The organism is Streptomyces sp. NPDC043812 (genome assembly GCF_056436245.1).
On record NZ_JBWKCY010000025.1, the window covers coordinates 57,672 to 115,342 of the forward strand.

The following is a 57,671-nucleotide window of genomic DNA, read 5'->3' on the forward strand; positions in this document are numbered from 1 at the left end:
AGGGCGAGCGGGGCGCCCTCCTCGTCGTACTCGGCGGTGATCGTGCGTCCGTCGCGGTCGGCGATCTCGGCGAGCGGCGCGGAGCCGTTGTCTCCCGGCTCGGCGCCGGGCGGGGCGAGAAAGTGCCGGACGATGCCCGTGTGCGGGTCGGTGAGCGTGTAACTGCCGTCGGTGTGCCGCTCCAGCGGCCAGCGCGGCCCCGCCTCGGGAAGCACCGGCGTGCCGGGGGCGGGGTGCGGATACGGGACGAGCAGGTTGTCCTCACCGTGGAAGACGACACCGATCGGGTCGACGGTCAGTCGCTGGTCGATCGTCGATGACCAGCTCTCGCCGAACCAGCGCCCCGCCCGGTACGAGGACTCGAAGTCCCTGCGGAACAGCAGCGGCAGGCTGCCCGGCAGCAGCACGTCCTCCTGCGGCAGGAACATGCGGCCGGTCGCGAAGTCGACGGGCTCACGGCCGCACAGCTTGCCGTCGGGCCTGCGGACGGTCTCCCTGAGGTCGTCGGCGCGGCGCGCCTTGGCGGCGTCCGCGAGCTCGTCCGTGAGCTTCACGCCCTTCACGGCGGCTCCGGCGCCACCCGTCGCGGCGGTGAGGATCGCGTCCGGCACAAGCGTGCCGAGCCCTTCCGCCGGGTCCTTCATGAAGTTGTCCAGCATCTGCTTGCCGGTGCCCCAGGGGTCGTTGGCGACCTGGACGAGTCCGGCGACGGTGCCGTTGAGATTGGTGACGTACTCGGCCGGGTGCGTGATGTTGTACGGGTCCAGCGGGTTGATGCCCCGGACGAAGTTCACGATGCCCGCGGTGCCCTTGACCGCGCCCATGGTGAAGTGGGTCTTCATCAGTTCGAGCTCGTCGAGCCCGTCCTTCAGCTGTTCGCCGTAGGAGGGCTTGGGCGGGGCGGCGTCCCGGGCCTTCTGCACGGCTTTGCGCGCGGTCTCGGCGGCGGAGTTCCGCTGCTTGCGCGCCTCGGCGAGGGTGTCCTGCGCCTCCTTCATCTTCGCCTTGCCGGGGTCGGAGAACTCGCCCGGCTTCGCCGGCAGTGTGGCGGGGTCACGCTTGTCGGCGGGCGTCCCGTTGTACTTGTCGACGGCGCTGTTGTAGTCGTCGACCTTCGTCTTGTGGGCGTCCAGGGCGTCCGCCGAGGCCTTCGTGCCTTCCTTCCATTTGTCGATCGCGAGCTGCGCCTGGCCCTGCGCCCAGGTCACCGTGTCCGCGAACGACTCCAGCGCCTTCGCCGCGCCCTCGAACGCGTCCGCGCCCTTGTACCACTTGGGCGGCTCCAGTTTCACCGTCCTGCGGAACGCGTCCGCCGCCTGACCCTGGAGGGCGTCCGAGTCGAGCCCTTCGAGACCGAGCCCGACGTCGTTGAACGAATCCGTGAAGTCACGCAGGTGGGACGCGGTGGAGCGCAGCTTGCTCGACGAGCCGTAGATGAGCTTGGTCTTGTCCTCGGTCTGGCCGAGGTCCATCTCGTCGACCTCGGCACCCATCCGGTTCGCCAGTGAACGCGACTGCTCGCGCACCCAGTCCGCACCAGACTCCCAGCCGACGTCCTCGAGCCGGTCCGCCGTCCAGTCGCCGACGTCCTCGACCCGGTTGCCGGCCCACTCGACGCCGTCCTCGACCGCGTCCTCGACGACATCCGGCGTAATGTCACTGACGAAATCCCCGATGCCCATACGTCAGTTCCCCCCGGTCTCGTTCTGCTGCTGTTGCTGCGCACGCTCCTCGGGCGACGGCCCGAAGGTGTCGTCGACGGCCCTGTCGAACTGTTCCTGGTCGATGCCGAGGAGGTCGTTGAGCATCCGCGACCGCTCGCCGCCCTGCCCCTCGGTAAGAACCGCGCGCCCGGTGTCCTTCCAGGTCTGGGCCATCTCGTCACCGGCGCGGTCCCACGACTCGGCGCTCCAGTCCGGGTTCAGCGCGTCCGGTGTGAACACGTCGCCCCAGTCCTGCTTGGCGATGTCCTCCTCGGAGGCGTACGGGCTGCCGCCGGCAATCGAGTTGACGCCGAACTTCAGCGAGCTCTGGACGTACTGGTCCTCCTCCCACAGCACTCCCGCGGACAGGCCGAGCTTCGCCGCGATGGTGTTGGCGTCCTGGACCAGCGCCCGCACGCCCCACTCCCACCGCTCGCAGAAGTCCTCGAAGTCCACGGACAGGCCGTGGTGCCCGGCTTCCATGCCGGTCATCGCCAGTTCGGAGAAACCCTTGCCGAGCACCGCCCCGGTGCTCGTACCGATCTCCTTCAGCTCACCGACCGCGTTGCGTATGCCCTGGGTGAGCCGCTGGACGGTGTAATAGTCGACACCGAGATCCTTCGCCCCGTCGCCCATCAGGCGGCACCCCCTGCGGTCTTGCCGGTCCCGTGGGTCGCGTCGGTCCCCCCGGCGAGCTTGTCCGGCGTGTCGACGGCGGCTTCGTCCGGGACGATGCCCATGGCGGGCGGGAAGAGCATGGCCCCATCGGGGTCCGCGACGTCGACGGCGATGCCCGCGGGCTCGCCCATGGCCGGAATGATCTCGTCGAGCAGCCGGGCGCCGAGCAGTTCGGCGAACTCCCAGGGCCGCGCGCTGTCCTGGGCGCTCCCGGACTCCCGCGCCCGCGATTGCGCGAAGCGGGCGAGGGCCTCCTCGCCGGTGAACGCGAACACCCAGCGCACACCGCCGAAATGCCCCGTCCACAGCCCACCCCGGTCCAGCGGTACGAGCATCCGGGCCCGCCTCAGCTCCCCGAGGAGCGCCCGCGGATCGCCCGTCCCGGCCCGCCGCTCGGCGATCCGCTCGGCGATCGCAGTCCCCTCACCCACCTCATTGCCTCCCCCGGCATCGACGACAACGCGCTTTCCCAGGAAACCACGTCCCACCCACATCCGACGGTTCCCGGCCAGGGGAGGGGATACGCGGGAAGCATCTTCGGCACACCAGCAGCGAAGCGGCCTCAAGTATCCCGACGACATCCATGCGCCGATTGTGGATCAGCAGCACGACACCCCCTTGACGGCCGCAATCGCTAGGGTCGGCTCATGACCGCACTGCCCGACTGGTTGCGCCCGCCCCGCGCGGAAGGCTGGTTCGCGGAGGACCTGGACCGCCTCCCCGAGGCACCAGGCCACACCGAACTGATCGACGGAGCACTCGTCTTCAAGATGTCCCCGCAGCGGTCGTGGGACGGCCGACTCGTCACTGGTCTCACGGTGGCACTCATGGCTCAGGCCCCGATGGCATTGAAGTCGAGCGGGAGATGACCATCCGCCTCGACGCCCGCAAGCGCCCGGAGCCAGACCTGCTTCTGACCACCGCCCCGTACGACGCAGACCGCACATGGTTCGCCCCGGAGGACGTCCAGCTCGTCATCGAGGTCGTCTCCCCCGAGTCCGCCCACCGCGACCGGACGGTGAAGCTGCGCAAGTACGCCGAGGCGGGAATCCCGCACTACTGGTGCATCGAGGACGAGGGCACCGTCCCCGCCGTGCACGTCTACGAGCTCGACGAGCCGACCGGCTCGTACGCGCCGGCAGGGATCTTCCGTCATGCGCTCCAACAGTCCCTGCTGTTCGAGATCAGCCTCGATCTCGACAAGCTGGCGCCGGGCCGGTCGGGCTGACAGCGCGATTCCGAATCAGCACGGGAACGCGGAAGGGGTCGGACTCGCCAGAGCCCGACCCCTTCCGACCGCACGTTTGACGAATCAATCAACGTACGGCAAGTGCATGACTACACGTTGAAACGGAATCCGTAACGCAGAGCTCCCACCTGCGGAAACGTGGGTTTGGCGGGGGTCATCCCAGCGCGATCCCAGCACGGGCGTTCCATCCCGGCACCATGGGCAGCTCGGATGCCCGACCGACCTTCCTCAATCCGTCCATCCCCCTCGCCCCACCGGCTCGTCAGTGCCTGTGTATTAACTCCTCCCCACGCTGCCCTGTCGTGGACTACCGTTGCCATGCACCGCGTGCCCTCCCCGGAGGGTGTACGCGACGTGACCCGGGGAGTACGCAATGCCCTTCGGTTCGGTGATGCAGCTCCATGGTGCGCTCCCGGCGGGAGCCATCCGGCGCCGTCACCGATCAAACCGAAGGGGACGCATTCCTGTGGTTGCCATCGAGTACATGCCCAAGCGCCGCACCTGGGTCCGTGATGTCCTGGTTGGCATCGCGGCGAGCCTCGGCTCGAACCTGACGTGGGCTCTGGCGCAGGTCGTGGTGCACCGCCTCGGCTGAGCCGGGCGGTGGGCGGGCCTCCAGGGGCCCGCCCTCCTTCATTTGCGGCCGGGTAATCTGCAGAACGTCATTGCGGCCCGACGGGCTTCCGCTCCGCTTCGGCGAAGTCACGAAGGACATGCCCCCACCCGCACGAGTCATCTCGTGCCTGGGGACCCTTCGTGCTCTTGCAACTGTCCGCAGCCGAGCTCGGCCGACTCATCGCGGCCCGAGCCGGATCTGCGCACCTTCCGCTCACCGAGCAACTGATTCACGAGCATTCCCGGCTCAAGGGAGGAGCGGCCGGCCAGGGAGACATCGCTTCCTGGAACAACAGCGTCCCCGTAGTGGTCAAGGCCCTGCTGGACTGCGGCCTCGACGAAGTCGAGGCGGTCTGACGCTCCTCGACGAGCAGTACGTCGCGGTCGACCGGATCACCCGGCACCTGGAGAAGACCTCCCACTTCACCGGCTTCGACGTCGGGTTGTTCTACGACGCCGAATCCGCCCACGACCCAGCTCCCGACCCTGGCGTCAAGCGTGTCTACATCCTGCGAGGCGGCCCTGGCAGCGGTAAGAGCGCAGTAGCCCTCGAGTTGCAGCGTGCCCTCGGGCTCAAGGGCCGCGAAGCCGTGCTGGCAAGCGGCTCTCACGCCTACACGGAGACTCTGCGCGAGATCATGCTCAGCACGGCCCGCCGAGGGCAGACAGCGGACAAGCGCCGCGCAGCCAACAGGCTGTACCGCTATTTCAACAGCTTCAGCGAGAGCACACCGGACAGCATCGACGTCCTCATCTGCGACGAGGCGCACCGCATGCGACGCAGCTCGACATACCGTTGGATGCCGAAGAATCTGCGAGACGACGACCGGCCGCAGGCAACCGAGGTGATAAGAGCCGCGAAAGTGCCGATCTTCCTGCTCGACGATCACCAGTCGATCCGCCCGGACGAGGTGGGCACTGCCACGTATCTCAAAGAGCTCGCCGAGGACATGGGCTGCGATGTCGAAGTGACCGATCTGGAGGGCACGTTCCGAGCGGGCGGCAGCAAGCGGTACCAGCGCTGGGTCCAACAACTGCTGGGCCTTGACGCCTCCGATCCGGTGGCCTGGCGACCGGACGGGAGGATGACGCTGACGGTCGCCGACTCCCCCAGGCAGATGGAGCGGTTCATCCAGGAGCGCCATTTGGAAGGGGCTACGGCCCGTATTACCGCGGGCTTCTGCTGGCAGTGGAGCAACCCGGACGGAGAACAGCTTGTCGACGACGTACACATCGGGGACTGGCGTCGGCCTTGGAACGTGAAGCCGGAGCACAGCGTCCCGAACGCACCACGGTCGGACCTGTGGTCGACCGATCGCCGTGGTGTCGACCAGATCGGCTGCGTCTATACAGCACAGACCTTCGAGTACGACTGGAACGGCGTCATCATCGGACCCGATCTGCTCTTCCGCGAGGGGAAGTTCAAGGTGGACCGGAGTGCTTCATGCGATCCCGCCTTCCGGAGTCCAATCGACGACGCGATCGTCACCCGGTGCGTCCTCAACGCCTACCACGTGCTCCTCACCCGCGGCGTGGTCGGCACCGTGGTCTACGCGGTCGACCCGGCGACCCACAACGAACTGCGCCGGCTCATCACCGGCGCCATCGGCATGCAGCACTACGACGGCGCCCAGCCGAAGCTCACCGCTGAAGGATCACAGCTGCCACCTGCCTACCGCAGACGGCACAGGTAACCTTGATCCCGACGTAGCTGCGGCCCGCCGGGCTTCCGCTCCGCCCTGGCGGAGTCACGAAGGACATGCCCCCACCCGCACGAGATTCTTCGTGCTGCCTGGGGGCATGTCTTGCTGTTCCGCGACTCTGCCGCAGCGGTCGCCGCCGAGTGCCACTCCGGTGCCCTGTTCTTCCGCTTGACGGAGCAGTTCGTGCACGTGCACGGCCACAAGCCCGGTCCATCCGAAGTCCGCTCGTGGGAGCGGAGCATCCCCGTGCTCGCGAGCGCGCTCAACGATGCCGGTCTCGGGCAGGTGGAGGTGCTCCTGGAGTACGGACTGCCGCTGAACAGCAAGCGGGCCGATGTCGTGCTGGCCGGTGTGCACCCCAAGACCGGGCTGCCGTCTTACGTCATCGTGGAGCTGAAGCAGTGGAGCAGCGCGGAGCCGGACGACGACGATCCGTCGCTGTGCCGCATCGACTCATACGCTCGGGCGGTACTGAATCCAGTCGACCAGGTACGCGGCTACTGCGAGTACCTCGTCTCCTTCAACGGAGCCCTGGCCAAGCACCCGGAACGCGTCAACGGCGCCGCATACCTGCACAACGCCACCGAGTTTGGCGTCGGCGGGCTTTTCGAGGCGGAGCAAGACCAGTACGGCCAGCTCTTCATCGGTGCGCGACGCAGCGAGTTCATCGCCTATCTGCGTGCGAAGCTGATGCCGGAGTCAGGTGCTTCGGCCGCGGACGAGCTCGTCAACGGGAAGATCGGGCCATCCAAGCAACTCATGGCGGTAGCTGCCCAAGAGGTCCGTGAACGCGAGCAGTTCGTCCTGCTGGACGAACAGCAGATCGCGTACCGCACTGTCCTGAAGGCCGTCCGCCGCGCCAAGCATTCCGACCACAAGGAGGTCGTGATCGTCACCGGTGGGCCCGGCACCGGCAAGAGCGTCATCGCCTTGTCGCTCCTCGGTGAGCTGTACCGGCAGGGCACCACCGCGCTGCACGCGACGGGCTCCAACTCGTTCACGACGACCATGAGGAAGGTTGCTGGGGCCCGGAAGCGTGAGGTGCAGGACCTCTTCAAATACTTCAACAGCTTCATGACCGCCGAGCGCAACAGCCTCGATGTCCTGATCTGCGACGAGGCCCATCGCATCCGGGAGACATCGGCCAACCGCTACACACCGGCGTCGAACCGCACCGGCAAAACCCAGATCGAGGAACTTATCGACGCGGCACGCGTCCCGGTCTTCCTGCTCGACGAGCATCAGGTCGTTCGGCCCGGCGAAATGGGCACGGTCGCGGAGATCAAGGCAGCCGCCGCGAAGAAGGGGCTCCAATGTCGGGTGGTGCCGCTGGACAGCCAGTTCCGGTGCGGTGGCAGCGACGCATATCTGCGCTGGGTGGTACGGCTGTTGGGCCTTGAGCCAGGCGGCCCGGTGGAATGGGAGCCCGACGACAAGATGCACCTCACGGTCGCAGACAGCCCTCAGGAGTTGGAGGCGTTCCTCGACAACCGCCGCTCGCAGGGGTACAGCGCGCGCATGTCCGCAGGCTACTGCTGGAAGTGGACGAAGAAGGTGCCACCCGGGCAGGCACTGCCCGCGGACGTCGTCATCGGGGAGTGGGAACGGCCCTGGAACGTCTTCGGTGATCGGTCCGTCGGGGGCGCGCCTCCGGCCGCGCTGTGGGCAACCGATCCGGCCGGTTTCGGGCAAGTGGGCTGCGTGTACACCGCGCAGGGCTTCGAGTACGACTGGAGTGGCGTCATCATAGGTCCCGACCTGGTGTGGCGCGGCGACCGCTGGGTCACCGATCGTTCAGCGTCCAAGGATCCGGTCTTCAAGAAGTCCACCCCGGACGCCGATGTGGACCGGCTGATCCGCAACACGTACAAGGTGCTGCTGACGCGGGGAATGATCGGCACGGTGGTGTACTCAACCGATGCCGAGACACGCGAAAAGCTGCGGGAGCTGACCGGCGCGACCGCTAGCCTCGCTGCCGTGTGATCCACTAACCCTCGTCTGGCACGGAACGCCGAGCCCCTCGGCGGCAGGCCCAAGGGTGGCGCAACTCTCTCCCACCACCCCGCACGAGACTGGCAATGCAAAACGGACGCCCTGCGTTCAGTAGTGATAGCGAGCCGCGAGGATCACGATCTCCTTGTCCGTGACCAGGTACACAAGGCGATGCTCATCGTCGATCCGTCTCGACCACGCCCCGGGCAAGTGGTACTTCAACGGCTCGGGCTTGCCGATCCCCGTGAAGGGGTCACGCTTGACGTCCTCGATGAGCTTGTTGATCCGAGCGAGCATCTTGCGGTCGTTCTTGAGCCAGGACGTGTAGTCCTCCCAGCCCTGATCCTCGAAGACAAGCCTCACGCGTCACCCGCTGCAGGATCCGCCACATCTGGATCGATCAGCTCGCGCTCCGACACGTTGACGTTGCTCAGGGCATTCTCGTACGCCTTGAGCAGTCGCCGTGCGTTCACAGGCGAGCGCAGTAGGTACGAGCCCTCGCGCAGCGCCGCGTAGTCCTCGGCCGAGACAAGCACGGCGTTGCCATGCTTGGAGACGATCTCGATGGCCTCGTGGTCGTCGTTGACCTTCTTGATCAGCGGAAAGAGAGCCTTGCGGGCTTCGCTCGCAGTTATCGACATAAGCTGACTCCCTACATCAAGTGGTACCGGATAACGTACCACTCACGGCCGCCTCAAGCAGAGCCAATTAGGTGACGGACCACCAGAAAACCCAGCACCATCCCAGCACGGGAAACAGCAAGGGGCCGGCACCCGGAGGAGCCGACCCCACTTGACCTGCATGTTTGCCAGGTCGCCAACGTGGTGTTATTTCATCCGCTCACACGTTGAAGCGGAACTCCACCACGTCCCCGTCCTGCATCACGTACTCCTTGCCCTCCATGCGCGCCTTGCCCTTCGCGCGGGCCTCCGCCACCGAGCCCGTCTCCACCAGGTCCGCGAAGGAGATGACCTCCGCCTTGATGAAGCCCTTCTGGAAGTCGGTGTGGATCACGCCGGCCGCCTCGGGGGCCGTCGCGCCCTTCTTGATCGTCCAGGCGCGGGACTCCTTCGGGCCCGCCGTCAGGTACGTCTGCAGGCCCAGGGTGTTGAAGCCCACGCGCGCCAGCGTCGCCAGGCCCGGCTCCTCCGCGCCGACCGACTGGAGGAGCTCCATGGCGTCCTCCTCGTCGAGCTCGGCGAGGTCCTGCTCCAGCTTGGCGTTCAGGAAGATCGCCTCGGCCGGGGCGACCAGGGCGCGCTGCTCGTCCTTGAAGGTGTCGTCGGTCAGCTCGTCCTCGTCGACGTTGAAGACGTAGAGGAACGGCTTCGTCGTCAGCAGGTGCAGGTCGTGCAGGAGCTCAGCCTTCTCCGAGCCCTGGAGGATGCCCTGCGAGAAGAGTGTGTCGCCCTTCTCCAGGATCTCCTTCGCCGCCTCGACGGCCGCCACCTTCGGCGCCACGTCCTTCTTGATGCGGGCTTCCTTGGACAGGCGCGGCAGGACCTTCTCGATCGTCTGGAGGTCCGCGAGGATCAGCTCGGTGTTGATCGTCTCGATGTCGTCCTTCGGCGAGACCTTGCCGTCGACGTGCACGACGTTCTCGTCCTTGAAGGCGCGGATGACCTGGCAGATCGCGTCGGACTCGCGGATGTTCGCCAGGAACTTGTTGCCCAGGCCCTCACCCTCGCTCGCGCCGCGCACGATGCCCGCGATGTCGACGAAGTCGACCGTCGCCGGGAGGATCCGCTGCGAGGCGAAGATCTCGGCCAGCTTGGTGAGGCGGGCGTCCGGGACGCCGACGACGCCCACGTTCGGCTCGATGGTGGCGAACGGGTAGTTGGCCGCCAGCACGTCGTTCTTGGTCAGGGCGTTGAACAGGGTCGACTTGCCGACATTCGGCAGACCGACGATTCCGATCGTGAGCGACACGTTGGCGACTTCCTGAGTGGATGGAGGGCGGGGAGTGCGGGGCGCCCGCGCCGCAGTGGGCGGGCCGATCCACCAGTTTACGGGCGGGGCGCGGCGGGCAGCGACGGCCACCTCACGGCCACCCGGGGTCGAACGGACGGCCAAGGTCAGCCAAAGGGCGTGTCTGGTACCTCCCAATCGGCCCACCGCGACCTACGTTGTCGGTGTGGAGCAGCACAGGACACGTCGCCCCCAGCCCCGGCAGCAGCCGCAGGGCTCCCTTCCCGCCCGGGGCGCCCTCGCCGACGGCACCACCGTCTACCCGGTGACTCCCCGCACCACGCGGCCGGTGGCCCCTGTGGTGCTGGCCCTGCGCAGACTGCCGAACCCCCGGCTGACCGGGCTCGGCGCCGGGCTCTTCGCCGCCGCGACGATGCTTGTGCTCGGCAGCCTGGACTGGCTGCTGCTCGACGGCTCGGCGGTCGTCTACGGAACGCTGTTCCTGCCGGTCAGCGCGCTGACCGCGCTGTGGGTGCGCGAGGCGGACCTGGTGATGGCGCCGATCATCGTGCCGATCGCCTTCGCCGTCGGGATCGTTCCGATCTCGGGCGGCGACGGCGGCTTCGGCGGTCAGACGATGGCCGTGGTCACCGCTCTCGCCGTGCACGCCGGCTGGCTCTACGGCGGGACACTGATCGCCGGGCTGATCACCTGTGTGCGGAAGGTGCGGATGATGAGCCGGCGCCGGCGCCGGACCCGCGCCGGGAGCGGGGGGCCGGGCGGCCCCGCCCGCCGCGGGTGACGGACCCTCCACCGGATTCGAACGGTCACGGCGGCCACAGCGTCGCTCAGCGCTCCGCGGCCGCCATCGCGGCGCCGACGATGCCGGCGTTGTTCTGCAGCTCCGCGGGGACGATCTCGGCCCGGATGTCCTCGATCAGCGGCAGGAACTTCTCGGCCTTGCGGCTCACCCCGCCGCCGATCACGAACAGCTCGGGCGAGAACAGCATCTCGACGTGCGCCAGGTACTTCCTGACGCGGCGCGCCCAGTGCTCCCACGTCAGGTCCGCGTCCTCCTTGGCCTTGGTGGAGGCGCGCTTCTCGGCGTCGTGGCCGTGCAGTTCGAGGTGCCCGAGCTCCGTGTTGGGGACCAGCCGGCCGTCGATGAAGACCGCACTGCCGATGCCCGTGCCGAAGGTCAGCAGGATCACCGTGCCCTTGCGGCCACGGCCCGCCCCGAACCTCATCTCCGCCACGCCCGCCGCGTCCGCGTCGTTCAGGATCGTCACGGGCAGTCCGCCGAGCCGTTCGCCGAGCAGCTTCGCGGCGTCCCGGTCGATCCAGCGCTTGTCGACGTTGGCCGCGCTGCGGGTGACGCCATCGGTGACGACACCGGGAAAGGTGATGCCGACCGGTCCGCTCCAGCCGAAGTGGCCGACGACCTCGGCGACCCCGTCCGCCACCGCGTCCGGAGTCGCCGGATGTGGTGTCAGCACCTTGTGGCGCTCCTCGGCCAGGGCGCCCCGTTCCAGATCCACGGGAGCGCCCTTGATCCCGGATCCGCCGATGTCCACTCCGAAGACGTTCATGGACACAACGTTACGGTGCGGAGCTGAGGGTTACGTGGCGGACTGCTTGGCCGACAGCTGCGCTGCCTCGGAGCGCAGGTCGCGGCGCAGCTCCTTCGGCAGGGAGAACGTGATCGATTCCTCCGCCGCCTTGACGATCTCGACGTCCTCGAAGCCCCGCTGCGAAAGCCACTCCAGGACTCCCTCGACCAGGACCTCGGGGACGGAGGCGCCGGAGGTGACGCCGACGGTGGAGACGCCGTCCAGCCAGGACTCGTCGATCTCCTCGGCGAAGTCGACGAGGTGCGCGTCCCGGGCGCCGGCACCGAGGGCGACCTCGACCAGCCGGACGGAGTTCGAGGAATTCTTGGAGCCGACGACGATGACGAGGTCCGCCTCGGCGCCCATCTGCTTCACGGCGATCTGACGGTTCTGGGTGGCGTAGCAGATGTCGTCGCTCGGCGGCGAGATCAGGCCGGGGAACTTCGTCTTCAGGGCGTCGACGGTCTCCATCGTCTCGTCGACGGAGAGCGTGGTCTGGGACAGCCACACGACCTTGTCGGGGTCACGGACCTCGACGTTGGCGACGTCCTCGGGGCCGTCGACCAGCGTGATGTGGTCGGGGGCCTCTCCGGAGGTGCCGATGACCTCCTCGTGGCCCTCGTGGCCGATCAGGAGGATGTCGTAGTCCTCGTTGGCGAACCGCACGGCCTCCTTGTGCACCTTGGTGACCAGCGGGCAGGTCGCGTCGATGGTCGCGAGCTTCCGCTCGGCGGCCTCCTCGTGCACGATCGGCGCCACGCCGTGGGCGGAGAACATGACGATCGATCCCTCGGGGACCTCCGCCGTCTCGTCGACGAAGATCGCGCCCTTCTTCTCCAGCGTCTGCACGACGTACTTGTTGTGGACGATCTCGTGGCGGACGTAGATGGGCGACCCGTACTGCTCCAGGGCCTTCTCCACGGCGATCACGGCACGGTCCACGCCCGCGCAGTAGCCACGGGGAGCGGCGAGAAGGACGCGTCGGGCGGTCGGCGTAGCAGTCATGCGTCCCATCGTAAGGCCGCCCAGAACAGGCGGGTGATCACCCGGGGACAGCAGACTGAACCGTACGCGAGCGATGGAGGGACGCGATGGGGCGAGCTTCCTCGCCGGACGCCCGCCACAAGGCGGGTCATACCGAACTGCGGCGGACGCTCGGATTCCGGGATCTCGTCGTCTACGGACTGCTGTTCATCGCCCCCATGGCTCCCGTGGGCGTCTTCGGCACGCTCGACGCCAAGTCGGGCGGTGCGGTGGCCCTCGTCTACCTCGTGGCGACGGTCGCCATGGCCTTCACCGCTTCGAGCTACGCGCAGATGGTGCGGGTGGCTCCGCAGGCCGGATCGGTGTTCACGTACGCAAGCAAAGGGCTGGGCGAGGCGCCGGGGTTCATCGCCGGCTGGATGGCGATGCTCGACTATCTGCTGATCCCGGCCGTCGCGTACCTCTTCGCCGGGATCGCGATGGAGGCACTGGTCCCGGGGGTGGACCGGTGGCTGTGGACCGGCATCGCGGTCGTGGTGACGACGTTGTTGAACCTCTGGGGTGTGCGGGCGGCGGCGCGGGTCGGCTTCGCCGTGCTGGCGCTGGAGATCGTGGTGCTGCTGGTGTTCCTGGTCGCCGCGGTGGTGGTGCTCGCCAGGGACGGTGCGCAGCGCGGCCTGCTGTCGCCGCTGACCGGGGACACCGGCTTCTCGACGGCGGCGGTGCTGAGCGCGGTGTCGATCGCCGTGCTGTCGTATCTCGGCTTCGACGCGATCGCCTCGTTCGCCGAGGAGGTCACGGGCGGCTCGCGGAAGGTGGCGCGCGCGGTGCTGTTCTGCCTGGCGCTCGCGGGCACGCTGTTCGTCGCACAGACCTATCTGGTGGCGCTGCTCGAGCCGTTGTCGTCGGAGCAACTGGCCGCCGAACCGGCCCGGCAGGGCTCGGCCTTCTACGACGCGGTGGACTCCTCGGTCGGCACCTGGCTGCACGATCTGGTGGCGGCGAGCAAGGCGATCGGTGCCGCGTTCGCTGCGCTGGCGGGCCAGGCGGCGGCCGGGCGGCTGCTGTTCGCGATGGCCAGGGACCGGCGTCTGCCGCGGCTGCTGGCCCGTACCGACGCGGGCGTTCCGCGCCTTGCGCTGCTGGTGGCGGCGACGGTGACCATGGTCGCGGCGGTGTGGGCGGCGCAGCGCGACGCCGGCCTGGACCACTTGGTGTCGGTGGTGGACATCGGGGCGCTGACGGCGTTCGTCCTGCTGCACGCGAGCGTGATCGGCTGGTTCACCGTCCGGCGGATGGGGGGCACGCCGCACTGGCTGCTGCATCTCGTGGTCCCGGTGCTGGGCATCGCGGTGCTGGTCGCGGTCATCGTGGCGGCGTCGGGTGCGGCCCAGGTGGTGGGTGTGGTGTGGCTGGGGATCGGCCTGATCGTGCTGTCGGTGCAGTGGGGGCGGCGCGGGAGTCTGCCGGAGGGGCCGGACGACGGGACGGGGCACGGGGCCGGTTAGGCCGGGGCCCGCAAGCGGCCGGGGCCGTGGCGGCCGGTCCGGGTCGCGGGAGTTGTCGTACCCGGCCGTTACGCTCGCCCGTATGGCTCTCAACACGTCCGCGGAAGCCCCCCTGCCCGTCGGCGAGGTGTCCCGGCTGATCGGGGGGTGGATCGACCGGCTCGGCGCGGTCTGGGTGGAGGGGCAGATCACCCAGCTGTCGCGGCGGCCGGGCGCGGGGGTCGTCTTTCTGACCCTGCGCGACCCGTCGTACGACATCTCGGTGAGCGTCACCTGCTACCGGCAGGTTTTCGACGCCGTCGCGGACGTGGTGTCCGAGGGTGCGCGGGTGGTGGTGCTCGCCAAGCCCGAGTGGTACGCGCCGCGGGGCCAGCTGTCGTTGCGCGCGACGGAGATGAAGCCGGTGGGCATCGGCGAACTGCTCGCCAGGCTGGAGCAGTTGAAGCGGTCGCTGGGCGCGGAGGGCCTGTTCGCGCCCGACCGCAAGCGGCCTCTGCCGTTCCTGCCGCACCGGGTCGGCCTGGTGTGCGGCCGGGCGTCCGCCGCCGAGCGCGACGTCCTGGAGAACGCGCGCCGCCGCTGGCCGCACGTCCGTTTCGAGGTCCGCAACGTGGCCGTGCAGGGGGTGCACGCGGTGACCCAGGTCGTGCAGGCGGTGAAAGAGCTGGACGAGCAGCCGGACGTGGACGTGATCATCGTCGCGCGCGGCGGCGGAAGCGTGGAGGACCTGCTGCCCTTCTCCGACGAGCAGCTGGTGCGCGCGGTGGCCGCCTGCACGACGCCGGTGGTGTCCGCCATCGGGCACGAACCGGACGCACCGCTGCTGGACCTGGTGGCCGACCTGCGCGCCTCCACGCCGACGGACGCGGCGAAGAAGGTCGTCCCCGACGTGGGCGAGGAGCTGGACCGCGTCCGCCAGTTGCGAGACCGCGCGCTGCGCACCGTGCAGGGGCTGCTGGACCGCGAGGAGCGCGGTCTCGCGCACGCGCTGGCCCGCCCGTGCATGGAGCATCCGCAGCGCATGGTCGAGCAGCGCGAGGACGAGGTGGACGCGCTGCTGGCCCGGAGCCGGCGGGTGCTCGGTCATCTGCTCGACCGCGCCGATTCGGAGCTGTCCCACACACGCGCCCGGGTGGTGTCGCTGTCGCCCGCGGCCACGATGGAGCGCGGTTACGCGGTGCTCCAGCGCGCGGACGGCGCCGTGGTCCGCTCGCCGGAGGACGTGGCGGCGGGCGACGCGCTGCGGGCACGGGTGGCGCACGGGGAGTTCGCGGTGCGGGTGGAGGAGTGACGCCCGCGAGGGCGCTGCGCACCGCGCCCGGTGTCGCCTTTCACGGTTCGTCTCACATTTAGGGTGGAACGTATGGCTGCCAAGACGGAAGAGGCCGCGCTCGGTTACGAGCAGGCGCGTGACGAACTGATCGAGGTCGTGCGCAGGCTGGAGGCGGGCGGGACGACGCTCGAGGAGTCGCTGGCCCTGTGGGAGCGCGGCGAGGAGCTGGCGAAGGTCTGCCGTCATTGGCTCGAGGGCGCCCGGGCGCGCCTGGACGCGGCGCTGGCGGAGGCGGAGCCGGACGACGGCGGAGCCGCGTCGGCGTAACGACTCCGGGGGCACAAGGCTCGGGCGGGACAGCTCCGGGGGCACAGGGCTCGGGCGTAACGACTCCGGGGCGCGAGACTCGGGCGAGGCAGCTCCGGGGGCACGAGGCTGGGGCGAAACGGCAGAGCCGGGACTGTGAGTCGGGTCACGACACCCCGGCATTAGTTGAAAATTAACCTATCGGGGTCGTACGGTGAATTCGTTGGTTGACCCATTATCCGTTTCGGAAGGTACGCCCCGATGTCGCTCGTTCTTGACCCCGCTGCCCAGGACCTCCTCTTCCGCGAGGCCCGTACCGCCAACTCGTTCACCGACGAGCCGGTGACCGACGAGCAGGTCCAGGCGATCTACGACCTGGTCAAGTACGGCCCGACCGCCTTCAACCAGACGCCGCTGCGCGTGGTGCTGGTGCGTTCGGCCGAGGCCCGCGAGCGCCTCGTCGGTCACCTCGCCGAGGGCAACCAGGCGAAGACCGCGGCCGCCCCGCTGGTCGCGATCCTGGCCGCCGACAACGAGTTCCACGAGGAGCTCCCGGCGCTGCTTCCGCACTTCCCGCAGGCCAAGGACCTCTTCTTCAGCGAGCGCCCGGTCCGCGAGTCGGCCGCCAGCCTCAACGCCGCCCTGCAGGCCGCCTACTTCATCATCGGCGTCCGCGCCGCCGGTCTGGCCGCCGGCCCGATGACCGGCTACGACGCCGCGGGCATCCAGAAGGAGTTCCTGGACGGCGACCACACCCCGCTGATGGTCGTCAACATCGGCAAGCCGGGCGAGGACGCCTGGTTCCCGCGTTCCCCGCGGCTGTCGTACGACGAGGTCGTCACCACCGTCTGACCGGCGCCACGGCGCTCGCGCCTCTTGCGTCTCTTGCGTCTCCGCACGGCGAAGGCCGCCGCGACCCCGGCCCGGGGTGGCGGCGGCCTTCGCCGCACCTGTCCCTAACGCTTCGGGGAGGCCGACGGCGACGCCTTCGCGTCCCCGCCCTCGGCTCCCTCGGCCTTCAGCGCCGCGGCCATCTCCGCCAGCCGCGCGGGCGACGCGGTGCCCATGACCACGGTCGTGGCGCCCTTGGACGTCAGCACCAGGGCGTCGTACTTCGGCCCCTCCCAGCGCTGCCACGTCTCGCCGCCCACCTGCTGGGTCGCCGAGGTCCTGGCCGCCTCCCGGGTGACCTTGCGGACGTACTTGTCCGCGGGCTGTGCCGCGGACTGCTCCACGGCGACGTACTGGTCGTCCGGGTCCAGGAAGCCGAGGTGCCAGGCATCGCCCTCGGCCCCCTTGTACGCCACGGACGTCGCGCGCCATTCACCGGTCAGCCCCTCGGGGGCCGCCACCGGATACGGCGCAGCCCGCCGCGCCGTCAGGAGTTCCACGCGGTAGTCGACCGGCTTGACGGGGTCGGCCTTCTCGTCGTGCGGGACGAGCATGTAGATGCCCGCCACGACGACGCCGATCACCGCCATCGACTGGAACATTCCCCGGACCGTCTGTCTGCCTCGCATACCTGCCACGCCCCCCATGTTCGCATCTGGCAGGGATGCTCAAACGTGGCCCCCTCTGCTCAATTTGTCGACGTACCGATAGAGTCGCACCACCCTCTTTATTACGGCCGTCGTCGTACAGAAAGGTGCGCTCCGATGACCGAGCATCATCTGCCGTCCCCGCTCGAGGTCTCTCCCGAGGCCCCCGACCGCAACCTCGCCCTGGAGCTCGTCCGGGTCACCGAGGCCGCCGCCATGGCCGCCGGGCGGTGGGTCGGCCGCGGCGACAAGATCGGTGCGGACGGCGCAGCCGTCAAGGCCATGCGCACCCTCGTCTCCACCGTCTCCATGAACGGCGTCGTCGTCATCGGCGAGGGCGAGAAGGACGAAGCCCCGATGCTGTTCAACGGCGAGCGGGTCGGCGACGGCACCGGCGCCGAGGTCGACATCGCCGTGGACCCGATCGACGGCACCACGCTGAACGCCAAGGGCATGCCGAACGCGATCGCCGTGCTCGCCGCGGCCGACCGCCACACCATGTTCGACCCGTCCGCCGTCTTCTACATGGACAAGCTGGTCACCGGCCCCGAGGCCGCCGACTTCGTCGACATCAACGCTCCCGTCTCGGTCAACATCCGCCGGGTCGCGAAGGCCAAGAACTCCTCGCCCGAGGACGTCACGGTCGTCATCCTGGACCGCCCCCGCCACGAGGGCATCGTCAAGGAGATCCGCGAGACCGGCGCGCGCATCAAGTTCATCTCCGACGGCGATGTCGCGGGCTCGGTCATGGCCGTGCGCGAGGGCACCGGCGTCGACATGCTGATGGGCATCGGCGGCACGCCGGAGGGCATCATCTCCGCCTGCGCGATCAAGTGCCTGGGCGGCACGATCCAGGGCAAGCTGTGGCCGAAGGACGACGCGGAGCGGCAGCGCGCGCTCGACGCGGGCCACGACCTGGACCGTGTGCTGCACACGAACGACCTCGTCAGCGGCGAGAACGTGTTCTTCGTCGCCACCGGCATCACGGACGGCGAGCTGCTGCGCGGCGTGCACTACCGCGGCGAGACGGCGACGACGTCCTCGCTGGTGATGCGCTCCAAGTCGGGCACCATCCGCAAGATCGACTCGACGCACCGGCTGTCGAAGCTGCGAGCGTACAGCGCGATCGACTTCGACCGGGCGAAGTAGCCGAGCCGAAGAAACATGGAAGGGGCGCCCCTTGCGGGGCGCCCCTTTTCCGTTTCCGTGCTGCCCGGTGGTCAGGCCGCCGACGGGGACTTCTTCAGCTCGACCTCGCGGCGCCGGCGGCGGGCCAGCACAACACGGCGCTCGGCGGCCGTGAGCCCGCCCCACACCCCGTACGGCTCGGGCTGGAGCAGTGCGTGCTCGCGGCATTCGACCATCACCGGACAGCGCGCGCAGACCCTCTTGGCCGCCTCTTCGCGCGCCAGTCGCGCGGCCGTCGGCTCCTTCGACGGGGCGAAGAAGAGCCCGGCCTCGTCGCGGCGGCACACCGCCTCCGCGTGCCAGGGACCGGCCTCATCCTCCCGAGCAGGGATGCGCTGAGGCGGAATGGCGGCGACCTGCAAGGACTGATGCGGCAGTTGCAGCACGGTCTACTCCTGACGACGGATTCGCGAGCGAGAGACGATGCAGCACTCCCTACCCGCTGTGCGCACTCCTATGCACTGAGTGGCACTGAGTTCCGAGGCACGGAAATGCGTATCGGCACGCGCGGCGCGAAATGCTCCGGAGCGCGCCGCCGTCAGCCGAGGTGTTTGCGCAGGCGGCCGTGGAGGTCGGTGATTCGTCGGCCCCGCTTGGGCCGCGCCTCGACATTGCCGAAAACCGAGTACCCGTTGATGACGACCACGGGCGCTTCGGGATCGGCCGCTTCGAGGGTGACGACCTCGAAGTTCCCGAAGATCCCCGTGCCGCTGCCGCGCAGCGAGATGTTCTCCGGGACGCGCACCTCGACATTGCCGAAGAGGGACGTCGCGTTGATGACGGTCAGGCGCTGCCCGAACAGGGCCTCGGTGAGGTCGATCTCGATGTTGCCGAACAGCGAGAACGCGTTGGTCCGGCGGCCGACGCGCCAACGGCCCTTGCGCGTCGAGCTGGAGAAGACGGCGACGAGGTTCTCGGCGGGCCCGGTGGGCAGGTCCGCGTCCGCGGCATAGGAGGCGGTGGCGGCGGAGCTGCCGGTCGCGGGCAGGTCCCGCACGATCGGCTCCAGCTCGCCGACGGTCTTGGCGCCGTAGACGGCGTCGATGCGCTCGGAGTGCTCCTCGGGATCCAGCCTGCCTTCGGCCAGGGCATCCCGGAGGATGTCCGCGATCCGGTCGCGATCGGCGTCGGAGGCGCGGATGGCGCGGTCGGGACTGTCGGCCTCCATGGGGACGGCCGGCTTCTGGGGCTGCTTCTCGAGGTCCACGGAACCAGCCTAGCGAAACGCGATAGATCGCGACCAGGGGCGGCACGAACGGAACCAGTCGCAATCAGCCGAAATTCTCACGGTCACGCCCCGCTCGGACACGGTCGCGACCCCGCGCGGACATCACGGCGCACGCCCCTGCGGGCCAACATCCCAAGATCCCGGGAAGTGAGCCTTACCTCACAGGATCGGCGCCGTGCGGGCGTCTTACGCTGGGTGGCGCTGCCAATGGAGGCACGCTGCTGTCTGTGAAGTGAGGAATGGGCGACATGCCGGAGTTCGCGTATACGGATCTGCTCCCGCTGGGCGAGGACACCACCCCGTACCGGCTGGTGACGGCCGAAGGTGTCTCCACCTTCGAGGCCGACGGGCGCACCTTCCTCAAGGTCGAGCCGGAGGCGCTGCGCAAGCTCGCTGCCGAGGCCATCCACGACATCCAGCACTACCTCCGCCCCGCCCACCTCGCACAGCTGCGCCGGATCATCGACGACCCCGAGGCCTCGTCCAACGACAAGTTCGTCGCGCTGGACCTGCTGAAGAACGCGAACATCGCCGCCGCCGGTGTGCTCCCCATGTGCCAGGACACCGGCACGGCGATCGTCATGGGCAAGCGCGGGCAGAACGTGCTGACCGAGGGCGGGGACGAGGAAGCCCTCTCGCGCGGCATCTACGACGCGTACACCAAGCTCAACCTGCGGTACTCGCAGATGGCCCCGCTCACCATGTGGGACGAGAAGAACACCGGCTCCAACCTGCCGGCGCAGATCGAGCTGTACGCCACCGACGGCGGCGCGTACAAGTTCCTGTTCATGGCCAAGGGCGGCGGCTCCGCCAACAAGTCCTTCCTCTACCAGGAGACGAAGGCCGTGCTCAACGAGACGAGCATGATGAAGTTCCTGGAGGAGAAGATCCGTTCGCTCGGTACGGCCGCCTGCCCGCCGTACCACCTGGCGATCGTCGTCGGCGGCACGTCGGCCGAGTTCGCGCTCAAGACCGCGAAGTACGCCTCCGCGCACTACCTGGACGAGCTGCCCTCCGAGGGCTCCGCACTCGGGCACGGCTTCCGTGACGAGGAGCTGGAGAAGAAGGTCTTCGAGCTCACGCAGAAGATCGGCATCGGCGCGCAGTTCGGCGGCAAGTACTTCTGCCACGACGTGCGCGTGGTGCGACTGCCGCGGCACGGCGCCTCGCTGCCCGTCGCGATCGCCGTCTCCTGCTCGGCGGACCGCCAGGCCGTCGCGAAGATCACCGCCGAGGGTGTCTTCCTGGAGCAGCTGGAGACGGACCCGGCCCGCTTCCTGCCGGACACCACGGACGAGCACCTCGCCGAAGAGGGTGACGTCGTCAGGATCGACCTCAACCGTCCCATGGACGAGATGCTGGCCGAGCTGACCAAGTTCCCGGTCAAGACCCGCCTTTCGCTGACAGGCCCGCTGGTCGTCGCGCGCGACATCGCGCACGCCAAGATCAAGGAGCGGCTGGACGCGGGCGAGGAGATGCCGCAGTACCTGAAGGACCACCCCGTCTACTACGCCGGTCCGGCCAAGACGCCCGAGGGCTACGCCTCCGGCTCCTTCGGCCCGACCACGGCCGGCCGGATGGACTCCTACGTCGAGCAGTTCCAGGCGGCGGGCGGCTCGAGGATCATGCTGGCCAAGGGCAACCGGTCGAAGCAGGTCACGGACGCGTGCGGTGCGCACGGTGGCTTCTACCTCGGCTCGATCGGCGGCCCGGCGGCGCGGCTCGCGCAGGACTGCATCAAGAAGGTCGAGGTCGTCGAGTACGAGGAGCTCGGCATGGAGGCCGTCTGGAAGATCGAGGTGGAGGACTTCCCGGCGTTCATCGTGGTGGACGACAAGGGCAACGACTTCTTCCAGGACCCGGCGCCGGCACCGACGTTCACGTCGATCCCGGTGCGGGGCCCCGGTCAGGCGTAGTCACCCACACCTTCCGGGGGTGCGGCGGACGGGCGGAGCCGTCCGCCGCACCCCGTTCGGGTCACGCGAAGCGCTGGCCCGCCGAGCCGTCGCAGGGGCGCAGGCGGAGCGCATCGCCGGACGCCCCCGCCGTGACGCACAACGACGGTGCTGCCGCCGGGCGCAACGTGTCCGAGGCCCGCACGAACTGCTGGTTCGCACCTCCGTGGCAGTCCCAGACGATCAGTTCCGTGCCGTCCCGGTGCGACGAGTCCGGGACGTCCAGGCACCGGTCCTGGGTCAGCTCGGTGTGCACGGAGCGACGGGACGCGTCGTGCCACCAGCTCTGGTTGCGGCCACCATGGCAGTCCCAGGCCATCACCGGCGTTCCGTTACGGGTGACCGCGCCCTTGACGTCGGCGCAGGGGCCGGACGCCGCCTTCAGCGGGCGGTACGCGTCGTCCCACGCCAGCGGGAACAGTGCCGGCCTGCCGCTGGAGGCGACATCCGCGCAACTCGCCTCCCGCAGGCCCGAGTCGTACAGCTGTGTGAGGCACGAGGCGAATGCCGCGTGACCGCGTGCGTTCGGGTGGAAGGACTGTCGGACCGAGTTGGCGTCCGGCGGGAAGGGGTGGGTCACGTCCACGTAGAGTCCGCGGGCCCAGGTGTCCTGGTAGCAGACCTCGTGGCCGTGGAAGAGACGGGAGTTGTCGAGGTAGACCGCGCCGGTGTTCTGCGCGGCCCGGCGCATGCCGCGTTCGAAGGCGGGTACGGCCGTGTCACGGCCCCAGACGGTGTCGGAGTCGTAGCCCATGCCGCCGCACAGCAGTTTCCCGGGGAATTGCGGGTTGTCCCGGAAGTCGGGGCCGATGGGGCTCGGGTAGCCCATGACGACGAGCCGGTAGTCGCCGTCGGTGTATCCGGCGTCGCGCATGACGGTCCGCAGGTCGCGCACCGTCTGTTCCACCTTGGGGACGAGGCCGTCGACGCGGGCCTGCCAGCCGGGCGCGTACTTCGGCGCGCAGGGCCCCTGGATCGTCAGATAGCGCACGACGCAGTCGGTCATGACCGGTCCGAACTGGAGGTCGTCGTTGGCGCCGGCGACCAGGACCACCATCTTGATGCGGGTGTTGCGGGCCTTGATGGCGAGGTTGTCGCTCTGGACGAGTTCATCGGCGTGCTGCTTGCTGCCGCCGGCGCGGATGTTTCCGGTGGAGGCGCCGGAGCAGGAGACGTTGTACGTGACGTCGGCCGCGATGCCCGTGCGGTGGATCGCCGCTTCGGGCGAGCGGTGGCACCAGTTGTCGGGGCCGCTGGTACCGGGCTCGTACGTGCCGATGCCCTCACCGGAGATCTCGCTGTCACCCAGCGAGATCAGGCCGGTCTTGCGCTGGTCGAGCGGGCGTTCGCCCGGGCCGCCGTAGAGAGCGGTGGCCTCCGCCGCGCGGATCGCCTCCAGTTCCGGCGGCAGTGGCACCGACGAGAGGGGGGTCGAGGGTTCCGCGGCGGCCGGTGCGGACAGCGCCGTCCCGCCGAGGACGGTGGCGAGCACGGCGGCGGCCGCGACAGTGCGTCGAAGTGGGTGAAGTCTCTGGCCTGTTCCCTTCATTGCGCCTCCCCGAGTTGTGGTTACTCCGGGTATTTACTGGCGGGTAGCGCAGTTGGGAATAGGCGGAACAAGACAACTGCTCAACTTTTCGAGGGTTCCGGCAGGGCCAGAGGGAGGACGAGGATGAACGACGCGAGCGCGGACGGATTCCGGATCGAGCACGACTCCATGGGTGAGGTGCGCGTTCCCGCCCACGCCAAGTGGCGCGCGCAGACCCAGCGGGCCGTGGAGAACTTCCCGGTCTCGGGTCAGCGCCTGGAGCGTGCGCACATCGAGGCCCTGGCCCGCATCAAGGCCGCCGCAGCCCTGGTCAACGCCCAACTGGGCGTCCTGGACGAGGACATCGCGCACGCCGTCGCCGACGCGGCGGCCGATGTCGCCGAAGGCCGCTGGGACGAGCACTTCCCGGTCGACGTCTTCCAGACCGGTTCCGGTACGTCCTCCAACATGAACACCAACGAGGTGCTGGCCACCCTGGCCACCGAACGGCTGGGCCGCGAGGTGCACCCGAACGACCACGTGAACGCCTCCCAGTCGTCCAACGACGTGTTCCCCTCCTCCATCCACATCGCGGCGACCGCGGCCGTGACCGGCGATCTGATCCCCGCGCTGGAGCATCTGGCCGCCTCGCTGGAGCGCAAGGCGACCGAGTTCGCGACGGTCGTGAAATCCGGCCGTACCCATCTGATGGACGCGACGCCGGTCACGCTCGGCCAGGAGTTCGGCGGTTACGCCGCGCAGGTCAGGTACGGGGTCGAGCGGCTGAAGTCCTCCCTGCCACGGCTCGCCGAACTGCCGCTCGGCGGTACCGCGGTGGGCACCGGCATCAACACCCCGCCCGGCTTCGCGGCCGCCGTCATCGCCGAAATCGCCCGCACGACCGGGCTGCCGCTGACCGAGGCACGCGACCACTTCGAGGCGCAGGGCGCGCGCGACGGTCTGGTGGAGACGTCCGGCCAGCTGCGGACGATCGCCGTGTCGTTGACCAAGATCTCCAACGATCTGCGCTGGATGGCGTCGGGGCCGCGCACCGGTCTCGCCGAGATCGCGCTGCCCGACCTCCAGCCCGGCTCCTCGATCATGCCGGGCAAGGTCAACCCGGTGATCCCGGAGGCCGTGCTGATGGTCGCGGCGCAGGTGACGGGCAACGACGCCACGGTCGCCATCGCGGGCGCCGCGGGGAACTTCGAGCTGAACGTCATGCTCCCGGTGATCGCCAAGAACCTGCTGGAGTCGGTCAGGCTGCTGGCGAACGCCTCCCGGCTGCTCGCGGACCGCACGGTCGACGGCATCACGGCGAACGTGGAACGCGCCCGCGAGTACGCCGAGTCCTCCCCCTCCGTCGTCACCCCGCTCAACAAGTACATCGGCTACGAGGAGGCGGCGAAGGTCGCCAAGAAGTCGCTCGCCGAGCGGAAGACCATCCGCGAGGTCGTGCTGGAGTCCGGCTATGTGGACCGCGGTGCGCTGACCCTCGAGCAGCTGGACGAGGCCCTGGACGTGCTGCGTATGACGCACCCGTGACCAGGATCGCAGCGGCAGGACGGGGCGGCCCCTAAGATCTGGCCATGACAGGCACGGAACGCATCGAACGCTGGGCGCCCGGGGACCACATCCTGTGGCGGTACCGCGGGCATGCCCCCGACCTGGACGGCTGCGGCGTGCACATCGTCCGCCCTGTGACGGTCGTCCAGGACACCGACGAGCTGCTCGCGGTGTGGATGGCACCGGGGACCGAGTGCGTGAAACCGGTGCTCGCCGACGGCACGCCCGTCCATCTGGAGCCGTTGGCGACCCGGTACACCGCCCCGCGCAGGCTGGCCAGGGACCACTGGTTCGGCACCGGGGTGCTGAAGCTGGCGCGCCCCGGTGACCCCTGGTCGGTCTGGCTGTTCTGGGAACGGGGCTGGCGGTTCAAGAACTGGTACGTGAACCTGGAGGAACCGCACACCCGTTGGGCGGGCGGCGTCGACTCCGAGGACCACTACCTGGACATCTCGGTGTATCCGGACCGCAGTTGGCTGTGGCGGGACGAGGACGAGTTCGCGCAGGCCCAGCAGGTGGGGCTGATGGACGCCAGGACGGCGCGACGGGTGCGCGAGGCGGGCCGGGCGGCCGTGGAGTCCATCCGCGCCTGGGAGGCGCCGTTCTCGGCGGGTTGGGAGCACTGGCGCCCCGATCCCTCCTGGCCGGTTCCGCAGCTGCCGGCCGACTGGGGCCGCGCTCCGGTCGACCGGCTGGCGTCCTGAGGCCGCCGCGGGAGCCCGCCGGGACAGGGGCGATGCGTTGACGCGGGGCGAAGCTGGCCGAAACTTTGCGTTTCAGCGGCCGCGGCACCCGAACCCTCCGCCCTTGTGACCACTGCGGTCCCGTCCCAGTGTCCGATTCCGGTCAGGGAACGCGCTCCCGCGTATACGACCTCGTGAGACTCTTGATGCGCCCCCTGGGGGCAAACGTAGGATCGTCGTCCGCAAGGCCACACCGTACGAGGGAAAGGCCGCCGCAGGGCGCACCGCACGTCAGCACGCACCACGAGCCATGACGAGTCAGTCGAGTCAGCACGAGTCACCACAGGGGGTTGAGCTGTGCCGGATGCCCGCCACCCTGTCGACGCCGCCCGCAGAGCGGCTGCATCGGCCGGGGGTTCGGGGGTTGTTCCCCGAGACAGCTCGGCACCGCCCCTCGAGGCGACTGCATCGCATCACCGGCCCGGACGGACGGAATCCCACGCGTGACGGAGCATCCCACCTCCCACGAAGGCCGGCAGCCCCTGGCTGCGCGGTCGCACGAGCGCACCCGCCCGCGGGCGGAAGCGGCCGCGGCCGCTCCCTCCGGGCCGCCGCCGAAGCCCCAGCCGCAGACGGGGACCCAGGCGCACGCCGTGCAGGCCCAGGCCCAGGACATCGCCGGGACCGCGCGCCGCGAGGGTGACCGGCTGCGGTTCGTGGGGGCTGCGACCCGGCGCATTGCGCGCGGGATAGACCTCGACGAGATCGTGCTCGGCCTGTGCCGGGCGACCGTGCCGACGTTCTCCGACGCGATCCTCGTCTATCTGCGCGACCCGCTGCCCGTCGGTGACGAGCGGCCGGTGTCGCCCTTCGTGCTGCGCCTGCGCCGGACCGACAGGCTGCGCCTGAACGCGGACGACGCCGACCAGGGCGTGGGCGCCCTCATGCCCGTACTGGACCCGGGGAGCGAGGTCGCGCCGGCCGCCGAGCTGTGCGAGGTGCGCTCCGGTGGCGCGCTCTCCGAGGTGCTGCGCGGCGTGCGGCCCGTGTTCGGGGATTCTGCGGCCGCTCGTGCCGCTCTGCCGGAGCTCCTGGGCGACGGTCGCAGCGTGCCGAGCGGACACCGGGCGATACTCGCGCCGCTCCGGGGCAGGCGCCGCGTGATCGGTGCCGCGGTCTTCCTGCGCCGTCCGGACCGTCCGGCGTTCGAGCCGAACGACCTCCTGGTGGCGGCCCAGCTCGCCACGCACACCGCGCTCGGCATCGACAAGGCCGTGCTCTACGGTCGCGAGGCGTACATCGCGGACGAACTGCAGCGCACCATGCTGCCCGACTCGCTGCCCCAGCCGACCGGCGTCAAGCTCGCCTCCCGTTATCTCCCGGCGGCCGAGACCGCCCGCGTCGGCGGCGACTGGTACGACGCGATCCCGCTGCCCGGCAGCCGGGTCGCCCTGGTCGTCGGGGACGTCATGGGCCACTCCATGAAGTCCGCAGCGATCATGGGGCAGTTGCGCACCACCGCGCAGACGCTCGCCGGTCTCGATCTGCCGCCGCAGGAGGTCCTGCACCACCTCGACGAGCAGGCCCAGCGGCTCGGCGCCGACCGCATGGCGACCTGCCTGTACGCGGTCTACGACCCGGTCTCGCACCGCATCACCATCGCCAACGCCGGACATCCGCCGCCCATCCTGCTCCACCTGGGCGGGCGGGCCGAGGTGCTGCGCGTACCGCCGGGCGCGCCCATCGGTGTCGGCGGCGTGGACTTCGAAGCCGTGGAGCTGGACGCCCCGGCCGGCGCGACGCTGCTGCTGTACACCGACGGACTGGTGGAGTCCCGGCTTCGCGACGTGTGGACGGGTATCGAGCAGCTGCGGGAGCGGCTCGCCGCCACCGCCCAGCTGACCGGCCCGGACCACTCGCCTCCGCTGGAGGCGCTGTGCGACGACGTGCTGGACATGCTCGGCCCGGGCGACCGCGACGACGACATCGCCCTGCTCGCCGCGCGTTTCGACGGGATCGCTCCCAGCGACGTCGCGTACTGGTTCCTGGAGCCGGAGGACGCGGCGCCCGGCCGTGCCCGCAGGCTGGCCCGCCGTGCGCTGGCACGCTGGGGGCTGGAGGAGCTGTCGGACTCGGTGGAGCTGCTGGTCAGCGAGGTCGTGACCAATGCCGTGCGTTATGCGGAGCGTCCCGTGACGCTGCGGCTGCTGCGTACGGACGTGCTGCGCTGCGAGGTCGGGGACGACTCTCCGCAACTGCCGAGGCAGCGGCGCGCACGGGACACGGACGAGGGCGGCCGTGGGCTGTTCCTGGTGAACCGGCTGGCAAGGCGCTGGGGGGCGACACGGCTGTCCACCGGCAAGGTGGTCTGGTTCGAGCTGCCCACGCCCGGCTAGGGGCGTGGCCGGTGGATCAGGGCCGGACATGCCCTGGGCGTGGGCCGCTACGCCGGACGGCCTCTCAGCCGCATGCACCAAAAGTCCGGATTCGTGTTGCCGCTGAAGTGTCGCAGGCGTCGACCGGGGCACACGGACGGAGCGACCACACATCCCAGAGATCGACGGGAGGACGCTCGTGACCGGATCGACCCCCAGGACTCCGTACACGACCAACAACGCCGGCATTCCGGTGGAGAGCGACGAGCACTCGCTCACCGTCGGCTCCGACGGTCCGATCCTGCTCCAGGACCACTATCTGATCGAGAAGATGGCCCAGTTCAACCGTGAACGGGTCCCCGAGCGGGTGGTGCACGCGAAAGGGTCGGGCGCGTACGGCTTCTTCGAAGTGACCAACGACGTCAGCCAGTTCACCAAAGCCGACCTGTTCCAGCCGGGCAAGCGCACCGAGATGCTGGCCCGCTTCTCGACGGTCGCGGGTGAGCAGGGCTCCCCCGACACCTGGCGCGACCCGCGCGGTTTCGCGCTCAAGTTCTACACCGAGCAGGGCAATTACGACCTGGTCGGTAACAACACCCCGGTCTTCTTCGTACGCGACACGATCAAGTTCCAGGACTTCATCCGGTCGCAGAAGCGCCACCCGGCCAGCGGATTGCGCAGCAACGACATGCAGTGGGACTTCTGGACCCTCTCCCCCGAGTCCGCGCACCAGGTGACGTGGCTGATGGGCGACCGGGGAATCCCCAAGACCTACCGCCACATGAACGGCTACAGCTCCCACACCTACATGTGGATCAACGGGGCAGGCGAGCGGTTCTGGGTGAAGTACCACTTCAAGACCGACCAGGGCATCGGCTTCCTCACCCAGGCCGAGGCCGACGAGCTGGCCGGCTCGGACGCGGACAAGCACCGCCGCGATCTGTACGAGTCGATCGAGTCCGGGAACGCGCCGTCCTGGACCCTCAAGGTCCAGATCATGCCGTTCGAGGACGCGGCCGATTACCGTTTCAACCCGTTCGACCTGACCAAGGTGTGGCCGCACGGTGACTACCCCCTGATCGACGTCGGCCGGATGACGCTGAACAGGAATCCCGAGGACTACTTCATCCACATCGAGCAGGCCGCCTTCGAGCCGTCGAACATGGTGCCCGGCATCGGGCCCTCGCCGGACAAGATGCTGCTCGGCCGGCTGTTCTCGTACCCCGACACCCACCGGTACCGGATCGGCCCGAACTACGCCCAGCTGCCGCCCAACCGGCCGCACGCGGGGATCAACTCGTACGCCAAGGACGGCCCGATGCGATACGTGCCGTCGAACGCGTCCAGGCCGTACGCCCCGAACTCGTACGGCGGCCCCGCGGCCGACTTCGGACGCTTCGGCGACCCGGCCGGCTGGGAGACGGCGGGCGAGATGGTACGCGAGGCGTACAAGCTGCACCGCGAGGACGACGACTTCGGGCAGGCGGGCACGATGGTGCGCAAGGTGCTCGACGACCCGGCGCGCGAGCGGCTGGCGTCGAACGTGAGCGGGCATCTGCTCGACGGCGTCACCGAGCCGGTGCTGGAGCGTGCGCTGCAGTACTGGCGCAATGTGGACAAGGAACTCGGGGACACGATCGCCAAGAAGGTCAACGGCGGCTGACCTCTTTGCCCTGCGGCAGCGGTGTCCGCCGATCCGGCCGGATCGGCGGGCGCCCTTTTTTTCGTTGTCAGTCCCGCGGTCGGAGCTGATTGTTGCCGCCGTCGTCCGTGCCGTCACCCGGTGGCACCGGCGGCGTGAGCGTCGGGCGCCCGGTGACCGTCTCGGTGGGCGTCGGGATCGGGTCCTTCGTCGGCGTCGGGTCCTCGGTCTCGGACTCCGTCGGGGTCGGCGTCGGGTCCTCGGTCTCGGACTCCGTCGGGGTCGGCGTCGGGTCCTCGGTCTCGGACTCCGTCGGCGTCGGCGTCGGATCAGGGCTCGCGATCTCGGCGACGTCGAGGTCGAACTCCTCGTCCGAGCCGCCGTTCAGCGCACCGAGTGTGTAGTCCGCCCAGATGCGGGCCGGGAAGCCGCCGCCGTTGGCGCGGCCGGAGCTGGCCGTACCGGTCAGGCTGACCTGGCGGCCCCCGTCCTCGGGCGGCGCCTCGCCGAACAGGGCGACGACGGTGGCGAGTTCGGGGGTGTAACCGGCGAACCATGCCGACTTGTTGTTCTCCGAGGTGCCGGTCTTTCCGGCCGCCTGGTACGCGCTCGACCGGGCCGCGATACCGGAGCCGTTCTTCACCACGCCCGTCAGGCCCGCGGTCACCGTGTCGGCCGACTCCCGGCTGATCACGTGGTCGCCGATCGGGTCGGGGAGGTCGAGGCGGCGGTCCTTGTGCTCGGCCTTCGCGACGATCGTCGGCGTGACCTTGCGGCCGTGGTTGTCGAGGGTGGCGTACACCCCGGCCATGTCCCAGGTGGACGCGTGCATGGTGCCGAGGGCCAACGACGGCCTCAGCGGGAAGTTCTTGTCCGGCACGCCCATGTCCAGCGCGGTCTCCTTGACGTCCTCCAGGCCGACGTCCACGGCCATCTGCGCGAACGCGGAGTTGATCGACCGGTTCAGCGACGTCTGGACGGTGACGGGGCCGTAGCTCTTGCCGAGGTCGTTCTGCGGGGCGAACGGGGTGTCGCTGCCCACGACCGGACGCCTGCTGGTGCCGTCGTAGACGGTGTTGATGCCGATCTGACGGCCGTCCTGGGTCTGTGAGCCGTTCTCCAGCGCGGAGGCGAACACGACGGGCTTGAAGGTGGAGGCGGGCTGGTAGTCGGTGCGGGTGGCGTTGTTCATGTAGTGCTTCACGTAGTCCACACCGCCGTACAGCGCGACGACCTTGCCCGTCTTGGGATCGACCGAGGTGGCGCCGGCCTGCACCGTGGCGTCGACCTTGTTGCCCTTGCGGTCGAGCTGGTCCTCGAGCTGCTTCTCGACCGACTTCTCCAGCGCCTTCTGGCGCTTGGAGTCGATGGTGAGGGTGATCGTCCAGCCGCCGGCCTTCAGGTCCTCCTCGTCCAGGCCCTGGCGGGCGAGCTCCCGGTCGGCCGCCTCGACGAGATAGCCGGTCTGGCCGTCCATGCCGGGGGCGGCCTTGGGGGTCCTGGGGACGGGGAACTTGAGTCCGGCGCGCTTGCCGGGGTCGAGCCAGCCTTCCTCGACCATGTTGTTCAGCGTGTAGTTCCAGCGGTCCTTCACCAGCTTCTTGCCGGTGTCGGAGGCGACGGCCCAGTCGTACTGGCTGGGCGCTTGGAGCAGTGAGGCGAGATAGGCGCCCTGCGAGACGTTCAGCTTCTCGGCGTCGACGCCGTAGTAAGCCTGGGCGGCCGCCTGGATGCCGTACGCGTTGCGGCCGTAGTAGCTGGTGTTGATGTACCCGGCGAGGATCTCGTTCTTGTCCTTCTTCTGGTCCACCTTGAGCGAGATCACCAGCTCCTTGAGCTTGCGGGTGACCGTCTGGTCCTGGTCCAGGTAGTAGTTCTTGACGTACTGCTGGGTGATGGTGGAGCCACCCTGCTTGCCCTTGCCGGTGAGCGTGTTCTTGAGGCCGCGGAGGGTGCCCTTGAGGTCGACGCCGGAGTCCTCGAAGAAGGTCTTGTTCTCCGCCGCGACGAACGTGTACCGGACGTCCTCCGGGATGCTCTCCAGGCCGACGATCTCGCGGTTGACCTCGCCGTCGCGGGCGAGGATCTTTCCGTCGCTGAACTTGTAGATGTTGCTCTGCTTCTCGGCCTGGTCGTTGGGATCAGGTACCGGGACCAGCAGATAGACCACGTAGAACGCGCCCATCGCCACCAGGCACAGGCCGAAGAACGTGCCCAGCAGCTTCCTCCAGGTGAAGAAGCGGCGTATGCCCGTGGGCCCCGCCGATTTCGCCCGGCGCGCACTGCGCTGCCGAGCCTGTCGCTCTTCCGCTCGGCCCATCGCTTCGTTGCTCCGCTCTTCGGTCGTCGGTCGCTGTATCGGCCAGGGCACCTGCCCGGAATCAGCTCAGAAAGGTAGCACCGACCAAGCAGACAAAGGGGAATCGATCCCCCCTTTTCCGGACGTGACAATCAGCACCCCTTCCGAAGGAACCGACTCATGAGGGGCGCCCAGGGTTGCGACGTGCGCTAAAGTGATATCACTTTGATAGACCTTACGAACGGGGAGTGGACCATGCCTGCAACCAACGGACCGGGGACGGCCGACGCGGGAACCGCGGCCGACGTACCGCAGATGCCCGCGCCCCGCGTGCGGGAGCTCGCGGCCCGCAGCATCGGCGGCGGGCTCGCGCTGCTGCTCGGACTGCTCGGCCTCGCCGCGGGCGTGGGCCTCGTGGTCGGCGCAACGGCGGTCGCGTCGACAGGCGGCAAGACGCTGATGATCGTGGGCGGCATCGTGCTCGGGCTCGCCGCGTTCCTCGCGATGTGCGGGCTGAACATGGTCGCGCCCGGCGAGGCGCGGGTCGTGCAGCTCTTCGGCCGCTACCGGGGGACGATCCGCACGGACGGACTGCGCTGGGTCAACCCGCTCACCTCGCGCACGAAGATCTCCACCCGGGTGCGCAACCACGAGACGGCCGTACTGAAGGTGAACGACGCGTACGGCAATCCCATCGAGCTCGCGGCCGTCGTGGTGTGGAGGGTCGAGGACACCGCCCAGGCGATGTTCGAGGTGGACGACTTCCTGGAGTTCGTCTCGACGCAGACGGAAGCGGCCGTGCGGCACATCGCGATCGAGTACCCCTATGACGCGCACGACGAGGACGGACTGTCCCTGCGCGGCAACGCCGAGGAGATCACCGAGAAGCTCGCGGTCGAGCTGCACGCGCGGGTCGAGGCGGCGGGCGTCCACATCATCGAGTCCCGCTTCACACACCTCGCGTACGCCCCCGAGATCGCCTCCGCCATGCTGCAGCGCCAGCAGGCCGGTGCGGTGGTGGCCGCCCGCCGGCAGATCGTGGACGGCGCGGTGGGCATGGTCGAGGCGGCCCTGTCCCGGCTCACCGAACAGGACATCGTGGAGCTGGACTCGGAACGCAAGGCGGCGATGGTGTCCAACCTGATGGTGGTGCTGTGCGGCGACCGCGCGGTACAGCCGGTCCTCAACACGGGCACCCTGTACCAGTGACGCCACCACCCCCACCGCCGTCCGAACGCAAGCAGGTGCTGCTGCGCCTGGACCCGGCGGTGTACGAATCACTGGCCCGCTGGGCCGGCGACGAACTGCGCAGCACGAACGCACAGATCGAGTTCCTGCTGCGCCGGGCGCTGGCGGAGGCCGGGCGGCTGCCGGGCTCCGTGGGGCCGATAGCGCGCCGGGGGCGGCCGCCGAAGCCCCCGGCGCCGTAGCGGGGGGGGCGGGCCCGGGCAACTACCACGTGGGCCCGCCCTCGCCCCCTTCGGCCCGGTGGCCGCAGGGGGAGCACCCCACGTATACACCCGAGGTATACACCCGATGTACAGTTCCCTCATGTCCATCGGTCACACACTCCTCGGGCTCCTCGAATCCGGCCCCCGCCACGGCTACGACCTCAAGCGCGCCTTCGACGAACGCTTCGGGCACGACCGTCCCCTGCACTACGGGCAGGTCTACTCGACCATGTCCCGGCTCCTCAAGAACGGGCTCGTCGAGGTCGACGGCATAGAGGCCGGCGGCGGGCCCGAGCGCAAGCGCTACGCCATCACCGACGCCGGGATCACCGACGTGTCGCAGTGGCTCGCACAGCCCGAGAAGCCCGAACCGTATCTCCAGTCGACGCTCTACACCAAGGTCGTCCTCGCCCTGCTCACCGGCCGCAGCGCGGAGGAACTCCTCGACACCCAGCGCGCCGAGCATCTGCGGCTGATGCGCATCCTCACCGACCGCAAGCGCAACGGAGACCTCGCCGACCAGCTCATCTGCGATCACGCCCTCTTCCACCTCGAGGCCGATCTGCGCTGGCTGGAGCTCACATCCGCACGGCTCGGGCGGCTGTCGGCGGAGGTGCGCGCGTGACACCCGAAGGCTCCCTGCTCGTCGCCGACGATCTACACAAGGCCTACGGGCCCACCCCCGCCCTCGCCGGCGCCTCGTTCTCCATCCACCCCGGCGAGGTCGTCGCCGTCATGGGTCCGTCGGGGTCCGGCAAGTCGACGCTGCTGCACTGCCTCGCAGGGATCGTCCGTCCCGACTCCGGCTCCCTCACCTACGCCGGGAAGGACCTGACGACGCTGTCCGACACACAGCTCAGCGCGCTGCGGCGGACGGAGTTCGGGTTCGTGTTCCAGTTCGGGCAGCTCGTGCCGGAACTGAGCTGCGTCGAGAACGTCGCCCTGCCGCTGCGGCTGACCGGCGTCCGGCGCAAGGACGCCGAACGCACAGCCCGCGAGTGGATGGAGCGTCTCGAGGTCGACGGCATCGCGGCCCAGCGGCCCGGCGAGGTCTCCGGCGGGCAGGGGCAGCGCGTCGCGGTCGCCCGGGCACTCGCCCCCTCGCCGCGCGTCGTGTTCGCCGACGAGCCGACGGGAGCGCTCGACTCCCTCAACGGCGAGCGGGTGATGGAACTGCTCACCGACGCAGCCCGGCAGCACAACACCGCGGTCGTGCTCGTCACCCACGAATCCCGGGTCGCCGCCTGGTCGGACCGCGAGATCGTCGTGCGCGACGGCAGGTCCCGCGACATGGAGCAGGCCGTATGACACTCCTCGGCCGACGCGACGACAGGGCCACCGCACCACCGGCACGCCCTGCCCCCGGCACCCTCGCCGTATGGCTGCGCGATCTCGGACTCGGCGTCCGCTTCGGCCTGTCCGGCGGACGCGAGGGCTGGGTCCGCACCGGGCTGACCTCCGTGGGCGTCGGACTCGGGGTCGCCCTGCTGTTCATCGCCGCCTCCGTGCCGCAGATGACGCAGGGCCGCGAGGACCGCGAGACGGCCCGGGCAGCGACCGGTGCGGTCCCCGGCAAGCATGTCGAGCGCTCGGACCGGACCCTGGTGGAGGTGGACGCGAGCACCGAGTACCGGGCGCAGACCGTCGTCGGCGCCCTGCTGCGCCCCGACGGCGCCCATCCGCCCCTGCCGCCCGGTCTCGACCGGATACCCGCCCCCGGCGAGATGTACGTCTCCCCCGCCCTCGCCGACCTGCTGGATTCCCCCGAGGGACGGCTGCTGAAGGAACGCCTGGACGACAGGCGGGTGGGCATCATTGCCGACGAGGGCCTGCTCGACCCGGGCGAACTCGCCTACTACGCGGGCAGCTCCACCCTGACCACCGACAACGGCGGCACCAGGACGAGTGGTTACGGCCACCCCGGTGCGACCGAGCCCGTGGACCCCGTACTCGTCGTCGTCATCGTGCTCATCTGCGTCGTGCTGCTGGTCCCGGTCGCCCTCTTCATCGCCACCGCCGTCCGCTTCGGCGGCGAGCGCCGCGACCGACGGCTCGCCGCGCTGCGTCTGGTCGGCGCCGACATCCGGATGACCCGGCGGATCGCCGCGGGCGAGGCACTGCTCGGCGCAGTGCTGGGGCTGGCCGTCGGGCTGGCCGTCTTCGCCACGGCCCGGCTCTTCGCCGGTTCGGTACGGCTCTGGGGCCTGAGCGCCGCCCCCTCCGACGTGGTCCCGGTTCCGGCTCTCGCCGCGCTGGTCCTGGCGGCCGTGCCGGTGGCCGCGGTCGTGGTCACGCTGGTCGCGCTGCGGTCGGTGACGATCGAACCGCTCGGCGTCGTACGGGAATCGGCGCCGCGGCGCCGCCGCATGTGGTGGCGCCCGGTGATGCCACTGACCGGCCTCGGGGTGCTGCTGGCGACCGGCACCGTCGACGAGGAGACCGAATTCGTGAACCCGTGGCCCATCGCGGCCGGCACGGTCCTCGTCCTGGTCGGTCTCGCGGCGCTGCTGCCGTGGCTCGTCGAAGCGGTCGTGGGGCGCCTGCGCGGCGGCCCCGTGCCGTGGCAACTGGCAGTCCGGCGACTGCAGCTGAGCAGCGGCGCGGCCGCGCGGGCGGTGAGCGGCATCACGGTGGCGGTCGCGGGAGCGATCGCCCTGCAGATGCTGTTCGCCGGTATGCACGAGGACTTCAACCGGGTCACCGGGCAGAACCGCGAATGGAACCAGATGACGGTGACCGCGGAGAGCCCGAGCGTGGCACTCGCGGAGCGCATGACCGAGGGCTTCCGGACGACGCAGGGCGTACGCGGGGTCATCGGCGTGATCGAGTCGTACGTGACGAACCCGGAGCCCGTCCCGGAAGACGCGATCCAACCGACGACGGGCCTGACCGTCGGCAACTGCGCGACGCTGCGGCAACTGGCGCGCATCGGCTCCTGCGCGGACGGGGACACGTTCGTCGTCCACGGCAGCGGCAAGGAGGCGCCGCCGAAGGAGTGGGTCGACAGGACGGCCCGCAAGGGCAAACCCGTGAACCTCGGCTCGGACACGTCGTCCGGCGGCCCCGCCCAGGTGCTGTGGACGCTGCCGAAGGAATCGCGCACGGTCCCGGCCCGGCCAGACCCCGCCGGCCGGGAGCACGAAGGCATCTTCGCGACCCCCGGCGCGATCGACGCCTCCACGCTGCCGAGCGCCTGGACGACCGCGCAGGTGCAGATCGACAGCAGCGTTCCGGACGCGCGCGAGTACGTGCGCAATACGGCGGCGCGGATCGACCCGTCGATGCGGGTCTTCACCATCCAGCGGATCGAACGGGACCGTCAGTACGCGAGCGTCCAAACCGCCCTGCGTGCGGGCGCGACGGGCACCCTGGCGCTGATCGCCGCATCGATGCTGGTGTCACAGATCGAGCAACTGCGCGAACGCAGGCGCCTGCTGTCGGTACTGGTCGCGTTCGGCACACCGCGCTCCACCCTCACCTGGTCGGTGCTGTGGCAGACGGCGGTCCCGGTGGTACTGAGCGCGGCGGTCGCGATCGCGGGCGGCCTGGGCCTGGGCGCGGCGATGCTGCGCCTGCTCGCGAAGCCGGTATCGGACTGGTGGGTGTTCGTGCCCATGGCCGGAGCGGGGGCAGGGGTGATCCTGCTGGTGACGCTGCTGAGTATGCCGCGGTTGTGGCAGTTGATGCGGGCGGAGGGCTTGCGCACGGAGTGACGGCGAGCGTGGGCGGGGGCCGGGGCCTGCCTGCCCCAGCCCGTGGGGGGTAGGGCGGGCAGGGTGGGCAGGAAGCCGCTCCCTCACAACGACAGCACGCGCACCGGCAGCCCCCGCAGCGCCCCCCGCAACGCCCCCGCCAGTTCCTCGAACTCCTCGCCCCGCGCCGCCCCCGTCCGCATCGCCAGGGCGACGCGGCGGGACGGGGCCGGCGCGGCGAACCAGCCGGTGCGCAGACCTCCGGCGCGGGCCGTTTCGACCTCCACCGCCGTTCTGGGGAGCAACGTCACGCCCAGGCCGCCCGCGACCAACTGGACCAGCGTGGACAGGCCGGCCGCCGTCGTCGTCACGGGGGCACCCTCCGTGCGTCCCGCCTCGCGGCAGATGTCCAGGGCCTGGTCACGCAGGCAGTGCCCCTCGTCGAGGAGCAGCAGATGCAGCTCGCGCAGCGCCTCCCGGGGGATGCCCTCCCGGTCGCCCAGCCAGTGGTCGTCCGGCGTGACCAGGACGAAGTCCTCGTCGAAGAGGGGTAGTTCCGTCACGCCCGGTACGCCCAGCGGCACCGCCAGCAGCAGCAGGTCGAGGCGGCCGGCGGCCAGACCGTCCAGCAGGGAGGAGGTCTGCTCCTCGTGGACCTGGAGGTCGAGGTCCGGGTAGCGCTCGTGGACCAGCCGCAGCACCGCCGGCAGCAGATACGGCGCGACGGTCGGGATGACGCCGAGCCGGAGCACGCCGGTGAAGGGTGCCCGTACGGCCTCGGCCTCCTCCAGCAGTTCGCCGACTGCGTCGAGGACGGCCTTCGCCCGCACCGCGAGGCGTTCCCCGGCCGGGGAGAGCAGCACCTTGCGCGTCGTACGCTCCAGGAGCTGGACACCCAGTGCCTCCTCCAGCGCGGAGACCGCGCCCGAGAGCGCGGGCTGACTCATCCCGATCGCGGCGGCCGCGTCCCGGAAGTGCAGATGTTCCGCCACCGCCGCGAACGCCCGCAGCTGGGCGAGACTGGGCTGCTTGGCTCTGTGCACGTGGCTCACGGACTTTCCCAGTGATAAGAAACATCGATCATTTGCCGCAATTCTAACCGCTTGCGCGATCAATGCAGGAATGGGCCCACGAAAGTGGAGGCTTTCCTTCTGGTGAATGAACACCATGGGACAACACATCACGCACACATGCCGATATACAGGGCTGCATCTACCCGCGCCGGCGAACCAGTCGAGGACGACCGGGCAATCTGGAGGAGATGCGACGTGATACCTGTGGGCTCGTACGGTCGCCTGTCGGAAGACAAGGCCCTCAGGTCCCGCCAAGCCAATCGGGACGAGGGGGATCAAGTAGCGGAACAGTTCAAGCGGAACGCACAGTTCGCAACGACGGTGGGCTGGACTGTCGTGCGCGAGTACAGCGACAACAACATCCCGGCCTCCGACCCCGCGATCCTTCGACCCGACTTCGAGCAGATGTTGAGGGATCTGGAAAGCGGCTCCATTCGCGGCATCGTTTTCACCCACGCCGACCGTCTGGCGCGTCTCGAATTCGACGCGGCGCGTATCAACCGGATTTTTCTCATGAATTCTCGACTCGTCGGCCGCGCCGTCGACGGTGGCACCGACCTGTCCACGGCCGAGGGCCGCACCATGTTCATGGTGCAGGCCACACTGGGCGGTGCCGAGGTCGCGAACACCAAGCGCCGGGTCAGCGGGGCCAACAAGGCCAACGCCGAGCAAGGCCGGATACACGGAGCGCCGCGCCCCTTCGGGTGGGCAGACGACCGCAAGACCCTGCACGAGGCGGAGGCCGAGCTCCTGCGCGCCGCCATCCTCGCCGTCCCGAGCGGTAGAACGGTCGGCCAGATCCGCAAGGAGTGGATCGCTCTCGGCTACCGGCCGAGGGAAACGAAACGACGCAAGAAGGACGGGAACGGGTACGCCCTCCAGCACTCCACAGTCGAGGCACGACTGGTCAATCCCCGAGTCTGCGGATATCGGACCTACATGCCGCAGGCGGAACGCCGCGGCGGCAAAAGGCAATGGACGCCCGACCACATCCTCTACAAGGACGGCAGACCCGTCACAGGCGACTGGGAAATCATCGTCTCGCCCGAGGAGTGGGCGGCATGCGTCGAAGAGATCGAAACGCGCAAGGCGGCTCGCCATGGAGATGGCGAGAAACCGCACGACACCAGCCAGAAGTACCTCCTGAGCGGTATCGCCAGGTGCAGCTTGTGCTCATTCTCCATGACCGCCAACTGGTACACCAAGGGGACCAGTTCGCATCAGAGGTACGGGTACAGGTATGCCTGCCTCACCAACCTCGGCGGATGCGGAGGTGTCACCCGCGTCGGCCCGCCCGTCGAAGACCTCGTCACCAGGGTCTACCTCGAAGAGGTACGACGCAGCCTCGGCGTCGCCACCGAGGCGGAAGAGATCGACGAGACCCAGAACGACGAGCGACTCGCCGAAATCTCCCAGGAGATGGAAGAGGTCAACGAACGCCGCAGAGCCAAGCGCATCTCCATGACCCAATCCCTCGATCTGATCGAGGAGTTGGAAGAGGAGCGTGACGAGCTCACTCGGGAGCGTCGCAAGCTCCTGGCGTCCAAGGTGCAGCGCCGGGATGCCTCGCCGGACCTCCTGAGGGACTGGGAGAGCTACAGCATCGCGGAGAAGAAGCATCGGCTGAAGCAGAGCATCCGGGCTGTGATCATCCATCCCGCCGGGCGAGGCAAGAGGTTCGACCCTGCACTGATCGAAATCGCCTGGGCAGAACCACCCCAGGTCCGCAATCCGTCGACCGAGAGTCGATAAGCGATGCCGATCAATCAGGGCGACACAACCTATTTCCGTGATCAATAGCACCCGTGACAGGGTGGCCTCAGTCCAACCCCTCACGTAAGTCCCTTTTGGACTTACGACGCTTGAAGGAGTCACATGCTCACCGTCGGTGACCAGTTCCCCGAGTTCGACCTCACAGCCTGCGTGTCCCTGGAGACGGGCAAGGAGTTCGAGCGTATCGATCGCGATTGGCTGAAGCGCAACCGCGACGAGAAGGGTTGGCTGGTGGTCTTTGCGTGGCCCAAGGACTTCACCTTCGTCTGCCCCACCGAGATCGCCGCGTTCGGAAAGCTGAACGACGAGTTCGCCGACCGTGACGCCCAGATCCTCGGCTTCTCCGGCGACTCCGAGTTCGTCCACCACGCCTGGCGCAAGGACCACGCGGACCTGCGTGACCTGCCCTTCCCGATGCTGGCCGACTCGAAGCACGAGCTCATGCGCGACCTCGGCATCGAGGGCGAGGACGGCTTCGCGCAGCGCGCCGTCTTCATCGTCGACCCGAACAACGAGATCCAGTTCACCATGGTGACCGCCGGTTCCGTCGGCCGTAACCCCAAGGAGGTCCTGCGGGTGCTGGACGCCCTGCAGACCGACGAGCTGTGCCCCTGCAACTGGACCAAGGGCGAGAACACCCTCGACCCGGTCGCGCTGCTGTCGGGCGAGTGATCTGACATGTCACTCGACGCACTCAAGTCCGCCATTCCGGACTTCGCCAAGGACCTGAAGCTGAACCTCGGCTCGGTCATCGGCAACAGCGACCTCCCCCAGCAGCAGCTCTGGGGCACCGTGCTGGCCTGCGCTATCGCCTCGCGTTCGCCGAAGGTCCTCGCGGAGCTGGAGCCGGAGGCGAAGGCCAACCTCTCCCCCGAGGCGTACACGGCCGCCAAGTCGGCTGCGGCGATAATGGCGATGAACAACGTCTTCTACCGGACCCGGCATCTGCTGTCGGACCCCGAGTACGGGACGCTGCGTGCCGGTCTGCGGATGAACGTCATCGGCAACCCGGGCGTGGAGAAGGTCGACTTCGAGCTGTGGTCGCTCGCTGTCTCCGCCATCAACGGCTGCGGCCAGTGTCTCGACTCCCACGAGCAGGTGCTCCGCAAGGCCGGCGTGGACCGCGAGACGGTCCAGGAGGCCGTCAAGATCGCCTCGGTGATCCAGGCCGTGGGCACGACGCTGGACGCGGAAGCCGTCCTGGCTCAGTAGTTTCCCGGACAGCCGAAGGCCCCGCCGACTCCGGTCGGCGGGGCCCTTCGGCGTGTGCGTCAGCTCTTTTTGAGCGTGGCCATCAGGGCCAACATGTCCTCGACCAGCAGGGGTTCGAGCTCGGCGAGATCCGTCACGGTCTCGCCGGTCTCCGGATCCCAGTCCGATGAGACGGTGATGCGGAGCACGGCCTGGCCGTCCAGCACCTCCAGGGCCAGGGTGCCCTGGTCACTTCCGCTGACGAGGTAGGCGCGTTCCCCCACGCCCTCGATCCGCCGCGCGGTGCCGTCCGTGCTCCAGGCCCAGTGGCGGGTGGGGATCGTGGCGTCGTACTCGGGCCCCGGGTCGGTCTTCTTGTGCAGGAGGTAGGAGATATCGGCGGAGGGCATGGCGGAAATCTCGTTCCCGTCCTCGTCCACCGAGGGTTCGTATCCGATCGGCTTCATGGTCGCGAAGCAGGCCGCCCGGTCCAGGCTCGTGTGCTCGGCGCCCCAGGGGGAGCCCTGCCCCTCCCGTTTGCCGAGCGCCGACGACACCGCCTTCAACTCGGCGTCCAGGCACAGGTTCCGGCTGGTCCGGTAGCCCCCGAGGTCGATCTCCTGCTGTCCGTACGCGTAGAGTCCGCCGGCCCACAGGGCCGATGCGGTGGCCGCGCCGCCTAGGGCCCACAGCCACGCCGTGCGCGGTCGCCGGGGAGCGGACGGCAGGTCGGTGTCCGTGGCCGTCTCGGAAACGGCGCGCTCGGGTGCGGGCCGCTGGCCGGGGAGGAGTTCGGCGGTGCCGAAGGACTGCTCGCCCTCCAGCTCCGGCTCGGAGATCATTCCTTCTCCTGGTCTGCGGCCGGCGGTACTGGCGGGGCGGCCGGTGACGCGGTGGGCGGTACGGGCGGGGCGGCCGGCACGGGGGTGGGTGCCGCGTCGAGCGAGGTTGCGCCGTGCGGCGGCGGCGAGTGGCGCAGCGCCTGTTCCCTGCCGTACGCCCGCAGGTAGCCGACGACCGTGTTGGTGACGGCCACCAGCGGCACGGCGACCACGGCGCCTCCGATGCCGGCGGTCAGGCCGCCGGCGGCGACGGAGAGCACGACTGCGAGCGGGTGCACCCGCACCGCCCGGCCGAGGATGAAGGGCTGCAGAACATGGCCCTCTATCTGCTGCACGGCGAGGACGACGACGAGCACCATCAGCGCCGTGAACACGCCCTGGGTGACCAGCGCGACGACGACGGCGAGGGCACCGGACACCACCGCGCCGACGAGCGGGATGAAGGCGAAGAGGAAGATGAACACGGCGAGCGGCACGGCCATCGGGACGTCGAGGAAGTAGAGCCCCAGACCGATGAAGATCGCGTCGATCAGTGCCACGAGCACGGTGCCGCGCACGTACGCGGTGAGTGTGCGCCAGGCGCGGGGTCCGGCGCCGGCGACTCCTGCCCGGGCCTGGGAGGGTACGAGCTTGAGGGTCCACTGCCAGATGCGCTTCCCGTCGTAGAGCAGGAAGAGCGTGGAGAACATCGCCAGCAGTATTCCGGTCAGCACCTCCACCATGACGGTGACGCCCTGCAGTCCGGCGGAGGTGATCTCCTCGGTGTTGGTGCCGATGGTGTCGCTGAGGTTCTTGGCTATGTCGTTGATCTGGCTCTCGGTGACGTGGAACGGGCTGTCCAGCAGCCAGCGCTTGAGCTCCTCGATACCGTCCCTGACCCGGTCGGAGAGGTTGTCGAGGTTGTCCATGACCTGCCAGACCACGAACCAGCCGACGAGTCCCATGATGACGAAGCCGAGGATCGCCGTCACGGCGGTGGCGAGTCCGCGCGGCAGCCCCAGCCTTCGCAGCCGGGCGACGGTGGGCTGGAGCATGGCGGTGACGAGCAGCGCTGCGACGAAGGCGAGGACGACGAGCTGCACGGCGCTGATGACCCGCATCAACACCCAGAGCGTGCCGGCGAGTACGAGCAGCCGCCAGCCCGCCTCGGCCGCGACGCGGATCCCCCAGGGGATTGCGGAGACCGGATCGGGTGCCGCAGCGACGGCCGGGGCGTACGAGGGCGGTGGTGGGACGCTCTCCGCGGCCGGCCGTTCCACGGGCGGATCGTCGTCCGCCACTGCCTCGTTGCGGCGCTCGTCCCAGCGCTCTCCTATCCGGGTCAGCTCGGCGCCCATGCGCCCGAGCCACCCTGGAACCTTCGACATGACGCTCCCTTTTGTCCCCACCACTCCCCCTGCGCCGTGAAGGGCGCGGGCGGTGCCCCACCCGGGAGTAACGGCCCCCGACGGTACACGCACGAAGCCCCTCACCGTAGGACGGCAAGGGGCTCCGGGAAGTTGAGCGCAGGCTGCAGGCCTAGTACCAGTTGTTGGCCTGCCAGAACGACCAGGCGCCGCAGGGGCTGCCGTAGCGGCTGTCCATGTAGTTCAGGCCCCACTTGATCTGGGTGGCCGGGTTCGTCTGCCAGTCGGCGCCGGCCGACGACATCTTGGAGCCCGGGAGAGCCTGGACGAGACCGTACGCGCCGGAGGACGGGTTCTGCGCCTTGTAGTTCCAGCTGGACTCGTGGTCCACGATGTTGCTGAAGCACTGGAACTGGTCGGCGGGGACCATCTGGCGGGCGATCGCCTGGACTTCGGAGATCGAGTACGAGCTCTGGGAGGCGAAGCTGGATGCCGAGCGGACGGAGTCGCGGTTGGCGCGTGCCTCCGCCTCCTCGCGCTCACGCTTCTCCGCTTCCGCCTTCTCCTCGGCGGCCGCCTTCTTCTCCTTGGCGGTCTTCGCGGCCTGGATGCGGGCCGACTCCTCGGCGGACTTCTTCGCAGCCGCGTCCGCGGCAGCGGCCTGTGCTTCGGCCTGCTGCGTCAGGGACGAGACCTGAATCTGGGCCTGCTCGCCCATGGGAATGTCCGCGAGGAGCGTCGCGTCGGCTGCCGCAGCCTCGAGGTTGTCCCCCGCAGGCTGGGTGTTGCCCGACGCAACGCCGACGACGGCGCCGACGGTGGTGACTGCAGTAGCCGAGGCGACTGCGAATCCCCGGACCGAGATCCGGCTCACACGGTGTCCTTCCAGCATCGCCCACTTAGGTGACCTCGCGGGCGCAATCGTGCCCCTGCCACTGGCCTCCCCATTGCTTGGTGGTCACGGGAGACACGGGCCCGGTGGGCAACTCCCCTGGGGGAGGTGCCGCGTGGTACTCGCGGGCGGCATGCGGCGCCAAGTCTTGAGTTGTGTGTTGCTGTGCACCACTGGGGGTGCGGTTGTGCCGCATGCGGGGCCTGACGGAAGCAAGACTCTGCCGGAAGCCGATGCCGCAAGGCAATTCTTCGTTGCGTGTGAAAGCTCACACCCCGTTTACGCCAGGGGTCTTGGAGGAAACGGCGGACAGCGCGACGCCGCCCGGCTACGCTCTTGCGCTTCGCCGGGCGGCGTCAACTGAGTTGCCCTATTTGCCGGATAGACCCCTCGGGGCAGATCCGGTTAAATGTGTCCGTCCTCCAGCATTTCGGTCACCAGTGCCGCAATCTGTGAACGCTCGGAGCGGTTGAGGGTGACATGCGCGAAGAGCGGATGCCCCTTCAGCTTCTCCACGACGGCGACGACTCCGTCGTACCGGCCGACGCGCAGATTGTCCCGTTGTGCCACGTCATGTGTGAGAACGACCCGGGAATTGGCCCCGACACGGGACAGAACGGTCAGCAGGACATTCCGCTCCAGCGACTGGGCCTCGTCGACGATGACGAACGCGTCGTGCAGCGAACGGCCCCGGATGTGCGTCAGCGGCAGCACTTCCAGCATGCCGCGGCCCAGCACCTCCTCGATCACTTCACGGCCCGCCACGGCGGACAGCGTGTCGAAGACCGCCTGCGCCCAGGGACTCATCTTCTCGGCCTCGGTGCCCGGCAGATAGCCGAGCTCCTGCCCGCCCACTGCGTACAGCGGACGGAAGACCATCACCTTCTGGTGCTGCCTGCGCTCCAGCACGGCCTCCAGGCCCGCGCACAGCGCGAGCGCCGACTTGCCGGTGCCGGCACGACCGCCGAGCGAGACGATGCCGACCTCCTGGTCCAGAAGGAGGTCGAGCGCGATGCGCTGCTCGGCGCTGCGGCCGTGGATACCGAACGCCTCCCGGTCTCCGCGCACCAGCCGGACATTGCCCTCGGCCGTGATCCGGCCGAGCGCCTTGCCGCGCTCGGACTGAAGGACGAGACCGGTGTGCACGGGCAGCTCGGCCGCCTCGGGCACGTACAGCGTGTCCTCTCCGTACAGCAGGTCCACCTGCTCGGCGGAGAGCGGCAGTTCCCGCATCCCGGTCCAGCCGGTGTCGGTGATGGCCAGTTCCGCGCGGTACTCCTCCGCAAGCAGGCCGACAGAGGAGGCCTTGATACGGAGCGGCAGATCCTTGGAGACGACGGTGACGTCGTACCCCTCGGCCTGCAGATTGCGCGCCACCGCGAGAATGCGCGAGTCGTTGTCCCCCGATCGGAAGCCGGCCGGGAGCACGCCGGGGTCGGAGTGGTTGAGCTCGACACGGAGCGAACCGCCGAGGTCGCCGATCGGGAGGGGTGCGTCGAGGCGGCCGTACCGGACCCGGAAGTCGTCCAGCAGGCGCAGTGCCTGCCGGGCGAAGTAGCCGAGTTCCGGATGGTGCCTCTTGGCCTCCAGCTCCGTGATCACCACGATCGGGAGCACGACTTCGTGCTCGTCGAACCGGCTCATGGCGTGCGGGTCTGCCAGCAGGACGCTGGTGTCGAGAACGTAGGTGCGCCGGTCGGGCATGCGGCGCTTTGAGCTGTTCACCACGGAAGGACGTACCCCCTCGGACGAGGTCGGGGTGCGACGGCGTCGCGGACCATGAATCCATCCGCCGAAGCGGAGGACGGACCGGGTTCGGGCCCCGATGCACGGGCCGAACACCGGCCCTCGACGCGGTCCGCACCAAAGGTGCAGTCCTTCGTGTGCAAAGGGCCTCCCGGGTGAGCGGTGTCGGCCGCTCACTGAGATACGACGTTCGTGGATCGGACGTCGACCTGGAAGTGGTATGCCCTCGAACAAGTGCGACCATGCGTTGGCATATGACGTCGCGAGGATGAACACGCGGTGGCCGGCCTCTCCACACCCCGTCCCGACTCCCGCGGGGCGGTTCAGCAGGGTGCGCGAACGGCCCGTCCGGCGAGGGAGGACACCGCCCGAAAGGCGGTGCGGAGCCGGGCTTCAGGTCAGGAGGCGGCCCGAGTCGCGGCCTCGGCCCACTGGGTCACGGGGCGCAGCCGATGCGGGGGATACCGGGCCCGGGCCGACGGATCCGAAAGGTCAGGAGCCGTAGCGGCGATGCCGCGCCGCGTAGTCGCGGAGCGCTCGCAGGAAGTCCACCTTGCGGAACGCCGGCCAGAAGACCTCGCAGAAGTAGTACTCCGAGTGGGCGCTCTGCCAGAGCATGAACCCCGACAGCCGCTGCTCCCCGCTCGTACGGATCACCAGGTCCGGGTCCGGCTGGCCCCGCGTGTACAGGTGCTCGGAGATGTGTTCGACGTCGACGATCTCGGCGAGCTCCTCGAAGCTCGTGCCCTTCTCCGCATGCTCCAGAAGAAGGGAGCGGACCGCGTCGGCGATCTCCTGGCGGCCGCCGTAGCCGACGGCGACGTTGACCAGTATTCCGTCGTTGCCGACCGTCGACTGCTCGGCTTCCTTCAGTACGGACTGGGTGTGCCCGGGCAGCAGGTCCAGCGTGCCCACGTGGTGCACGCGCCAGCGCCCGTCCGCGGCCAGGTTGCGGACCGTGTTCTCGATGATGCCGAGAAGAGGGGTGAGCTCCTCCGCGGGGCGGTCGAAGTTGTCCGTGGAGAGCAGCCAGAGCGTGACGACCTCGACATCGGTCTCGGCGCACCAGCCGAGCAGCTCGGAGATCTTGTCGGCGCCTGCCTGGTGCCCCTGTGCGGCCGTGCCGCCGGACGCCTTGGCCCAGCGTCGGTTGCCGTCGAGGATCACGCCGATGTGCTTGGGCACCTGGTCGTGGTCGAGGCGGCCCTCCACCCGGCGTGCGTAGAGCCCGTACACCAGGTCGCGCAGGTTCACTGTTCTTACACCCCTCCATACGGCAGTCCCCGAAGGCGCCACAGTACTGCGGACGGGCCACGGCGGCCCAACCCGGTGTGTCACAAGTCCGTGATAAGGAGGGTTGCGTGACTGAATCGAACTTCTACCGAGCTGCCGCGGACCGTTACGAGTCCATGGAGTACCGGCGCAGCGGGCACTCGGGGCTCAAGCTCCCGGCGGTCTCGCTGGGCCTGTGGCACAACTTCGGCGACGACCGCTCCCTCGACTCGCAGCGTGCGATCCTGCGCCGCGCCTTCGATCTGGGTGTGACCCATTTCGACCTGGCGAACAACTACGGTCCGCCGCCCGGCTCCGCCGAGCTGAACTTCCGCAAGCTCTTCGCGCAGGATTTCGCCCCGTACCGTGACGAACTGGTCATTTCGACCAAGGCGGGGTATCTGATGCACCCCGGGCCGTACGGCGAGTGGGGTTCGCGCAAGTACCTGCTGTCGTCGCTCGACGCGTCACTGAAGCGGATGGGTGTCGACTACGTCGACATCTTCTATTCGCACCGCTTCGACAAGGACACCCCGCTCGAGGAGACGATGGGCGCCCTCGCCTCCGCCGTGCAGCAGGGCAAGGCGCTGTACGTCGGCGTGTCCTCGTACACCGCCGAGCAGACCGCGGAGGCGGCCCGGCTGCTGAAGGAGATGGGTGTCCCGGCGCTCATCCACCAGCCGTCGTACTCGATGATCAACCGCTGGATCGAGGACGACGGCCTCCTCGACACGCTGGAGAGCGCCGGCATGGGCTGCATCTCCTTCGTGCCGCTCGCACAGGGTCTGCTCACCGGCAAGTACCTGAAGGGCATCCCGGAGGGTTCGCGTGCCACGCAGGGCAAGTCGCTCGACCCGGACCTGCTGTCCGGCGAGGTCGTGCGCCGGCTGAACGGACTGAACGACATCGCCGCCCGCCGCGGCCAGTCGCTGGCCCAGCTGGCGCTGGCCTGGGTGTTGCGCGATCCGCGGATGACGTCGGCGCTGATCGGCGCCTCCAGCGTGAAGCAGTTGGAGGAGAACGTGGCCGCGCTGGCCGCACCGCCGCTGAGCGATGCGGAGCTGAAGGACATCGACATGTTCGCCGTCGACACCGCAGGTACGAACATCTGGGCCGCGCGGGGCTGACCGGCGCGCGGGCAGAAAAAACGGGCCGGTCCGTGGGGGGGGATACGGACCGGCCCGAGGGGGGGTTTCCACCATAACCCTTCGTAAGGGGTGGTGGGTGCCACGCCGTGCCACATCGACGCGCCGAATCCGGCAGGTGCGGGCGGAGGGGCCGGGCGGGCCCGTAAACATGCGGCTCAGCGGCCTTGCCGCGCCCCGGCTCCGTAGCTCCCACGGGGGACCCGTCGCCACGGGCGCCGCATTGACGAACACATGACGTGACATCAAGTGCCCGACTCTGCCGGGCGGTTGGTGACAACTCTGTGTCATAGCGGACAGTTTCCGACCCATATGGCCCATAGGGTCGGCCGCATGACGACGAGCGACGTGACCTGGCAGCAGGCGAACACCCGGCGGCTTGCCCGCCAGTCCCTGACCACCACCGCGCCCGGCACCACCGTCCCCGGGATCGTCGGCGCGATGCTCGGCGCCCATGCGCAGGTGCTGTCCGCCGCCGAACTGTCGGTCGGGCTGCGTCTCGGCGGGGGCGTGACGCGTGCGGAGGTACGCAAGGCCCTGTGGGAGGACCGCACGCTGGTGAAGACGTACGGCCCGCGCGGCACGGTCCATCTCCTGCCGACGGCCGACCTGCCGCTGTGGACCGGCGCGCTGTCGGCCGTGCCGGCCGCCGCGGCCGCGCAGCCCGACGACGTGAGGATGACGGACGCGCAGACGGACGAGGTCGTCGCGGCGATCGCCGACGCGCTCACGGACGAGGCGCTGACCGTGGACGAACTCACGGAGGCGATCGTGGCCCGCACCGGCCCGTGGGCCGGCGACCGGGTCATGGAGGCATTCCAGGACAAGTGGCCGCGCTGGCGCCAGGCGACCCACACCGCGGCCCACCGCGGCGCGCTCGCCTTCGGCCCCAACCGCGGCCGCAAGGTCACCTACACGAGCCCCGAAGTCACGCCACTGCCCGGCGCGGAGGCGGTGGCGGAGCTGGCGGTGCGGTATCTGCATGCGTACGGTCCGGCGACACCGCAGCAGTTCGCGAAGTGGCTCGCGACGCGGAACGCATGGGCGGTGGAGCTCTTCGGCCGGCTGGCGGACGGGGGCCGCATCGAGGAAGTGCGCTTCGAGGGCGAACCGGCCTGGGTGGCGGCGGGCGACACCGCGTTCCCGGACGACACCCGCCCGCTGGGCGTACGCCTTCTGCCGTACTTCGACGCGTTCGCGATCGCGTCCCAGCCTCGTGCGCGGCTCTTCCCGGGTGCAGCCTTCCAGCGCGCCCTGGCCGGCGGCCAGGCCGGGAACTACCCGGTCGTGCTCGTGGACGGCGTGGTCGCCGGTGTGTGGCACCAGCGCCGCTCCGGACGGCGCATCACGGTGACGGTCGAGCCGATCGGCACGGCACTGGACACGGCGACGGCACGCAAGGAACTGGCGGCGCAGGTGGAAGGGGTGGGCGAAGTAATGGAAGGACGAGCCGAGTTGGTGGTCGGGGAGGTCACCGTGGGGCCGCATGCGTAGGCCCGGTCCGGGCGATCTTCTCGGGCTCGACGTCGGCTACGGCACTCCCCCGGCCCCGTCGGCCGGGCGGGGTCCCCGGCGGAGCCGACAGGAGTGGCCCCACCGCCTTGTCATGCGTCCCTCGGCCCTCGCGGCCGGGGGGAGGCCCATGCATCTGACGCCGCGGCGGATCCTCAACGATCGCCCGGGACAGGACACCCAGGGCCTCTCGTTCGGATCAGGCGGACCGCACCGGACGCGGAGTCCGGTGCGGTCCACCTGACTGCCGCGGCCACGTGCGCCGGTAGGCTCCTGTGGCGTTGCCGCAATCGGGGGGTTCGCAGATGGGACACGCAGACCGCATCAGGGTGCACGTGAGGACACCGCGCACGGACAGCGGTCCGCACGGGCGGATGCCGGCGGTCATCGCCGCGCTCCCCCGTGTTGCCCGATAACCCTCGCCCCTTTCACGCCCCTCAGCACTCCAGGACCTGATCCGATGCTCTCCCCGCTGCTCCACGACGACCCCGTCGCCATAGGCGGCCACCGCCTTGTCGCCCGCCTCGGGCACGGAGGAATGGGGACCGTGTATCTGGCCCGCACCGACGCGGGCCGCACCGTGGCGCTCAAGACCGTGCACGCCGACATCGCGGCAGACGCTGCCGCCCGGACCCGGTTCCGCCTCGAGATCGACGCCGCCCGCATCATCGGCGGCCACCACGGCGCGGACGTCGTCGACGCCGACCCCTTCGCCCCGACGCCCTGGCTGACCACCGCGTACGTGCTCGGGCCGCCGCTCGACGACGCCGTCTCCCTGTGCGGGCCACTCCCGGAGGCGACGGTCCGTGCCCTGGGCGCGGCCCTCGCCGGGGCGCTCGGCCAGCTCCACGCCTCCGACGTGGTCCACCGCGATCTCAAGCCGTCCAATGTGATGGTCACGGCCTACGGCCCCAAGATCATCGACTTCGGGATCGCCCGCGCCGCCGGGGACGACCGGCTCACCCGCACCGGTTCCGCCGCCGGCACCCCCGCGTTCATGTCTCCGGAACAGGCAACCGGTCAGGAACACACACCCGCGGGCGACGTCTTCGCCCTCGCCGGTGTGCTGCTCTTCGCCGCCACGGGCCACGGCCCCTTCGGAACAGGCCAGGCGGCCGACCTCCTCTACCGCGTGCGGTACTCCGATCCGGACCTCACGGGCCTCCCCGAAGGACTCGTCCCCCTCCTCCTGCAGTGCCTCGACAAGGACCCGGGGAACCGTCCGACCACTCATCAGCTCGGCACCCGACTCCACGCCGGAGAAGGACAGTTCGCCGACCACCTGCCTGATCCGCTCCTCTCCGACATCGCCCGCAGAGCGACCGAGGTGTGGCAGCACCAGCCCGTCCGGCTCCCCGCCCCGGCGGACCACGCCGTAGCCGACACCGTCCTCGCCACGGGCCATGTCTCCCGCCGCAGAGTGCTGTCGTGGTCGGGGGGTTCTGTGCTGGCCGCGGCAGGCGTGGGACTCGGTGCCTGGTCGTGGGCGTCGAGGAGTTCCCGGGACACGGATGGCGGTTCGAGCACTCCCCCACCGGTGACCGGCAACCCGTCGGCCGTACCCCTGCCGACAACGGCCGCCGACAAGCGCCGGACGTGGCGCAAGCCCGTGGCACGAGGCACGCTCACCCGCACGCCGGCCCTGGTCGGCGACAACGTCGTGATCGCGACGGGCGACGGGCTGCTCGCTCTCGGCGCACTGAGCGGTGAGCGTCGCTGGCTCGCGACCGACATCCGGCACGCCCGGCATGTCCGCTCGGACGGCAGGAAGATCCACGCGCTGCTCCCCGGCGGTACGAACGGACACCGGCTGTCCCTGCACACCGTGGACCCGGCCAACGGGCGAACCAGCCTCGCCGTCTCGTTCGCCCGGTTCGACAGCCCCGTCCAGGAGGCGGCGCTGCTGCAGGTGACGGACGGTCTCCTCTATCTGGCGGCGAGGGCGGGCCGGCCGGGCGACGATGCGGGCAAGCGCGCAAAGAGCTGGAGCGTGACAGCCGTCGACCTCCGCACCGGAGGGCAGCGGTGGAGTGCGCCCGTCCCGGCGTACGACATCGACAGCCCCGACGACTCGATCGCCTCCGTCGTGGTGGGAAACCACCTCATCCTCTGCCGGCCGGCGAAGAAGGGCGGGGACCTCGCCGTCAGGGCGTGGGACAGGCGTACGGGCAAGAGCGCGTGGGAGACGACCGTCTCCCGGCCCCGCCCGGCGGGCGGCGCTTCCTCGGCATCAGACCTTCTGGCCGCCGACAGCACGCATGTGTATGTCGGCGGCAGCCGTGTCCAGGCCCTCCGGGTCACCGACGGCGGCGTCGGCTGGTCGTTCGGCGCGGGGCGCAGCTCGGGCGCGTACAGCATGCCCGCCGTGGGAGGCGGCGTGGTCTACGCCGCGGAGCAGGGCGAAGGCGTGGTGGCCCTGTCCGCCGGGGACGGGAAACTCCGCTGGGCGGCGAAGACCGGCGACGTCCCCGATCTCCGGGTGCCTCCCGTCCTGGACAGCGGTCATGTGTACGTGATGTCGGGCAGCGGCATCCGCGCCGTCGGCCTGGACGACCACAAGGAGGACTGGTCCTCGAAGCCCGGCTCGCCGACGCTCGCCGTCCACGCGGACACCGAGCGCCTCATCCAGTTCGACGGCAGCCAGATCTTCGCCATGCGCTACGACTACTCGTACTGAGCGCCACGCACCACGGAACTCCCGAAAGAAGGACACGCATGACCCCCCTCGGCCCCGGCGACCCACTGCGGCTCGGCCCGTACCGACTTGCCGGAGTGCTCGGCGCCGGTGGCATGGGCAAGGTCTACTTCGGCCACGACAACCAGGGCCGTCCCGCGGCGATCAAGGTCCTGCTGCCCCAGTTCGCCCACGACCAGCAACTCGTGCAGCGTTTCCTGCGTGAGGCCGAGGCCGCGCGTACGGTCACCGGCCGGGGCGTCGCCCGTGTCCTCGCCGCCCAGACGGAGGGCGGCCGCCCCTGGATAGCCTCCGAGTACCTGGCCGGGCCGACCCTGGAGCAGGCGGTCGCCTCGTACGGGCAGTTCCCGGACGACGCGGTGCGCGCCCTCGCCGCCTCGCTCGCCGAGGCCCTCCAGCACATCCATGCCGCGGGTCTGGTGCACCGGGACCTCAAGCCCGCGAACATCGTGCTCACGTCGCGCGGACCGTGCGTCATCGACTTCGGTATCGCCCGCCCCGAGCACGGACTCACGCTCACCACCACCGGGCAGGCGCCGGTGACACCCGGCTACGGTTCCCCCGAACAGGTCCTGGGCCACCGCGTGGGACCCGCCGCCGACGTCTTCTCGCTCGGGGCGGTCCTTGCCTTCGCGGCCGGTGGCCGGCGTGTCTACGACGGCCCGCACGTGGCTGCCGTGCAGTACACGGTGGTGCACGGCGAACCGGATCTGTCGCACGTACCCGGCCACCTGCGCACTCTCATCGGGCCGTGCCTGTCCAAGGATCCCGCCTTCCGGCCGTCCCCGGAACAGATCCGTACGGCGTTCGCTCCCCCACCGCGTGCGGAACGGGTCTGGCGGCAGGGCCCGTGGGCTGCGGACATCCGCCAACGCGAGGCCAGTGCACAGCAGTTGTCCACGCTGCCCGGCACCCAGGTGACTCCGGCTCCCGGCCGTCGCCGGTTCCTGACGGGTATCGGTGTGGGAGCCGCTGTCCTCGCCGCGGGAGGCGGGACAGCCGCCTGGCTCATCGGTGGCGGCGGCACCGATGATGGCGGGGAGAAGAACGAGGCGAAGAACGGCTCGGCCCAGCCTCCGGGCACCGCCCTGTGGGGCCCCCTCGCCGTCGCCGAGCCGTGGAGTCCGCCTGCACTGGCCGTGGACGACGTGGTGGTGTTCGGCGGCAAGGAAGGCGGCCTCGTCGCGTACGGCGTGGCAGATGGCAAGAAGCGGTGGGAGTCCCCGAGCATCACTCCGTCCGCCGAATACCTGGTGCTGGACGGCACGTTGGTCATTGCCGCGGACGCCGGCGGTACGGTCCACGCCATCGACCCGTCCACCGGCCGGTCGGAATGGACCGCGGACGTGGACGCCACCGCGATCATGGCCGCCAACACGTCGGCCGTGTACGTCCTGACACGCGACAAGAAGATCTGCGCCGTCGGCACCAAGGACCACAAGAGCCTGTGGACCACTGCCACGTCCTTCGACTTCGTCGGCGCCGCGGCGTCGAAGAACCGCCTGGTCGTCAACGGCGCCGGCAAGGACGCCACCGGCAAGGCCGAGGTGCTGGCGCTCGACACGGCCTCGGGGACCAAGGTCTGGGGCTGGGAGACGAAGAACGCCATCATCACCATGCCGACCGTTCACGGCGACACGGTCCTGCTCGGCGGCGAAAAGCTTCGGCGGACGAATCTGCAGGACGGCCGGGAGCTGTGGTCGGTCCCGAGCACTTCGGCCCTCGGCATCTCGTGGGGTGCTCCCGCCGTGGACGGGAAAGCCGTGTACGCGTTCGACGACTCGGTGCTGCACTGCCGTGACCTGCGCACCGGGGCGAAGATCTGGTCCCGCGACGTGAAGTCGTCCGCGACCGTCTACTACCCTCCCCGGGTCGACGGGGCCTTCGCCTACGCCAGCAGCGGCGCGGACCCCAAGTCGTTCGATGCCGTGGCACTGGACAAGAAGACGGGCAAACGGGCGTGGGGCTACTCGCAGAAGAGCCTCAAGTCACTGAAACTGACGGCGAACGGCACCCACCTGATCCTGCTGCAGAACGACAGCGTGACGGCCCTGTCCGCCGGCGGGGCGTAGCGGGGGCTGTCAGTCCAGCAGGATCGTGTACGGGAAGTCCGGTGCAGCCGGACTTCCCGTACACGTTCTTCCCGGGCGGGCTTCCGTTCTGCGGAGGGGCACATGGCCTCCTGTGCCTCAGGATGCCGCGAGTGCCCCCAGCAGCAGCCCCGCCAGCGCGCCCCCGATCATGAACGGGCCGAACGGGATCGCCGACTTACGCCCCGCGCGGCGCAGCAGGACCATCGTCAGGCCGTACACCGCGCCCAGGAGGAAGCCACCGAAGGCGCCGGCGAAAAGAACCTCCCAGCCGTACCAGCCGAGGGCCGCCCCGAGCGAGAGCGCCAGCTTGACGTCACCGAATCCCATGCCGTGGGGATTGATGAGGAACAGCACGAAGTAGGCCGCGCCGAGAACGAGTGCGCCGAGGGCCGCGGTCGGCCAGGATCCGGCGGCACCCGGAAGCAGCGCGGCGATGCCGAGCAGCGACACGGACGCGGCGGCCAGGGACAGCGTGAGCTGGTCGGGGAGCCGGTGGACGCGGAAGTCGACCGTGGCGAGCAGTACGGCGAAGGGCGCGAGCAGCAGCCAGACAGCGAGTTCGGGTCGTGGTCCGGTGGCTGCGGCGAGCACGACGCAGGCGACGCCTGCGATGAACGGCGCCGCGGAAGAGGGGACTGCCTGTGGCTTGCCGGTGTCGGCGGGGACACCGATCGGCACCGCCACCGCCACCGCGCATGCCGCGCACCGCGCCGTACCGAGCCAGCCACCGGCCGGACCGGCAAAGGCGTGACCCGACGGACAGGCCGGGCGCCAGGACTCCTCGGGCTCAACGGCCAGGCGGTACGCGGCCCGTGGCACGAGCAGCCCGGTGGCGGCGCCCCACAGGGCGGCTACGGCGATCAGCGTGGCGTACACGAAGGCGACCCTAGAGCGACGAGGCCCCGCCGGTCATGGGCCCTGGGGCCCACAGTGCGCGATACGAGCCCATCGCGGCACACGGGCCTGTACGGTCGTCGCCCATGGCGACATGGCGCAACGGGACCGCGCGGCTGACCGTCCCCGGCCGGAACGAGGCGATACCCGTGGAGGTCGCGGCCTCGTACGGCACGCGCCGGCGCGGTCTGCTGGGTCGCGACGGGATCGAGGGCGCGATCATGCTCACGCCGTGCAACAGCGTTCACACGTTCCGGATGCGGTTCACGATCGATGTGGCCTATCTGGACCGGGAGTTGACGGTGGTGGATGTGCGCACGATGAGGCCGGGACGACTCGGGATGCTCCGGTTGCGGGGGCGGCACGTACTGGAGGCGGAGGCCGGGGCCATGGCGGAGTGGGGCCTTCGGCCGGGCGTGCGGGTGGCCATCGAGCACGCACCGCCGGCGGGTTAGGGCAGTTTCGCCGACTGCTTCCGGATGAGTCCGGCCGGCACCTCGGGTGTGACGGCAGCGACGAAGTTCGCGGTGTAGAAGGTGGCGAGGCTCGCTCCGCGGCGTACGACATGGAAAACGAGCGGCACCTCGGCGCCGGCGAGGGCGCCCGTCACCTGGTACGCGAACGACTCGTCGCCCGCGTGCACGGCGGGCAGCTCCTTCACCCCGGCGTACGTGGAGACACCGTCGCCGCCGTGGGTGGTGAAGCCGTCGGCACACGCCTTCACCGAGGTGCGCAGGGAGGCCAGGGCCTGCTGTGCGCCGCCGTTCGCGTGGGAGGTGAGGATCAGGGTGACCACGGTCTGGGTCTCTTCCCCCGCCTCTGCCGAATCGACGGCCGTGCGGTAGACGGTCGCGACTCGTTTCGGTGACGGCTTGCCGTTGATCATGTCGGCCAGGGGTGCGCACGCCTCCTTCTCGGCGCGCTCGGTGCCGGGTTCCTCAGCACCCTGCAGCGGCGACACCTCGAAGCCGGGCACTTCCCCGCTCGTCAGCGCCGCCTTCGTCAACTCGTCCTCGGTCAGGGTCTTTCCGCTGCTCGGCTGCTGTTCGGCAGGCGGCACGGTGGAGGGGGAGGACGTGCGGGCGGGTGCCCGCGGGCTCGATTCGGCCGGGGACGCGGAGGACCGTGCGGGCTTGCCCTCGGCCTTGTCGTCTCCCTCGCAGGCGGTGGCCGTTGCGATCGTGAGCGCGGCCGCGGCCACGGCCGTCACGATGCGACGGGACCTGCGTGCCGCGCGTGCGGTTCGTGCCGTGCGCCGAGAGCCTGTGCTCATCCCGTCCCCACCCCGTCCACCGAATGTGCGACGCACGCTAACAAGGCGCCGAGGCACGACGCATGGGCCCACGGACCCCTTTCCGGTCTCCCGATCCGCTGCGGTCCCTAGGGTCTGTCCGGCGTGGCCGGGCGGAGGGAACGCAGCGACCGGTCGCCGCCGTACCTCTCCACCCAGTCCGCCTCACCCGCCGCGTCGCCCATGCGGATGCCGAACGTCCAGGCAGGGTCCAGGAAGAGGGTGTGGCCTCCCTCGAAGTCCAGGGCCAGGACGCTGGTGGTCCCGTCGGTCCTCTCGTACCCGCGCAAGGCAAGGCACTCCAGCTCGGCGCGGCCGTCCCCGAACAACTGCTCGCCGTACGAGGCGAGGACGACCTCGTCCTCCGCATCCGCCAGGAGTCCGATGTCGGACCAGTCGGCGACCGTGTCGTGGCGGGCGGAGAGGTGGTCGTGCTGTCCTTCGGACGCCAGGCGCACCAGGCCACCCCGGTCCAGCCGCAGCCACAGGACCAGGGGCTGCGGGCGGAACTCGGCGATGTCGTCGTCCCTGTCGATCCATCCCGGGAGGAGGACATCACGGACCCGGCGTCCGTCGAGGAACTCGGCGACCTGCCGGGCCACGCTGCTCATCCCGTCATCCCTACTTCTTGGGAACCTTCTTGGTGATCTGGATCGCCTTGTCGAGGCCCTCGCCGGAGGTGAGTGCGGTCCAGAACTCGCCGTTCTCCCGCAGGACGACCGTCACGCCCTTGCCACGATAGATCAGGCCCTCAGGTTCGTTCGGCTTCAGCGTGCCCTTGCCGACCAGTTCGAACGTGCCGTCCTTGATCGCCTTCGCAATGTCCTCGCGGAAGCGCGGCCCGTCCTCCTTGAGCTTCTTGTACTTGGTGCCGAGCGCGTCCTCGATGAGCTTCTTGTGCCGCAGGAAGTGGTCCTTGAACTTCTTCGGATCGCCTTCACCGACGTCCGGCTTCCGCGCCGCGTCGACCTCGTCGTCCGACATGTCGCAGTCGTTGTTGTGCACGAGGGCGGTGGCGTGCCCCACGCCGACGAAGTAGGTGTGCATCCCCTCGACCGCGAGGTCGTGCGTCGTCTGCCGCTGAACGTAGTGGCGGACCCCCAGGACCTCCAGGGCGGTGCCGTGTTGCGTACGAAGCAGGTGGCCGGCCCGGATGTCACCCGCATCCGCCCAGCGCTGCTCGTCGGCGAGCCAGAACGGGTGGGTGTCGGTGGCAGTGACGGCCGCCGTTC

51 protein-coding genes and 1 pseudogene (2 of these 52 cut by a window edge) are annotated in these 57,671 nt (G+C 69.6%); 29 read left to right on the forward strand and 23 right to left on the reverse strand.

The genetic code is table 11. From position 1 onward, the window contains the following. The 3 genes in view from AC067Z_RS30090 to AC067Z_RS30100 are tightly spaced (at most 3 nt apart) and all read right to left on the reverse strand, a layout consistent with a single transcriptional unit that may run on beyond the window. Positions 1-1,682, reverse strand: partial view of a putative T7SS-secreted protein gene (locus tag AC067Z_RS30090; RefSeq protein WP_478792797.1) — the start only. It extends 2,983 nt beyond the left edge of the window; the window shows 1,682 of its 4,665 coding nt (coding positions 1-1,682); it begins with the start codon at positions 1,680-1,682; its stop codon lies beyond the left edge, outside the window. A 3-nt stretch (positions 1,683-1,685) separates the two neighbouring features. Further along, positions 1,686-2,342 (reverse strand): hypothetical protein, encoded by a 657-nt coding sequence (locus AC067Z_RS30095; RefSeq protein ID WP_478792847.1) that lies wholly within the window; start codon positions 2,340-2,342, stop codon positions 1,686-1,688. After that, positions 2,339-2,812 (reverse strand): hypothetical protein, encoded by a 474-nt coding sequence (locus AC067Z_RS30100; RefSeq protein WP_478792798.1) that lies wholly within the window; start codon positions 2,810-2,812, stop codon positions 2,339-2,341. The genes AC067Z_RS30095 and AC067Z_RS30100 overlap by 4 nt, the downstream gene beginning before the upstream one ends. Before the next feature lie 216 nt (positions 2,813-3,028). On the opposite strand from AC067Z_RS30100, the pseudogene AC067Z_RS30105 reads away from it, so the two are divergent. The 5 genes and pseudogenes from AC067Z_RS30105 (at position 3,029) to AC067Z_RS30125 (ending at position 7,931) form a co-directional block, all read left to right on the forward strand. Next, positions 3,029-3,609 (forward strand): annotated as a pseudogene (locus AC067Z_RS30105) (Uma2 family endonuclease). Between the two features lie 487 nt (positions 3,610-4,096). Continuing rightward, positions 4,097-4,225, forward strand: coding sequence for a DUF6408 family protein (locus AC067Z_RS30110; protein ID WP_478792799.1), 129 nt, complete (start codon positions 4,097-4,099; stop codon positions 4,223-4,225). Between the two features lie 161 nt (positions 4,226-4,386). Next, a complete protein-coding gene (locus AC067Z_RS30115) occupies positions 4,387-4,602 on the forward strand; it encodes a hypothetical protein (RefSeq protein WP_478792800.1) in 216 nt (71 codons plus the stop codon). An 86-nt stretch (positions 4,603-4,688) separates the two neighbouring features. Further along, the gene (locus AC067Z_RS30120) at positions 4,689-5,939 is read left to right on the forward strand and encodes a DUF2075 domain-containing protein (RefSeq protein WP_478792801.1); all 1,251 of its coding nucleotides are present in this window, start codon (positions 4,689-4,691) and stop codon (positions 5,937-5,939) included. A gap of 111 nt (positions 5,940-6,050) precedes the next feature. Next, complete coding sequence (locus tag AC067Z_RS30125; RefSeq protein WP_478792802.1) at positions 6,051-7,931, forward strand: DNA/RNA helicase domain-containing protein; 1,881 nt, start codon at positions 6,051-6,053, stop codon at positions 7,929-7,931. 117 nt (positions 7,932-8,048) lie between these two features. Here AC067Z_RS30125 and AC067Z_RS30130 read toward each other — a convergent pair whose 3' ends face one another. The 3 genes from AC067Z_RS30130 to ychF all read right to left on the reverse strand — a co-directional run bounded on the left by AC067Z_RS30130 (position 8,049) and on the right by ychF (position 9,869). After that, positions 8,049-8,303, reverse strand: coding sequence for a Txe/YoeB family addiction module toxin (locus AC067Z_RS30130; protein WP_009321768.1), 255 nt, complete (start codon positions 8,301-8,303; stop codon positions 8,049-8,051). Beyond that, positions 8,300-8,581 (reverse strand): type II toxin-antitoxin system Phd/YefM family antitoxin, encoded by a 282-nt coding sequence (locus tag AC067Z_RS30135; RefSeq protein WP_478792803.1) that lies wholly within the window; start codon positions 8,579-8,581, stop codon positions 8,300-8,302. Before AC067Z_RS30135 ends, AC067Z_RS30130 begins: the two co-directional genes overlap by 4 nt. 199 nt (positions 8,582-8,780) lie before the next feature. Continuing rightward, positions 8,781-9,869 carry a redox-regulated ATPase YchF gene (gene ychF, locus AC067Z_RS30140; RefSeq protein ID WP_478792804.1) on the reverse strand — a complete coding sequence of 363 codons (1,089 nt, stop codon included), beginning with the start codon at positions 9,867-9,869 and terminating at the stop codon, positions 8,781-8,783. 205 nt (positions 9,870-10,074) lie between these two features. Between ychF and AC067Z_RS30145 the strand changes: the two genes are divergently transcribed. Next, positions 10,075-10,650 (forward strand): DUF6542 domain-containing protein, encoded by a 576-nt coding sequence (locus tag AC067Z_RS30145; RefSeq protein WP_478792805.1) that lies wholly within the window; start codon positions 10,075-10,077, stop codon positions 10,648-10,650. Between the two features lie 46 nt (positions 10,651-10,696). Here AC067Z_RS30145 and ppgK read toward each other — a convergent pair whose 3' ends face one another. Together ppgK and AC067Z_RS30155 are read right to left on the reverse strand one after the other, a co-directional pair. Beyond that, positions 10,697-11,437 (reverse strand): polyphosphate--glucose phosphotransferase, encoded by a 741-nt coding sequence (ppgK, locus tag AC067Z_RS30150; RefSeq protein WP_478792806.1) that lies wholly within the window; start codon positions 11,435-11,437, stop codon positions 10,697-10,699. A gap of 30 nt (positions 11,438-11,467) precedes the next feature. Then, on the reverse strand, positions 11,468-12,463 hold the full coding sequence (locus AC067Z_RS30155; protein WP_478792807.1) for a 4-hydroxy-3-methylbut-2-enyl diphosphate reductase: 996 nt from the start codon (positions 12,461-12,463) through the stop codon (positions 11,468-11,470). A gap of 86 nt (positions 12,464-12,549) precedes the next feature. Between AC067Z_RS30155 and AC067Z_RS30160 the strand changes: the two genes are divergently transcribed. From AC067Z_RS30160 to AC067Z_RS30175, 4 genes are all read left to right on the forward strand, one after another. Next, the gene (locus AC067Z_RS30160; RefSeq protein WP_478792808.1) at positions 12,550-13,950 is read left to right on the forward strand and encodes an APC family permease; all 1,401 of its coding nucleotides are present in this window, start codon (positions 12,550-12,552) and stop codon (positions 13,948-13,950) included. Positions 13,951-14,032: 82 nt separating this feature from the next. Beyond that, positions 14,033-15,241 (forward strand): exodeoxyribonuclease VII large subunit, encoded by a 1,209-nt coding sequence (xseA, locus tag AC067Z_RS30165; RefSeq protein ID WP_478792809.1) that lies wholly within the window; start codon positions 14,033-14,035, stop codon positions 15,239-15,241. A 72-nt stretch (positions 15,242-15,313) separates the two neighbouring features. Beyond that, a complete protein-coding gene (locus AC067Z_RS30170; RefSeq protein WP_478792810.1) occupies positions 15,314-15,550 on the forward strand; it encodes an exodeoxyribonuclease VII small subunit in 237 nt (78 codons plus the stop codon). Between the two features lie 240 nt (positions 15,551-15,790). Further along, complete coding sequence (locus AC067Z_RS30175) at positions 15,791-16,381, forward strand: malonic semialdehyde reductase (RefSeq protein ID WP_478792811.1); 591 nt, start codon at positions 15,791-15,793, stop codon at positions 16,379-16,381. A 104-nt stretch (positions 16,382-16,485) separates the two neighbouring features. Here the strand turns inward: AC067Z_RS30175 and AC067Z_RS30180 are convergent, their stop codons facing one another. Beyond that, on the reverse strand, positions 16,486-17,067 hold the full coding sequence (locus tag AC067Z_RS30180) for a DUF4245 domain-containing protein (protein WP_478792812.1): 582 nt from the start codon (positions 17,065-17,067) through the stop codon (positions 16,486-16,488). Positions 17,068-17,184: 117 nt separating this feature from the next. Here AC067Z_RS30180 and glpX point away from each other — a divergent pair, with 117 nt between their 5' ends. Beyond that, positions 17,185-18,216: a class II fructose-bisphosphatase gene (glpX, locus tag AC067Z_RS30185; RefSeq protein ID WP_478792813.1), complete on the forward strand. Its 1,032-nt coding sequence runs from the start codon at positions 17,185-17,187 to the stop codon at positions 18,214-18,216. Between the two features lie 71 nt (positions 18,217-18,287). On the opposite strand, the gene AC067Z_RS30190 is transcribed toward glpX, so the two are convergent. Next, positions 18,288-18,641: a WhiB family transcriptional regulator gene (locus AC067Z_RS30190; protein WP_478792814.1), complete on the reverse strand. Its 354-nt coding sequence runs from the start codon at positions 18,639-18,641 to the stop codon at positions 18,288-18,290. A gap of 152 nt (positions 18,642-18,793) precedes the next feature. After that, positions 18,794-19,462, reverse strand: coding sequence for a DUF1707 SHOCT-like domain-containing protein (locus AC067Z_RS30195; RefSeq protein WP_478792815.1), 669 nt, complete (start codon positions 19,460-19,462; stop codon positions 18,794-18,796). Between the two features lie 269 nt (positions 19,463-19,731). On the opposite strand from AC067Z_RS30195, the gene AC067Z_RS30200 reads away from it, so the two are divergent. After that, on the forward strand, positions 19,732-21,399 hold the full coding sequence (locus tag AC067Z_RS30200) for a fumarate hydratase (RefSeq protein WP_478792816.1): 1,668 nt from the start codon (positions 19,732-19,734) through the stop codon (positions 21,397-21,399). Between the two features lie 61 nt (positions 21,400-21,460). Here the strand turns inward: AC067Z_RS30200 and AC067Z_RS30205 are convergent, their stop codons facing one another. Beyond that, positions 21,461-22,987, reverse strand: coding sequence for a ricin-type beta-trefoil lectin domain protein (locus AC067Z_RS30205; protein ID WP_478792817.1), 1,527 nt, complete (start codon positions 22,985-22,987; stop codon positions 21,461-21,463). Positions 22,988-23,110: 123 nt separating this feature from the next. Here AC067Z_RS30205 and AC067Z_RS30210 point away from each other — a divergent pair, with 123 nt between their 5' ends. The 4 genes from AC067Z_RS30210 to AC067Z_RS30225 all read left to right on the forward strand — a co-directional run bounded on the left by AC067Z_RS30210 (position 23,111) and on the right by AC067Z_RS30225 (position 29,253). Continuing rightward, positions 23,111-24,511, forward strand: a complete 1,401-nt coding sequence (locus AC067Z_RS30210) for a class II fumarate hydratase (protein WP_478792818.1) — start codon at positions 23,111-23,113, stop codon at positions 24,509-24,511. Between the two features lie 44 nt (positions 24,512-24,555). Then, on the forward strand, positions 24,556-25,236 hold the full coding sequence (fomD, locus tag AC067Z_RS30215; RefSeq protein ID WP_478792819.1) for a cytidylyl-2-hydroxypropylphosphonate hydrolase: 681 nt from the start codon (positions 24,556-24,558) through the stop codon (positions 25,234-25,236). 482 nt (positions 25,237-25,718) lie between these two features. Further along, a complete protein-coding gene (locus AC067Z_RS30220) occupies positions 25,719-27,611 on the forward strand; it encodes a SpoIIE family protein phosphatase (protein ID WP_478792820.1) in 1,893 nt (630 codons plus the stop codon). Positions 27,612-27,789: 178 nt separating this feature from the next. Then, positions 27,790-29,253 carry a catalase gene (locus AC067Z_RS30225; protein WP_478792821.1) on the forward strand — a complete coding sequence of 488 codons (1,464 nt, stop codon included), beginning with the start codon at positions 27,790-27,792 and terminating at the stop codon, positions 29,251-29,253. Positions 29,254-29,320: 67 nt separating this feature from the next. Here the strand turns inward: AC067Z_RS30225 and AC067Z_RS30230 are convergent, their stop codons facing one another. Continuing rightward, the gene (locus AC067Z_RS30230) at positions 29,321-31,552 is read right to left on the reverse strand and encodes a transglycosylase domain-containing protein (protein ID WP_478792822.1); all 2,232 of its coding nucleotides are present in this window, start codon (positions 31,550-31,552) and stop codon (positions 29,321-29,323) included. A gap of 234 nt (positions 31,553-31,786) precedes the next feature. Between AC067Z_RS30230 and AC067Z_RS30235 the strand changes: the two genes are divergently transcribed. The 5 genes from AC067Z_RS30235 to AC067Z_RS30255 all read left to right on the forward strand — a co-directional run bounded on the left by AC067Z_RS30235 (position 31,787) and on the right by AC067Z_RS30255 (position 36,695). Then, positions 31,787-32,740, forward strand: a complete 954-nt coding sequence (locus tag AC067Z_RS30235) for an SPFH domain-containing protein (RefSeq protein ID WP_478792823.1) — start codon at positions 31,787-31,789, stop codon at positions 32,738-32,740. After that, positions 32,737-32,961: a type II toxin-antitoxin system antitoxin gene (locus AC067Z_RS30240; RefSeq protein WP_478792824.1), complete on the forward strand. Its 225-nt coding sequence runs from the start codon at positions 32,737-32,739 to the stop codon at positions 32,959-32,961. Before AC067Z_RS30235 ends, AC067Z_RS30240 begins: the two co-directional genes overlap by 4 nt. Positions 32,962-33,082: 121 nt before the next feature. After that, a complete protein-coding gene (locus AC067Z_RS30245) occupies positions 33,083-33,607 on the forward strand; it encodes a PadR family transcriptional regulator (protein WP_478792825.1) in 525 nt (174 codons plus the stop codon). Continuing rightward, positions 33,604-34,290 carry an ABC transporter ATP-binding protein gene (locus tag AC067Z_RS30250; protein ID WP_478792826.1) on the forward strand — a complete coding sequence of 229 codons (687 nt, stop codon included), beginning with the start codon at positions 33,604-33,606 and terminating at the stop codon, positions 34,288-34,290. The genes AC067Z_RS30245 and AC067Z_RS30250 overlap by 4 nt, the downstream gene beginning before the upstream one ends. Beyond that, a complete protein-coding gene (locus AC067Z_RS30255) occupies positions 34,287-36,695 on the forward strand; it encodes an ABC transporter permease (protein WP_478792827.1) in 2,409 nt (802 codons plus the stop codon). The genes AC067Z_RS30250 and AC067Z_RS30255 overlap by 4 nt, the downstream gene beginning before the upstream one ends. A gap of 83 nt (positions 36,696-36,778) precedes the next feature. On the opposite strand, the gene AC067Z_RS30260 is transcribed toward AC067Z_RS30255, so the two are convergent. Next, positions 36,779-37,726, reverse strand: a complete 948-nt coding sequence (locus tag AC067Z_RS30260; RefSeq protein WP_478792828.1) for a hydrogen peroxide-inducible genes activator — start codon at positions 37,724-37,726, stop codon at positions 36,779-36,781. A gap of 225 nt (positions 37,727-37,951) precedes the next feature. Here AC067Z_RS30260 and AC067Z_RS30265 point away from each other — a divergent pair, with 225 nt between their 5' ends. The 3 genes from AC067Z_RS30265 (at position 37,952) to AC067Z_RS30275 (ending at position 40,732) form a co-directional block, all read left to right on the forward strand. Continuing rightward, on the forward strand, positions 37,952-39,499 hold the full coding sequence (locus AC067Z_RS30265) for a recombinase family protein (protein WP_478792829.1): 1,548 nt from the start codon (positions 37,952-37,954) through the stop codon (positions 39,497-39,499). A gap of 123 nt (positions 39,500-39,622) precedes the next feature. Continuing rightward, positions 39,623-40,192: a peroxiredoxin gene (locus tag AC067Z_RS30270; RefSeq protein ID WP_478792830.1), complete on the forward strand. Its 570-nt coding sequence runs from the start codon at positions 39,623-39,625 to the stop codon at positions 40,190-40,192. Positions 40,193-40,198: 6 nt separating this feature from the next. Next, complete coding sequence (locus AC067Z_RS30275) at positions 40,199-40,732, forward strand: alkyl hydroperoxide reductase (RefSeq protein WP_478792831.1); 534 nt, start codon at positions 40,199-40,201, stop codon at positions 40,730-40,732. A 59-nt stretch (positions 40,733-40,791) separates the two neighbouring features. Here AC067Z_RS30275 and AC067Z_RS30280 read toward each other — a convergent pair whose 3' ends face one another. From AC067Z_RS30280 to AC067Z_RS30300, 5 genes are all read right to left on the reverse strand, one after another. Then, complete coding sequence (locus AC067Z_RS30280) at positions 40,792-41,553, reverse strand: hypothetical protein (RefSeq protein WP_478792832.1); 762 nt, start codon at positions 41,551-41,553, stop codon at positions 40,792-40,794. Then, entirely contained in the window at positions 41,550-42,920 is a 1,371-nt protein-coding gene (locus AC067Z_RS30285) for an AI-2E family transporter (RefSeq protein WP_478792833.1), read from the reverse strand. The genes AC067Z_RS30280 and AC067Z_RS30285 overlap by 4 nt, the downstream gene beginning before the upstream one ends. 151 nt (positions 42,921-43,071) lie before the next feature. Further along, positions 43,072-43,773, reverse strand: coding sequence for an aggregation-promoting factor C-terminal-like domain-containing protein (locus tag AC067Z_RS30290; RefSeq protein WP_478792834.1), 702 nt, complete (start codon positions 43,771-43,773; stop codon positions 43,072-43,074). Positions 43,774-44,196: 423 nt separating this feature from the next. After that, positions 44,197-45,519, reverse strand: coding sequence for a PhoH family protein (locus AC067Z_RS30295; RefSeq protein WP_478792835.1), 1,323 nt, complete (start codon positions 45,517-45,519; stop codon positions 44,197-44,199). A gap of 510 nt (positions 45,520-46,029) precedes the next feature. Then, positions 46,030-46,791, reverse strand: coding sequence for an isoprenyl transferase (locus AC067Z_RS30300; RefSeq protein WP_478792836.1), 762 nt, complete (start codon positions 46,789-46,791; stop codon positions 46,030-46,032). Between the two features lie 107 nt (positions 46,792-46,898). On the opposite strand from AC067Z_RS30300, the gene mgrA reads away from it, so the two are divergent. The 4 genes from mgrA (at position 46,899) to AC067Z_RS30320 (ending at position 54,233) form a co-directional block, all read left to right on the forward strand. Continuing rightward, positions 46,899-47,936: an L-glyceraldehyde 3-phosphate reductase gene (gene mgrA / locus AC067Z_RS30305; protein ID WP_478792837.1), complete on the forward strand. Its 1,038-nt coding sequence runs from the start codon at positions 46,899-46,901 to the stop codon at positions 47,934-47,936. 351 nt (positions 47,937-48,287) lie between these two features. After that, positions 48,288-49,448, forward strand: a complete 1,161-nt coding sequence (locus tag AC067Z_RS30310; protein WP_478792838.1) for a winged helix DNA-binding domain-containing protein — start codon at positions 48,288-48,290, stop codon at positions 49,446-49,448. A gap of 478 nt (positions 49,449-49,926) precedes the next feature. Further along, positions 49,927-52,143 carry a protein kinase domain-containing protein gene (locus AC067Z_RS30315; RefSeq protein WP_478792839.1) on the forward strand — a complete coding sequence of 739 codons (2,217 nt, stop codon included), beginning with the start codon at positions 49,927-49,929 and terminating at the stop codon, positions 52,141-52,143. 38 nt (positions 52,144-52,181) lie between these two features. Then, complete coding sequence (locus AC067Z_RS30320) at positions 52,182-54,233, forward strand: outer membrane protein assembly factor BamB family protein (RefSeq protein ID WP_478792840.1); 2,052 nt, start codon at positions 52,182-52,184, stop codon at positions 54,231-54,233. A 117-nt stretch (positions 54,234-54,350) separates the two neighbouring features. Here AC067Z_RS30320 and AC067Z_RS30325 read toward each other — a convergent pair whose 3' ends face one another. Further along, the gene (locus AC067Z_RS30325) at positions 54,351-55,130 is read right to left on the reverse strand and encodes a prepilin peptidase (protein WP_478792841.1); all 780 of its coding nucleotides are present in this window, start codon (positions 55,128-55,130) and stop codon (positions 54,351-54,353) included. 104 nt (positions 55,131-55,234) lie between these two features. On the opposite strand from AC067Z_RS30325, the gene AC067Z_RS30330 reads away from it, so the two are divergent. After that, positions 55,235-55,603, forward strand: a complete 369-nt coding sequence (locus AC067Z_RS30330) for a DUF192 domain-containing protein (RefSeq protein ID WP_478792842.1) — start codon at positions 55,235-55,237, stop codon at positions 55,601-55,603. On the opposite strand, the gene AC067Z_RS30335 is transcribed toward AC067Z_RS30330, so the two are convergent. The 3 genes from AC067Z_RS30335 to AC067Z_RS30345 all read right to left on the reverse strand — a co-directional run. After that, positions 55,600-56,358, reverse strand: coding sequence for a hypothetical protein (locus AC067Z_RS30335; RefSeq protein WP_478792843.1), 759 nt, complete (start codon positions 56,356-56,358; stop codon positions 55,600-55,602). The genes AC067Z_RS30330 and AC067Z_RS30335 overlap by 4 nt on opposite strands. Before the next feature lie 170 nt (positions 56,359-56,528). After that, the gene (locus tag AC067Z_RS30340; RefSeq protein WP_478792844.1) at positions 56,529-57,050 is read right to left on the reverse strand and encodes a hypothetical protein; all 522 of its coding nucleotides are present in this window, start codon (positions 57,048-57,050) and stop codon (positions 56,529-56,531) included. A gap of 10 nt (positions 57,051-57,060) precedes the next feature. Next, positions 57,061-57,671 carry the end of a Hint domain-containing protein gene (locus AC067Z_RS30345; RefSeq protein ID WP_478792845.1) on the reverse strand. The gene runs 1,018 nt beyond the window's last position, so the window shows 611 of its 1,629 coding nt (coding positions 1,019-1,629); its start codon lies beyond the right edge, outside the window — the gene reads right to left on this strand; it ends in the stop codon at positions 57,061-57,063.

Bases quoted from the DNA above. Each gene is read 5' to 3' on its own strand.
- AC067Z_RS30135 (WP_478792803.1), bottom strand. From the start codon at position 8,581: ATGTCGATAACTGCGAGCGAAGCCCGCAAGGCTCTCTTTCCGCTGATC.
- ppgK (WP_478792806.1), bottom strand. From the start codon at position 11,437: ATGAACGTCTTCGGAGTGGACATCGGCGGATCCGGGATCAAGGGCGCT.
- AC067Z_RS30155 (WP_478792807.1), bottom strand. From the start codon at position 12,463: ATGACTGCTACGCCGACCGCCCGACGCGTCCTTCTCGCCGCTCCCCGT.
- AC067Z_RS30160 (WP_478792808.1), top strand. From the start codon at position 12,550: ATGGGGCGAGCTTCCTCGCCGGACGCCCGCCACAAGGCGGGTCATACC.
- xseA (WP_478792809.1), top strand. From the start codon at position 14,033: ATGGCTCTCAACACGTCCGCGGAAGCCCCCCTGCCCGTCGGCGAGGTG.
- AC067Z_RS30170 (WP_478792810.1), top strand. From the start codon at position 15,314: ATGGCTGCCAAGACGGAAGAGGCCGCGCTCGGTTACGAGCAGGCGCGT.
- AC067Z_RS30175 (WP_478792811.1), top strand. From the start codon at position 15,791: ATGTCGCTCGTTCTTGACCCCGCTGCCCAGGACCTCCTCTTCCGCGAG.
- AC067Z_RS30180 (WP_478792812.1), bottom strand. From the start codon at position 17,067: ATGGGGGGCGTGGCAGGTATGCGAGGCAGACAGACGGTCCGGGGAATG.
- glpX (WP_478792813.1), top strand. From the start codon at position 17,185: ATGACCGAGCATCATCTGCCGTCCCCGCTCGAGGTCTCTCCCGAGGCC.
- AC067Z_RS30200 (WP_478792816.1), top strand. From the start codon at position 19,732: ATGCCGGAGTTCGCGTATACGGATCTGCTCCCGCTGGGCGAGGACACC.
- AC067Z_RS30205 (WP_478792817.1), bottom strand. From the start codon at position 22,987: ATGAAGGGAACAGGCCAGAGACTTCACCCACTTCGACGCACTGTCGCG.
- AC067Z_RS30210 (WP_478792818.1), top strand. From the start codon at position 23,111: ATGAACGACGCGAGCGCGGACGGATTCCGGATCGAGCACGACTCCATG.
- fomD (WP_478792819.1), top strand. From the start codon at position 24,556: ATGACAGGCACGGAACGCATCGAACGCTGGGCGCCCGGGGACCACATC.
- AC067Z_RS30230 (WP_478792822.1), bottom strand. From the start codon at position 31,552: ATGGGCCGAGCGGAAGAGCGACAGGCTCGGCAGCGCAGTGCGCGCCGG.
- AC067Z_RS30235 (WP_478792823.1), top strand. From the start codon at position 31,787: ATGCCTGCAACCAACGGACCGGGGACGGCCGACGCGGGAACCGCGGCC.
- AC067Z_RS30245 (WP_478792825.1), top strand. From the start codon at position 33,083: ATGTCCATCGGTCACACACTCCTCGGGCTCCTCGAATCCGGCCCCCGC.
- AC067Z_RS30255 (WP_478792827.1), top strand. From the start codon at position 34,287: ATGACACTCCTCGGCCGACGCGACGACAGGGCCACCGCACCACCGGCA.
- AC067Z_RS30270 (WP_478792830.1), top strand. From the start codon at position 39,623: ATGCTCACCGTCGGTGACCAGTTCCCCGAGTTCGACCTCACAGCCTGC.
- AC067Z_RS30275 (WP_478792831.1), top strand. From the start codon at position 40,199: ATGTCACTCGACGCACTCAAGTCCGCCATTCCGGACTTCGCCAAGGAC.
- AC067Z_RS30280 (WP_478792832.1), bottom strand. From the start codon at position 41,553: ATGATCTCCGAGCCGGAGCTGGAGGGCGAGCAGTCCTTCGGCACCGCC.
- AC067Z_RS30285 (WP_478792833.1), bottom strand. From the start codon at position 42,920: ATGTCGAAGGTTCCAGGGTGGCTCGGGCGCATGGGCGCCGAGCTGACC.
- AC067Z_RS30310 (WP_478792838.1), top strand. From the start codon at position 48,288: ATGACGACGAGCGACGTGACCTGGCAGCAGGCGAACACCCGGCGGCTT.
- AC067Z_RS30315 (WP_478792839.1), top strand. From the start codon at position 49,927: ATGCTCTCCCCGCTGCTCCACGACGACCCCGTCGCCATAGGCGGCCAC.
- AC067Z_RS30320 (WP_478792840.1), top strand. From the start codon at position 52,182: ATGACCCCCCTCGGCCCCGGCGACCCACTGCGGCTCGGCCCGTACCGA.
- AC067Z_RS30330 (WP_478792842.1), top strand. From the start codon at position 55,235: ATGGCGACATGGCGCAACGGGACCGCGCGGCTGACCGTCCCCGGCCGG.
- AC067Z_RS30340 (WP_478792844.1), bottom strand. From the start codon at position 57,050: ATGAGCAGCGTGGCCCGGCAGGTCGCCGAGTTCCTCGACGGACGCCGG.